This window comes from Enterobacter mori LMG 25706 (assembly GCF_000211415.1).
GTDB classification, from domain to species: domain Bacteria; phylum Pseudomonadota; class Gammaproteobacteria; order Enterobacterales; family Enterobacteriaceae; genus Enterobacter; species Enterobacter mori.
The window spans coordinates 748,606-804,995 of the sequence record NZ_GL890775.1; the positions used below are offsets into that span (position 1 = coordinate 748,606).

Genomic DNA, 56,390 nt, shown 5'->3' on the forward strand with positions numbered 1-56,390 from the left:
ATTAGCTTTAATCAATGCCCGTTCATTCACCCCGCGCTTCATTACCCGATCCAACACTTCCGCCTCCAGCTCCGCCAGTTTTGCCGAGCCCACGCGGCGAGGGCGCGGGATATCCACCGTCAAATCCAGACCAATCTTCCCGTCTTCTATCAGCAGCACCCGGTCCGCCATCGCGACAGCCTCGCTCACGTCATGCGTCACCAGCAGTACCGTAAAGCCATGCTCCTGCCACAGGGACTCAATCAAATCCTGCATTTCAATCCGCGTTAGCGCATCAAGCGCGCCGAGCGGTTCATCAAGCAACAGCAGGCCGGGACGGTGAATCAACGCGCGCGCCAGCGCCACGCGCTGTTTCTGTCCCCCTGACAGCGCAGCAGGCCACTCGCCTGCGCGGTTTTCCAGCCCGACGGCGGCCAGCGCCTGACGCGCGTTATCCCGCCAGTTGCCCTTCAGACCGAGACCGACATTGTCGATAACCGTTTTCCACGGCAGCAGGCGCGCGTCCTGAAACATCATGCGCGTATCGTCCTGAATATTGGCCAGCGGCGTTGCGCCTGCCAGGATTTCACCGCCGTTGGGGGCTTCCAGCCCGGCCAGAAGGCGCAGCAGCGTACTCTTGCCGCCGCCGCTGCGTCCGACAACGGCCACAAATTGTCCGGCGGGAATATGCAGATCCAGCCCGTTGAGAATAGTATTTTCGCCGTAGCGTTTGGTGACGCCGTTAAGCAGTAACGGCGTCCCCTGGTTCAGTCGTGCAGTATTCATGCTTTTGCCTCCTGAAGGGTATAGGCCGGGTTCCAGCGCAGCCAGCTGCGCTCCAGCCACTGGGCGCTGACGTCGGCGAGTTTGCCGAGCAGGGCGTAAAGGATGATGGCTACCACCACTACATCGGTTTGCAGGAATTCACGGGCGTTCATCGCCAGATAGCCAATGCCGGAGTTAGCCGAAATGGTTTCCGCCACAATCAGCGTCAGCCACATCAGGCCGAGCGCAAAACGCACCCCAACCATAATCGAGGGCAGGGCGCCCGGCAGGATCACGTGTATAAAGAGAGAAAACCCGGACAAGCCATAGCTCCGCGCCATTTCGACCAGACCGCGATCGATATTGCGAATGCCGTGCCAGGTGTTGATGTAAATCGGGAACAGCGTGCCCAGCGCCACGAGGAAGATCTTGGCGCTCTCATCAATGCCAAACCACAGGATAACCAGCGGGATCAGCGCCAGATGCGGCACGTTGCGCAGCATCTGTATAGACGTATCCAGCAGCCGCTCACCCCAGCGCGAAAGGCCGCTGATCAGACCCAGAATCAGACCGATACTGCCGCCAATGGAAAACCCAATCACGGCGCGCCATGAGCTGATCGCCAGATGCTGCCACAGCTCTCCGCTCACGCTCAGCGACCAGAACGCTTCAACAACGCCCTCCGGAGAGGGCAGAATGCGGCTCGACAGCCAGCCGGTGGACGACGCGAGCTGCCAGAGGGCCACAATGCCGACGGGTAAAAACCACGGCGCGGCGCGCAGCAGCCATTTTTGTGAGGTGGCAGACATGGTCACTCCTTAGCTCTGCGCGGCTTTTCGCGGAATAAATTCGTTCGCCACGGCTTCGCCCTGAAGCTGGAGTTGCTGCGGCTGCGGAATTTCCGGGATGGCGACATCCAGGTGCGGGAATAACAGTTCGCCTACCTTGTAGGCCTCTTCCAGATGCGGATAGCCGGAGAGGATAAAGCTGTCGATGCCCAGGTCTGCGTATTCATTAATCCGTGCGGCCACCGTTGGACCATCGCCGACCAGCGCCGTACCTGCGCCGCCGCGTACCAGACCGACACCCGCCCACAGGTTCGGGCTGATCTCCAGGTTCTCGCGCTTGCCGTTATGCAGGGACGCCATCCGGTGCTGCCCGACGGAGTCGGTTTTAGCAAACGCGGCCTGCGCCTTCGCGATGGTCTCATCGTCCAGATGCGAGATCAGCCGGTCGGCGGCCTGCCAGGCTTCTTCATTGGTTTCGCGCACAATCACATGAAGGCGAATACCGAAACGCACCTTGCGACCGTGGGCTGCTGCTTTGGCACGGACCTGGGCAATTTTCTCTTTCACCAGCTCAGGCGGTTCGCCCCAGGTCAGGTAGAGATCGACCTGCTCGGCGGCCAGATCCTGGGCCACATCCGACGATCCGCCAAAATAGAGGGGAGGGCGCGGCTGCTGCACCGGCGGGAAGTAGAGTTTCGCGTCGCGAACGTGAATATGTTTGCCTTCGAAGGTGACGGTTTCTCCTTCCAGCAGGCGTCGCCAGACGCGGGTGAATTCGGCGGAGGCCTCGTAGCGCTCCGTGTGATCGAGGAACACACCATCACCCGCCAGCTCCTGCGGATCGCTACCGGTGACAAGGTTAAACAGAGCGCGGCCGTTGGACAGTCTGTCCAGCGTTGCCGCCTGACGCGCCGCCACGGTGGGGGAAACCACGCTTGGACGTAACGCGACCAGGAACTTCAGACGCTGGGTGACCGGGATCATCGACGCGGCGACCAGCCAGGCATCCTCGCACGACCGTCCCGTCGGGATCAGCACGCCGGTGAAGCCGATTCGGTCCGCCGCCTGCGCAATCTGCTGCAGATAGCCATGGTCAACCGGGCGTGAACCCTCTTCTGTACCAAGATAGTGTCCATCACCGTGGGTGGGTAAAAACCAGAAAAGATTCAGACTCATGATTTAGCTCCTTCTTTGCCTGCGGGCTGCCAGATGCGTTCGCGAATATTGACCTGTTTTGGCACCAGGCGGTTTTGATAGAAGAGGTCGGCGGTTTGTTGCTGAAGGGCGGCGACCTGCGCATTAACAGGCGCAATGGTGGTCGGCGGACGGTGGCTGAGATAGCTCGCGATCACCGGTTCAGGTAAGCCCATGGTTTTTGCCAGCAGGGTAATGCTTTCCTGCCGCTGGCTCTGGGTCAGGGCATCGGCCTGTGTAAAGGTATCCAGTACGCCCTGAATGAATGCGCCGTTTTTCTCCGCGTAGGGACGTGCAGCGAGATAGAACGAACCGGTTTGTTTCAGCGTGGTGCCATCTTTCAGCACCCGCACGCCACCCTGCAGTAAGGCTGCAGAGTAGTACGGATCCCAGATGGCCCAGGCATCCACGTTCTTCTGCTGGAACGCGGCGCGCGCGTCGGCAGGCGTCAGGTAAACGGGCTGAATGTCGGTGAACTTAAGCCCGGCCTCTTGCAGGGCGCGCAGCAGCAGGTTGTGTGAGCTGGAACCTTTCTGGAAAGCCACTTTATGGCCTTTAAGATCGGCAACGCTTTTAATCTCGCTATGTTCAGGTACCAGAATCACCTCGGCTTTCGGTTTAGCGGGTTCAACCCCCACATAGACCAGATCGGCCCCGGCAGCCTGAGCAAAGATAGGCGGAATATCGCCCGTGCTGCCCAAATCGATACTGCCGACGTTCAACGCCTCCAGCATCTGTGGGCCTGCAGGGAACTCCACCCAGGAGAATTTGGTGTCCGGGAAGCGTTTTTCCAGAAGCTGGTGGCTTTTCGCCAGCACCATGCTGACGCTGCCTTTCTGATAGCCGATGCGCAGGCTTTCCGGCGCGGTTTCCGCCGCATGAGCCAGCGACGACAGAGCCATCAGCCCTGCCAGCCCGATACGTGTCAGTGTTTTAAACATGAGCGACTCCTTGCGACGGATTAAAAGCGGGAACCTGGATATCCCGGCGATGCAGCGCATGCCAGAACGTTTCCAGCGCGGCATCAAGGCGGGTTTGCAGATTTGGCGTAAAGTGGGGTTTGTGTTGATAGTCGATGACCTGTGAATCATCTGCGAAAACGCCATGCAGGATCTCCTGTGCTTTCAGGGCGTTCAGCACCGGTTTCAGGGCGTAATCCACCGCCAGTAAATGGGCAACCGTACCGCCCGTAGCCAGCGGTAGCACCACTTTGCCGTCCAGCGCGCGCTCCGGAAGCAGGTCAAGCAGGGTTTTCAGTGCGCCAGAAAAAGAGGCTTTATAAATGGGAGTCGCCACAATTAAGCCATCTGCCCCCTTGAGCTGCTCGATCAGGGTTTTCAGCGCGGGGCTGTCGAAACGGGCGTAGAGCAAATCTTCAGGTTCGAAGTTATGCAGATTCCAGTGGCACACTTCCACATCCAGAGCAGTGAGCTTTTCGCGGGCATATTCCAGCAGGGCGCTGGAACGCGAGGGGAACCGTGGACTACCGGCCAGGGTGATGACGCGCATGTTTGCTCCTTATAACTAATTGTTTGCTTTTATCTAACATTCATAACAATTTTAAGGAGTGTGACATCGCCGGGTTATTCCACTAAATGATTTATCTGCAATTTAAATGCGAAAAAGTGCATAAGAAACAGGCGCGCAGGTAAACGTTTGCGTTTTGCGCGATTTTTTTGCCGCAGGTCAATTCCCTTTCCGGGCGGGATCGCACATAATCCCCTCCCGGTTTGCACACCGGGAATCCAGGAGAGTTCATGTACTACCCCTTCGTTCGTAAAGCCCTTTTCCAGCTCGATCCTGAGCGCGCTCATGAATTTACATTCCAGCAATTACGTCGTATTACAGGCACGCCTCTGGCTGCGCTGGTGCGTCAAAATGTGCCGGAAAAACCTGTCCAATGCATGGGCCTGACCTTTAAGAATCCGCTGGGCCTGGCGGCCGGTCTGGATAAAAATGGCGAATGTATTGATGCCCTGGGCGCGATGGGGTTTGGCTCCATCGAAATCGGTACCGTTACGCCGCGTCCGCAGCCGGGTAACGACAAGCCGCGTCTGTTCCGCCTGGTCGAAGCTGAGGGGTTGATCAACCGCATGGGCTTCAACAACCTCGGTGTCGATCATCTGGTTGAGAACGTTAAAAAATCCCATTTTGATGGCGTATTAGGCATCAATATTGGTAAAAATAAAGACACGCCGGTGGAGCAGGGCAAAGATGACTATCTGATTTGTATGGAAAAAGTCTATGCCTATGCCGGTTATATTGCGGTGAATATTTCGTCACCCAATACCCCGGGCCTGCGCTCATTACAATATGGCGATGCGCTGGACGATCTTCTGAGTGCCATTAAAAATAAACAAAATGAGCTCCAGGCGATCCACCATAAATATGTTCCTGTCGCGGTTAAGATCGCGCCGGATCTTTCTATTGAAGAATTGATCCAGGTTGCCGACAGTTTAGTACGTCATAATATTGATGGTGTGATAGCAACCAATACAACGCTCGATCGTTCTCTCGTTCAGGGAATGAAAAACTGTGACGAAGCGGGTGGGTTAAGTGGCCGTCCGGTACAATTAAAAAGTACGGAAATTATTCGCGCACTCTCTGCTGAATTACAGGGACGTCTGCCCATTATTGGTGTGGGCGGTATCGACTCTGTTATTGCTGCCCGCGAGAAGATGGCTGCCGGGGCATCACTGGTGCAAATTTATTCCGGCTTTATTTTTAAAGGCCCGCCATTGATTAAAGAAATCGTTACTCATATCTAATCTTTTCTCCTAATCAGACAACCAGGGCTTTATTTCCGGCCCTGGTTGTTTTATATTCCGTCACTGTTGCTTATTTAGTCATTATAGTCTTTTATTAATGGTGTTATAAACGAGGCGGCAAACAGGACATTTTTAGTACAGGACGTTTGGGGACGGGAGAGACACATGCGAATTAAACCTGACGATAACTGGCGCTGGTATTTTTGCGACGAGCACGATCGAATGATGCTCGATTTAGCCAATGGCATGTTGTTTCGTTCACGTTTTCCGCGTCGAATGTTAACCCCGGACGCTTTCTCGCCGTCAGGCTTTTGTGTGGACGATGCTGCGCTTTATTTTTCCTTCGAAGAAAAATGCCGCGACCTGATGCTCTCCAAAGAACAGCGCGCTGAGCTGGTCCTGAATGCGCTGGTGGCTATCCGTTTCCTGAAACCGCAAATGCCAAAAAGCTGGCATTTTCTTGCTCATGGCATGAGCTGGACCCCGGCAACGGGCGATGCGGCAAGCGTCAATCTGAGCGATACCGCAGAAGAGGTGAATTTACTGGTCGTTGAACCCGGTGCAAACGCCGCGCTCTGTTTGTTAGCGCAGCCCGGCGTGACCATTGCCGGGCGAGTTATGCAGTTAGGTGATGCGATTAAAGTCATGAATGACAGGCTGAAGCCACAGCTGCGCGTTGATTCGTTCAGCCTTGAACAGGCCGTTTAAGCTTCCAGCTGGACGGACGTTTTCGGCACACAGCTGCAGCATAAAATCGTACCGTCATCACCTACCGCCGATTTCTTCAGCGCAGTGACTTCACCCTCGATCAGTTTGATTCGACAGCATCCGCAAATGCCTGCACGACAGGAGTAAGGCACGCGGATCCCTGCCTGTTCCAGTTGCTCAAGTAATACCTGCTGATTGTTGCCACGGATAACTTTACCCTGCCAGTGAATATCGCCCCCTGACGAGGGCGCGGACTCGATATCAACAAACTCCTCTTCCTGGCTGGAACCATAAATCCTGGCGGGACCACGGGTGAGGATTTCTACTTCGTCACCAACGCGGATCACGCCGCTGGCGCGCGGGATGAGGTTCTGACCGAAATCCACATCACCGTTGTCCTGGGCGGTACGGAATGACTGCAACGTTTTCAACGGCTCACCGGAAGGATGTTTTTGGCCTTTTTCCGGACTGACAGTGGTGAATATGCAGCGACTACAGGGCTTCACCACGTCGAAAATCACGCTGCCGATGCGGATCACCTTCCAGGTATCTTCGTCCCAGGCGTCGACACCTGTGACCACCAGGTTAGGGCGGAACTGTTCCATCTGAACGCTGGCTTTGCAGCGGCGCTGTAAATCACGCAGCGAGGCTTCGTTGGTCAGCAGGAACGGGAAGCCATCGGCGAAGGAGAGGGGAACGGCGTCATGGCGCTTCACGCGACGCGTCAGTTCAGGACCAACCCAGCGCAGCTGCACGTCGCGGGAGAAGAACCCGCTCAGCCAGCGGTTAATTTCATCCGGGGCGATGCGCGCGGTAAAATGATTGCCCCACACTTCCGTTGGCGCGTCGACAGGCGCAAAATCAGCAAAGCGAATCACTACGCTGGAACCGTCCGGCGCGGTCAGGTGCAAACCGTCATGAAGTGGAGAAGGGGTAAAGCGAACCATCTGCGGGAACTGGCGTGCGGTAATGAACGTACCGTCAGGCTCGGTGACCATAAAAATGCGATCAAAGGCGAATCCGCTCATGTCGGCCAGTGCGTGAGAGACGCCGATGCCGCGCATGGATTTCACCGGATGAATAAAAAGCCTGGATAACGTCGCCACTGCACACTCCCACAAATGAAAATAAGCCTTCAACTTTATGACATACACGCCATATTAGCTATAATGCGCGACAATTTTCTAAGAGTAAAAGTGACGATATGAATTCTCTGTTTGCCAGTACGGCCCGTGGGCTGGAAGAGCTGTTAAAAACTGAACTGGAAAGCCTGGGCGCGCAAGAGTGCCAGGTGGTTCAGGGTGGTGTCCATTTTGAGGGCGACACGCGGCTTATTTACCAGAGCCTGATGTGGAGCCGTCTGGCGTCGCGCATCATGCTGCCGATGAAAGAGTGCAAGGTCTATAGCGACCTGGACCTCTATACCGGTGTACAGATGATCGACTGGACAGAGATCTTCACGCCAAATGCCACCTTTGCGGTGCATTTCAACGGCGTGAACGACGAGATCCGAAACAGCCAGTACGGTGCCCTGCGTGTAAAAGACGCCATTGTGGACTGCTTCACGCGTAAAAATAAGGAACGTCCAAACGTCGATCGCGAAAATCCGGATCTGCGTATTAACGTCTGGCTGAACGGCGACACGGCGAGTATCTCTCTCGATCTGAGCGGTGCGGGTCTGCACCTGCGCGGCTACCGCGATCGCACCGGTATGGCGCCGATCAAAGAAACGCTGGCCGCCGCCATCGTAATGCGCTCCGGCTGGCAGCCGGGCACGCCGCTGCTCGACCCAATGTGTGGTTCTGGTACGTTGCTGATAGAAGCAGCCATGCTGGCAACTGACCGTGCGCCGGGGCTGCATCGCGGCCACTGGGGCTTTAAAGGCTGGGCACAGCACGATGAAGCACTCTGGAAAGAGGTTAAAGACGATGCGCAGACCCGCGCGCGTAAAGGCCTGGCGGAGTACACCTCCCACTTCTACGGTTCGGACAGCGACCCGCGCGTCATTGAGCGCGCACGCAGCAACGCCCGTCGCGCCGGTATCGGCGAGCTGGTCACCTTCGACGTGAAAGACGTGGCGAACCTGACCAACCCGCTGCCAAAAGGCCCGTACGGCACCGTAATCAGTAACCCGCCATACGGCGAGCGTCTGGACAGCGAGCCGGCGCTGATTGCTCTGCACAGCCTGCTGGGCCGCAATATGAAAGATTACTTCGGTGGCTGGAATCTCTCCCTGTTTAGCGCCTCACCGGAGTTGCTGAGCTGCCTGCAACTGCGTGCCGATCGCCAGTTTAAGGCGAAAAACGGCCCGCTGGACTGCGTGCAGAAAAACTACCATCTGGCAGAGAAAGCGGCGGACAGCAAGCCGTCCGGCGTGGCGGAAGATTACGCCAACCGCCTGCGCAAGAACCTGAAGAAATATGAGAAATGGGCAAAGCAGGAAGGGATTGAATGCTACCGCCTGTACGACGCTGACCTGCCGGAGTATAACGTGGCGGTTGACCGCTACGCGGACTGGGTGGTGATTCAGGAATATGCGCCACCGAAAACCATCGATGCGCAAAAAGCGCGTCAGCGCATGCTGGATGTGATTGCGGCCACCATCGCCGTGCTCGGCATTACGCCGAACAAACTGGTGCTGAAAACCCGTGAGCGCCAGAAGGGCAAAAACCAGTATCAGAAGATGGGCGAGAAGGGCGACTTTATCGAAGTGGGCGAGTACAACGCGCGCCTGTGGGTAAACCTGACCGACTATCTTGATACCGGCCTGTTCCTTGACCACCGTATCGCGCGCCGCATGCTGGGCCAGATGAGCAAGGGTAAAGACTTCCTCAACCTGTTCTCCTATACCGGCAGCGCGAGCGTGCATGCCGGTTTGGGCGGGGCGCGCAGTACCACCACGGTGGATATGTCTCGCACCTATCTGGAGTGGGCGGAGCGTAACCTGCGTCTGAACGGCCTGACCGGACGCCAGCATCGCCTGATGCAGGCCGACGTGCTGGGCTGGCTGCGTGATACCGACGAGCAGTTCGATCTGATCTTTATCGATCCGCCGACCTTCTCCAACTCCAAGCGTATGGAGGATAGCTTTGATGTTCAACGCGATCACCTGCGCCTGATGACCGACCTGAAACGCCTGCTGCGTAAAGGCGGCACCATTATGTTCTCGAACAACAAACGCGGCTTCCGCATGGATCATGAAGGCTTAGCCACGCTGGGACTGAAAGCGCAAGAAATCAGCCAGAAAACGCTGTCTCAGGACTTTGCCCGTAACCGTCAGATCCATAACTGCTGGTTAATCTCAGCGGTCTGAAAGGAAATATAAATGTCACTAATTAGCATGCACGGCGCCTGGCTGTCTTTCAGCGATGCGCCCCTTCTCGACGATACTGAACTGCACATTGAAGATAACGAACGTGTTTGTCTGGTAGGCCGTAACGGCGCGGGTAAATCCACGCTGATGAAGATCCTTAACCGTGAGCAGGGTCTGGATGACGGGCGTATCGTTTACGAACAAGATCTGATTGTTTCTCGACTGCAGCAGGATCCACCGCGTAACGTGGCGGGCACCGTCTACGACTTCGTTGCGGAGGGGATCTCTGAACAAGCCGAATACCTGAAGGGCTATCATGAAATTTCGCATCTGGTGATGACCGACCCGAGCGAAAAAAATCTTAATGAAATGGCGCGCCTGCAGGAACTGCTGGATCATCACGGCCTGTGGCAGCTTGAAAGCCGTATCACTGAAGTGCTGGACCAGTTAGGTCTGGATGCGGATATGGAGCTGGCATCACTTTCCGGCGGCTGGCTGCGTAAAGCGGCACTGGGACGCGCGCTGGTCAGCGGCCCGAAAGTGCTGCTGCTTGACGAACCGACCAACCACCTGGACATTGAAGCCATCGACTGGCTGGAAGGGTTCCTGAAGACCTTCAACGGCACCATCATCTTCATTTCGCACGACCGTTCGTTTATCCGCAACATGGCGACCCGCATTGTCGATCTCGATCGCGGCAAACTGGTGACCTATCCTGGCGATTACGACACCTATCTGCTGGAAAAAGAAGAAAACCTGCGCGTAGAAGAGCTGCAAAATGCTGAATTTGACCGCAAGCTGGCGCAAGAAGAGGTCTGGATCCGCCAGGGGATCAAAGCCCGCCGTACCCGTAACGAAGGCCGTGTGCGTGCGTTAAAAGCGATGCGTAACGAGCGTAGCGCCCGCCGTGAGGTGATGGGTAGCGCGAAGATGCAGGTGGAAGAGGCATCCCGCTCGGGCAAAATCGTCTTTGAGATGGAAAACGTGAATTACCAGGTTGACGGCAAAGTGCTGGTGAAAGACTTTTCCGCTCAGGTTCAGCGTGGCGACAAAATTGCCCTTATTGGCCCGAACGGCTGTGGTAAAACCACGCTGCTCAAGCTGATGTTAGGCCAGCTGCAGGCTGATAGCGGCCGCGTTCACTGTGGTACGAAGCTGGAAGTGGCCTACTTCGACCAGCACCGCGCTGAGCTTGACCCTGACAGAACGGTGATGGATAACCTCGCTGAAGGTAAGCAAGAAGTGATGGTTAACGGTAAGCCGCGCCACGTGCTGGGTTATTTGCAGGACTTCCTGTTCCATCCGAAACGCGCAATGACACCGGTACGCGCGCTGTCTGGCGGCGAGCGAAATCGTCTGCTGCTGGCACGTCTGTTCCTGAAGCCAAGTAACCTGTTGATTCTCGATGAACCAACCAACGATCTGGATGTCGAAACGCTGGAATTGCTGGAGGAGTTAATCGACGGTTATCAGGGAACCGTGATGCTGGTGAGCCACGATCGTCAGTTCGTTGATAACACCGTGACCGAGTGCTGGATTTTTGAAGGTGAAGGCCGGATTGGTCAATACGTGGGCGGTTATCATGACGCGCGTGGACAACAAACCCAGTCGCTGCTGCAAAAACAGGCAAAATCCAAAAGTGCACCGGAACCGCTTATAGCAAAAGCAGAAACTGTCAAAAAATCTCCTGCTAAAATGAGCTATAACCTGCAGCGCGAACTGGAAGGCTTACCTCAGCGTCTTGAAGAACTGGAAGCTGCTCTTGAAACGCTGCAAATTCAGGTTGCTGATGCGTCATTCTTTACGCAGCCGCACGACTATACTCAGAAAATATTGGCTGAACTGTCCGCGGCTGAAAAAGCCCTGGAAGAAGCATTTGAGCGCTGGGAGTACCTCGAGTCTCTGAAAAACGGCGCATAAACAGGGATTAACTATGTGTGACCAGCACCACGCCGACAGGCATATATTATGCTCGCAATGCGATATGCTCGTGGCGTTGCCAGAGCTTGGTCACGGACATAAAGCCCTGTGTCCACGTTGCGGCGCAACGTTGACGACGGAGTGGGACGCGCCAAGGCAGCGTCCCACTGCTTATGCCCTTGCTGCATTGTTCATGCTGCTGCTTTCAAACCTTTTCCCTTTCATTTATATGAAAGTGGGCGGCATGACCAGCGAGGTCGATCTGCTTGAAATTCCTGGCGTGATGTTCTCGGAAGATTACGCCAGCCTCGGCACCTTTTTCCTCCTCTTTGTCCAAATCGTCCCGGCGTTCTGTCTGGTGGTGATCCTGTTGCTGGTAAACCGCGTCAGGATGCCCACATCCCTTAAAATTAAACTCGCGCGTATCCTGTTCCAGCTGAAAAGTTGGGGGATGGCCGAGATCTTTCTGGCGGGGATTCTGGTCAGTTTCGTCAAGCTGATGGCCTATGGTGATGTGGGAATTGGCAGTAGCTTTATTCCCTGGTGCCTTTACTGTGTATTACAGCTGCGCGCTTTCCAGTGCGTAGACAGGCGATGGGCGTGGGATGACATCGCGCCAGCACCGACGCTTGCGCAGACGGTTAAGGTCGGTGTGCCGGGTATCCGTCAGGGGCTGCGCTCTTGCTCATGCTGTACCGCCGTTCTGCCCGCGGATCTCGATGTGTGTCCTCGCTGCGCCAAACGAAAGGCCATGTACGTCGTAAAAATAGCCTGCAGTGGACGATGGCGTTGCTGGTCACGTCAATCATGCTCTATCTGCCAGCCAATATTCTGCCCATTATGATCACCGATTTACTCGGCGACAAAATGCCCTCAACCATCCTTGCTGGGGTCGTTTTGCTGTGGGGCGAAGGATCGTATCCGGTGGCTGGCGTGATCTTCATCGCCAGTATTATGGTACCAACCTTAAAAATGATCGCCATTGCCTGGCTCTGCTGGGACGCGAAAGGTCACGGCAAACGCGACAGCGAACGCATGCACCTGATCTACGAAGTTGTTGAATTTGTTGGCCGCTGGTCAATGATTGATGTGTTTGTCATTGCCGTTCTCTCTGCGCTGGTGCGCATGGGAGGACTGATGAGTATTTATCCCGCAATGGGAGCGCTAATGTTTGCGTTGGTCGTCATTATGACCATGTTTGCGGCCATGACCTTCGACCCTCGTTTATCGTGGGATCGTGAGCCCGAGTCAAGCCATGAGGAAGAGTAAGAGCATGGAAAATAAGAGTGGAGAGGCGAAAGTGCAGAAGGTCAAGAACTGGTCTCCGGTGTGGATTTTCCCCATCGTAACCGCGCTGATCGGTGCATGGATCCTGTTTTATCATTACAGCCATCAGGGACCGGAAGTCACGCTTATCACCACCAATGCAGAAGGTATTGAGGGGGGCAAAACCACCATCAAAAGCCGCAGTGTGGATGTGGGCGTGGTTGAAAGTGCAACCCTGACGGATGATTTGACGCACGTTGAAATAAAGGCGCGTTTAAATTCCGGTATGGAAAAATTGCTGCATGGCGACTCGGTTTTCTGGGTGGTTAAACCGCAGGTAGGACGTGAGGGGATCAGCGGGTTGGGGACGCTGCTGTCCGGCGCCTATATTGAGCTGCAGCCAGGTAAGAAAGGGAGCCAGCCGGGACAATACGAGCTGCTGGACTCTCCGCCGCTTGCGCCACCGGATGCAAAAGGCATTCGCGTGATCCTGGACAGTAAAAAAGCGGGACAGCTCTCGCCTGGCGATCCCGTGCTGTTCCGCGGCTATCGCGTGGGTTCAGTTGAAACCAGTACGTTTGACGCGCAAAAACGCACCATTAGCTATCAGCTCTTCATCAATGCGCCAAACGATCGTCTGGTCACCAGCAACGTCCGCTTCTGGAAAGACAGTGGGATCGCGGTAGATCTGACCTCGGCGGGTATGCGTGTCGAAATGGGCTCCCTGACCACGCTGTTTGGCGGTGGCGTCAGTTTTGACGTGCCGGAAGGGCAGGATTTGGGCCAGCCGGTTGCAGAGAAAACGGCGTTCAGACTCTTTGACGATCAAAAAAGTATCCAGGATGCGCTCTATACCGATCACGTTGACTTCCTGATGTTCTTTAAGGACTCGGTCCGTGGCCTTCAGCCGGGTGCACCGGTCGAATTCCGCGGCATTCGACTCGGGACGGTTGGACAGGTTCCGTTCTTCGTGCCGGGTCTTCAGCAGATGCTGGATGACGATTACCGTATTCCGGTGCTGATCCGCATTGAGCCGGAGCGTCTGCTCAACCAGATTGGCGAAAATCAGGATATTGCCACCCATATCAGCCAGCTGATGGAGCGCGGTCTGCGAGGCTCGCTGAAAACCGGAAACCTGGTCACCGGTGCGCTGTATGTGGATATGGACTTCTATCCTAAAGCGCCAGCGATTACCGGTATTCGTGAATTCGGGGGCTATAAAATTATCCCAACGGTCAGCAGCGGTCTGGCGCAAATCCAGCAGCGTCTGATGGATACGCTCGATAAGATTAACAATCTGCCGCTTAATCCGATGCTGGAAGCCGCGACCGGTTCGTTACATCAAAGTCAGGCGACGATGCAACGTCTGCAAACGACGCTGGATAATATTAATAAGATCACGGCAAGCCAGTCCATGCAGCAGCTGCCGCAGGATATGCAGAAAACGTTGCGTGAACTCAACCGTAGCATGCAGGGCTTCCAGCCGGGTTCAGCGGCGTACAACAAGATGGTGGCCGATATGCAACGTCTTGATCAGGTCTTCCGTGAACCGCAGCCTGTGCTGAAAACGCTCAATGAGAAGAGCAACGCACTGGTGTTCGAAGCGAAAGATAAAAAGGATCCTGAGCCGAAGAGGGCTAAACAATGAAAAAATGGCTAGCGATTGCAGGAGCGATGGTATTAACGGCCTGTAGCTCGGGTAGCGATAACAAAAGCTACTATCAGTTACCGCTGACGACCCAGGCGGGCGCACAAAGCACCGCCTCGCAGGGTAACCGTCTGTTATGGGTGGAGCAGGTTGCGGTGCCGGATTATCTGGCTGGCAACGGCGTGGTGTATCAAACCAGCGATGTTCAGTACGTTATTGCCAACAATAACCTTTGGGCCAGCCCGTTGGACCAGCAGTTGCGCAATACGCTGGTGGCGAATCTCAGCAGCCAGCTTCCTGGCTGGGTTGTTGCGTCACAGCCGCTGGGAAGCGACCAGGACACGCTTAACGTCACCGTGACGGGCTTCCACGGCCGCTATGATGGCGTCGTTGTGGTGAGTGGAGAATGGCTGCTGAATCATCAGGGGCAGCTGATTAAGCGTCCTTTCCATCTGGAAATGAAGCAGCAAAAAGATGGATATGATGAGATGGTGAAAGTGCTGGCCCAGGGTTGGGCGCAGGAGTCTGCGAGTATCGCCAGAGAGATTTCCAGACTGCCATAAGTAAAATTCATCGACAAAAGCCGCTATCAGAATTTCGCTGATTGCGGCTTTTTTTTCGTTTTGGCTTCAGGTTGTTACTTGTGCTGCATCACATTTTTTGTACAAATGATCTTCTGCTTAGCTCACAAATATGACACCCGTATGAATTTTGAACGTTGACGCTGAGGCTAATTCGGGTTATTCGTTATCTGTGCTTGCACACTTTGCAATCACTGTTTTCTTTCCACCAGACAAAAGAATGAGGGAAACGAGGCATGAAGAGACAGAAACGAGATCGCCTGGAAAGGGCTCATCAACGTGGTTATCAGGCTGGCATCGCCGGACGTTCTAAAGAAATGTGTCCCTATCAGACTTTGAACCAAAGGTCTCAATGGTTAGGGGGCTGGCGAGAAGCCATCGGAGACAGGGCAGTACTTGCTTGATAGCGTCTCTTTAAAAAAGAAACCTCCGCAGAGCGGAGGTTTCGCCTTTCTGAAGCAGCTAAACGCCGGGCTTAGAAAGCAGAGGTATCCTGGAACAGACCCACTTTCAGATCGTTCGCGGTATAAATCAGACGACCATCTACCAGCACTTCACCATCCGCCAGGCCCATGATCAGACGACGGTTAACGATGCGCTTGAAGTGGATACGGTAGGTGACTTTCTTCGCGGTAGGCAGTACCTGACCGGTGAATTTCACTTCACCCACGCCCAGCGCGCGGCCTTTGCCTTCGCCACCGAGCCAGCCCAGATAGAAGCCAACCAGCTGCCACATCGCATCGAGGCCCAGGCAGCCAGGCATTACCGGATCGCCAATAAAGTGGCAACCGAAGAACCACAGGTCCGGGTTGATATCGAGTTCTGCTTCTACGTAACCCTTATCGAAGTTACCGCCGGTTTCGGTCATTTTCACGACACGGTCCATCATCAGCATGCTTGGGGCCGGTAACTGTGGGCCTTTAGCGCCAAACAGTTCACCACGACCAGAGGCAAGAAGGTCTTCTTTTGTATAGGATTCGCGTTTATCTACCATGTTCTCAGTAAGCCTTATTTTAGTGAAGGACGCAGGATAGCTAACACGTGTACGCTGAACAAGTCCGATCAGTTTGAACTAAACCAACTTAACCAACGTAACGGCCAGGGATAACGATGACGAGCATCCGGCTGTGTTGCCTGAGCAATGCGCTCCTGAATGGTCTGCATCAGCGTGGTTTGACCCTCGCCATCCCATACCAGGTTTGTCAGTAAGGGTAGTGCATCCTCAATGCCTTCGATGGCCCACAGGGTGAATTGTTCCTGTTCCACCGCATCAAGCAGTTCCTGGCTCAGGCTCAAATGGCGCGCGTTTGGCGCAGGGATAATAACGCCCTGTTTGCCGTTTAACCCACGCTGCTGACAAATGGAGAAGAAGCCTTCGATTTTCTCGTTCAGACCACCGACCGGCTGGGCGCGGCCAAACTGATCCACGGAACCCGTAATGGCGATGTTCTGATTAATCGGGACTTCTGCCAGGGCGCTGATCAAGGCACACAGCTCGGCCATTGAGGCGCTATCGCCATCGACTTCACTGTAGGACTGCTCAAACGTCAGGGACGCAGAGAAGGGGATCTGCTGCTCAAGCTGCAGCTCGGACATCAGGAAAGCCTGCATGATCATCATGCCTTTAGCATGAATGTTTCCACCCAGCTCCGCTTTTCGCTCAATATCCGTAAATTCACCGTCGCCAATGTGAACGACACAGCTGATACGGGAAGGCTCGCCGAACGCACGAGGGTGGCCGGGGAACTCAATTACGGACAAAGCGTTAATCTGACCGATTCGTTCGCCTTCGGTCTCGACCAGAATCTGTTCCAGCAGGATTTCATCCTGCATGCGGTCCGCAAGATAGCCTTCGCGCCACTCACGCTGGGCAAGCATCTGGGTCAATTGTTCGCCTGTGAAAGCACCTTCGCCGCTGATCACACCCACTTCACGCAGCTGTTTACCGATCCAGAGTGGGCAAAGCGGCAGGGTTTCCTGGTCGCCGGTGTAGCGTACCGCTTCGCGGATTAAGCCCGGCCATGCGTCAGCCGCAGGGGTTGGCAGCGCAAAACGTTCAGCAACGGCCATCACCCACTGGCACCACTGCGCCATATCATCCGCATCGGCAATTTGAATGTTGTCTTCGTATTCGCTGTAAACCGCCTGATCCGCCAGCTCTGGCTCCATTTCCTGGAAGTCGGCCAGAGACTCACGATCCCCCGTCAGCACGACGGTTAGAGAGAGCGGCATTGACGGGATGGATACAGGCAGAGGGCGAGACTCGTCATAGCCTACCCAGTCGAAGCGCTGCTGGCTCACAATCGTTTTCAGACGCATCCACAGCAGCGGTTGCGACATCAGGGTGCGCAGGGAAATAATAAGTACGCCGCCGTTTGCGCGATGCACCAGCCCTGGCTGCAGGGAGAGCTCACCGTTAAACTGACGAAGACAACCAAAGAGTTGTTCTGCTTCGACCCAGTTAGCGGTAACGACTTCGCCCTGCGCTGCAAAACGGTCATCAGCCTGCGTAGCGGGGGCGAAAGTGACATTATGCCCTGTGATACGATACTCGCCGCCGAAAACAGCATTCGCTTCCGGTTTCAACTCGCGCATGGCATCACCCAGAAGCGTCAAATACTCGGCTTCTTCCGGGGCTTTGAGCAGCATGAAGGGAGATGTTGCCCATGGGCTTAACACCTGCTCCAGCGCGTAATGCAAACGCGGTTGGGTATCGCTAAGTATGAATTCGTGTTCTTGTGCGAGGTCTGGCTGTGCAAACAGTTCCTGATAGCTCTCGGTATCCGGAACCAGGTCACGCCATGCTAGTTTCGTAATGGTCAAAGTTGATGTTTTTTAGTCAGATGTAAAACCGTGGAGTATACCGTAAGCGGGGGGCTCTTCCCAAGCAGGATTGGGGATTTCAATGAGTGAATCTCAAGCGATGTTTCACAGGATATGATTTCTTTTCAGCAGATTGCCAAAAAACTGATATTCTGAACAGAGTTACGTGGTAACACTGAGATCGCAATGAAATATCAACAACTGGAAAATCTCGAAAGCGGCTGGAAATGGAAGTACCTGGTCAAAAAGCACCGTGAAGGGGAGCTGATCACCTGCTACATCGAAGCCAGCGCTGCGCAAGAGGCCGTGGATATTTTGCTGACCCTCGAAAATGAACCGGTACAGGTGAATAGCTGGATTGAGAAGCATATTAATCCCGCCCTGTTAAACCGGATGAAGCAAACTATCCGTGCGCGGCGAAAACGGCATTTTAATGCCGAGCATCAGCACACCCGTAAAAAATCAATCGACCTGGAGTTTATGGTCTGGCAGCGTCTGGCGGGGCTAGCGCAACGTCGAGGAAAAACGCTGTCAGAGACCGTAGTACAACTGATTGAAGATGCCGAGCACAAAGAGAAGTATGCCAGCCAGATGTCGACGCTGAAGAACGATCTTCAGGCTCTGCTGGGTAAAAAGTAGTTTCTTACTTTTCTTCAGACAATAAAAAACCCCGCATGGCGGGGTTTTTTTATAAGACGATAACTTATGCCGCAGGCTGAGTTACAACGTCTTTGATACCTTTAACTTCGATCTCAACGCGACGATCTGGTGCCAGGCAGTCGATCAGTGCAGCGCGAGCTTTCACGTTGTCACAGGTAGAACCGGTCACTGGGTTAGATTCGCCCATACCACGTGGGGAGATCTTGTTAGCTGGGATACCTTTAGATACCAGGTAATCAACTACAGACTGAGCACGTTTCTCAGACAGTTTCTGGTTGTAAGCATCAGAACCGATACGGTCGGTGAAGCCCAGAACCACTACAGAACCATCTTTAGGATCCAGGTTGCTCAGCTGGGTGTACAGCTGATCCAGTGCCTGCTGACCTTCTGGTTTCAGGGTAGCTTTGTTGAAGTTGAACAGAACGTCAGACTTCAGAGTGAAGTGCTTGGTCTGTACTTCTGGAGCTGGAGCCGGAGCTGGAGCTACGATTGGTGCAGCATCTTCCTGCTGACCGAAACGGTAAGAAACCCCAACGCTCAGCATGCCGTTGTCTGGACGAACGCCAACGGTAGCACCGTCACCAATGTTGTTAACCCACTGGTATTCCAGACGGGTAGCGATGTCACGGGTCATAGCCCACTCAACGCCACCAGCGAATACTGGGGAAACACCGGTGTCATGGTCGTCGCCAGCGATGCTGTTGCTGGAGTCTGCACGCCATACCATGCCGCCCAGACGGGTGTACACGTCCAGATCGTCAGTTACTGGGTAACCCAGTTTAGCGGTCAGCTGAACGCCTTGAGCTTTGAAAGCGCCATTGACGTTGTCGCCTTTGTATGGCATACGACCTAACCAGTCGTAACCCATTTCAAAACCAACATACGGGTTAACCTGATAGCCACCGAACGCGCCTGCACCCAGCTGGCTCTCGTGAGTCGGGCCATCGTTGTTCAGGCTGCTGTTGTACCAGCCGGTGTCATGGAACTGAGACCAGCCCAGTTTACCACCTGCATACCAGGTATTATCTTTCGGAGCGGCCTGCGCTACGGTAGCGAAGCCAGCCAGTGCCACTGCAATCGCGATAGCTGTCTTTTTCATTTTTTGCGCCTCGTTATCATCCAAAATTTGCCATGAAGATCTCTGCAGAGAAATCACGGTTAAATCCTTCACCGGGGGGCGTGGTCAAATATAAATCTACCGATATCTTCGGCTTAGGCCGAGCACCCCTGGCGATGTAAAGTCTACAACGTAGATGAAAACTTACAAGTGTGAAGTCTGTCAGGCATATGAAAAAAAAAGTTCCGTATACCTAATATTTAACATTTCTTGAACGAAAATTGTGCAGCAAAATTAACGAGAACCGCTCCAGACAAGCCTTGCCGAAGATTTGACGCGTTGAACTATTTCTGCATCTTATGGTCGAAAAAAATTCCAGGAAAACTCCTAATTTCACTCAATGATACAAATTTGAGTGAATTTTTAGTCCGGAATGTTGTCCTCTGCGATAAGAATCTGCACGAACTGGTCGCATAATAAACCCCATCGCGTGACCTTCTTCCGCTGCTTCCGTCAGTCTCAGGTGTTCCTGTTCCGACAGTTCATCAGGCAGCCATCCGATCACCACACTGTAATTCCCTGTGCGTAAGGCCCGAATCATTGAATCTACCGTATCGCAGGGTGAGAGCTGGTTAATCTGCATCACTTTCGCCAGCGGCAGGCCCGCAGACAGAACCCACTCGCGGCTCAATTTTTGTTGTGGCGTTAGCCAAAGCTGCCAGCGTGATTGCTGACCAAGCTGTTGCAACAGCGGCAGTAATAAGAGTTGTGTTAACAGAGGCTGGTCTTCACGGTAAACCACTTCACTGATAAGCCCTGTAGAATCACGCCCGACGGATTTCTGCGCGACATTGCCAGCGGTAGAAGAGAGAGATGTTGAGCGATTTGCATAGCCTGAAGTGTACATATTCATTCCAGCCCTGTAGTTACTGTATGGATATACAGTAACCCCTGTATGCATAAAGATCAACCTCATTTTCGGAAAGAGACTCGCAAATTTCACCCTTTCTTGGTGCGCCATAAAAAATCATCTTGCCCTCCAGCAATAAGTTGCCTATTTTCCTGCTAACGGATCCGTTAGTGAGAAATATCGTTGTTAATAATTGATTTTAAATGGAATTATCATGAAAAAGATATCTTATGAGCGGATTTATAAATCGCAGGAATACCTCTCACCGTTAGGCGAAATTCATCATCGGGCGCTATTCGGTGGGTACACCCTGGCGGTGGATAACGCGGTGTTCGCGATGGTGTCGGAGGGGGAACTCTACCTCCGGGCCTGTGAAGAAAGTGCCAGGTATTGTGTACAAAACGCCTCTTCGTTTCTGACGCTGATGAAACGGGGCCGTCCCGTCCTGCTTAATTACTATCGGGTGGACGACGGGCTGTGGCAGGACAGGGACAAATTGCTCCAGCTTTCCTCCTTTGCTCTCGACGCGGCAAGAAAGGAGCGCTGCCAGCGCCATCAGCGCAACCGGCTAAAAGATCTTCCAAACCTGACCTTTCAACTTGAGGTACTGCTTTTAGAAGCAGGCATCACTAATGAGGAAACTTTACGGGAACTGGGCGCCAGGAAATGCTGGTTAAAGATGAGGTCCAAAAACAAGGCCTTAAGTATTAAGGTGCTGTTCGCGCTGGAAGGTGCCATTGAAGGGCTACATGAAGCGGCGCTCCCGGCCGACATTCGCCGGGAGCTGACAGAGTGGTTTAATGCGCTGCCCGAGAGTCAGGAGCATCATTCCTCAAGGTAGCGATCTGCTGCTGCAGCCGGCAGATTTCCGGCAGCAGGGCAATCAGCAGGCCGATTTGCTGCAGGACCAGCGGTGCTTTGTTGTCGGCGCCCGGGTCAAGGTGGGCAATACGTTGGGCCAGTTCATCGAGCGATTGTTGAACGCGCGGCTCATCGGCTGGCCGATGATGAAGTGCATCATCGACGTAGCAGACAGCATCATCCAGTAAGGCGAGAATGCCCGGGTTGGTCAGTTTCTCACGGTGTGCGCCCAACGTAGAAATATAGCTAGTGAACGTATGATTCAGACACAGCAGACGAAAAGCAGTTTCCCGAATTTCCGCTGTGGCGCGCGGTTCCGTGGACATGTTCGAGACCACCGAAGCCAGTTCGGCATCGCTGTTATGCGCATCGCGTCGGGCAATGCGATAAGCAAGGCGGTTATCGCGCCCCTGGTGGTATTGCTCAAGGATCGCATCAAGGTACCGGCAGTTTGCATTCATCGCCCTGTCTAACACACGCGGCAAATTACGAAAACGCCAGTCGGGCCAGATGAAACTCACCGCCGCCCAGGCGATAGCGCAGCCAATGAGCGTGTCGATCACGCGGGGCAGGGCAACTTCAAACCCTTCTCCCAGCAGGTTAAAGCACAGTAAAACCAGCAGCGTGATGAACATCGTCGCGTGGGCGTATTGCACATTACGGAAGGCGAAGAACAGTACGCCAGTGATGACGATCAGCACCAGTTGGCCTTCGATGGACGGCACGAAATAGAGCACCGGCAGGCCAATGGCGACGCCTACCAGCGTTCCAATAATACGTAACGCCAGGCGGTGGCGGGTGGCGTTATAGTTGGGCTGGCAGACAAACAGGCTGGTGAGCAGGATCCAGTAGCCGTGGTGTAAACCGGTTATTTGAATAAACGCGTAACCCACGCACAGCACCAGTGACATTCTCACCGCGTGACGAAATAGGGCAGATTCCGGCGTAAAATTGCGGCTCAGCCGCAGCCACATGTCGCTAACGCTATGCACGCTGTCATCAGCAAGCTGATTATCGGCATCATTGCCCGGCATGGCCATCGCCTGCTCGGATTCAATCGTCGCGAGCTGAGCATCGATTGCCCGCAGGTTATTAAGCAAAAACCCCAGCGCTTTTATATGTTCCGGTGCGGTTCCACTGGCCTGCACGCGGTCGATTGCCGCATCAAGATGGCTAAACGCGCGCTCAAACCGCGGGTCATGCTGATAGGGCGTTCGCAGTAAAATTGAACGCGCTAGCTGCTGGCACGCCTGAGACTGCATGGAAAGTAACCGCTGGAAGCGGAACATCACGTCGCTGTAGCGGAACGTTTCACGCAGGGCTGCATACTGAACGTGCGAAGAGCTGGCGCGCTCATGGATGTCCTGAGCGGCAAAGTAGTAGTGAAGTGTTCTTCGCGTTCCGCGTTGGCCGCGGTCTCCGCGCAGTCGGGTCAGCAGGGAGGCTTTGGTCTGGTTCAGCGTAGCGACCAACTGGCCGTTTGCCAGCGCCAGATCGTAAAGAGGGGCCTGACTTTCCTCTTCGATATCCGGGTCAAACAGCCGGGATTTCAGCTCCAGATAAATGAGCCAGCTGCTCATAGCTGCGAGCAAGATTATCCTGCAGAGGGCGCACCGGGAAGATGAGGTGCCCTGTTAACGTCAGGAGGTTATACCAGATGGCCCCCAGCAATAGCAGCACGGGTTGCTGGTACCACTGATCGTACAGCGACACGCCCAGCATGGTGTAAATAGCAATCAGCAGCGCGCCAAATGCGATGGTGGCATAACGCTGTCCAAGCCCGCCAAGCAGAATAAAGCCGCTGGTGGAGAGCGTAAGGCCTAAGGCAAATAGCCAGGGCCACGGGAAGAGCAGCTCGACAGACGCGGACGCAATAAAGAAACAGACAAGAGTGATAACCAGGTTGCGCAGACGCCCTGCCAGACGGTCATCGAGGTCCGCAAGCGCCCCCGCAACCACCCCTAACGTGAGCGGAATCGTGAGCTTAACGTCATTCAGCCACCACGGCAGGGCAACGGTGCCACAAAGCGCGATAAAAATTCTGACGTTATAAAGCCAGATGCTGTTCCAGGTATAACGGCGAAGCAGTGGGCTTAGCATGAGCGCGGCCAGTCCTTATTACTGAAAACGACGGCGAGCATTGGCCTCACGCGCGGCTTGCGCCACCTCAACCGGGACGACCCTACGTCCAACCGGCCACAGGGCAATGACGGCAATTTTAAAGTTCGCGATCCCAACAGGAATGCCAATAATCGTCACGCACTGGGCGATACCGGCAAAAATGTGCATCAGGCACAGCCACCAGCCAAAGAAAATCAGCCACAGAATATTCAGTACGGTGCCGCCGGTATTCATCAGCGCGTTTTTACCTTCCGGGTCCAGCTCATCAACGTGGACAGCCTCATTACCGTAGGGAATAAAGGAGAGTTTGGTGATTTCCCAGCAGGAGCGCGTCAGCGGCAGGGTAAAGATAAGCACGATGCTGACCAGAGTGGCAAAAAGCCAGGAAAGGGTGGTGGCAAAACCGCCCAGCACAAAATTCAACACATTCAGAACGGTACGCATAAACCCTCACTTCCTTTCGATAAAATTAACGCCCACTGATTGTAACGTTTTTTTAGGCTGGAGCACCTTAAAACTGGCAGTTAAACTATCAGGCAAATTATCTCTTCGTGGATCCGGCTGGATATGGAACTGAAAGCAACGTCAATGGGCAAACGCCTGGCTCAACACCCTTACGACAAGGTTGTGCTCCTTAACGCGGGAGTGAAAGTCTCCGGGGAACGCCACGAATATCTCATTCCCTTCAATCAAATGTTGGCGATCCACTGTAAACGTGGGCTGGTGTGGGGCGAGCTGGAGTTCGTTTTGCCTGCCGATAAAGTGGTGCGCCTTCACGGCACCGAGTGGGGGGAAACCCAGCGTTTTCATTACCATCTGAACACGCTCTGGCAGCAGTGGAGCCAGGATATGAGCGTGATTGCCGCCCAGGTTTTGCAACAGGTACTGGATGAAATCGCGCAGAGCGATGCCCAACACAAATGGCTCACGCGCCAGCAAACTGCGGGACTGCAGCAAAAAATAAAACAGGCGCTGACTGCGTTGCCGTTCCCCGTAGCGCGTCTCAATGAGTTTGAAAATTGCCGCGATGCATGGCGGAAGTGCCAGGCATGGCTGAGCGATTTTGATAAAAGTCGCCTGGCGCATAACCAGACCTGGACCGATGCCATGCTCACCCAATATGCTGATTTCTTCAGCACGGTCGAGTCATCGCCGCTTAACCCTGCGCAGTCGCGTGCGGTGGTCAACGGTGAACAGTCGCTGCTGGTACTTGCGGGAGCCGGGAGCGGTAAAACCTCGGTGCTGGTGGCTCGCGCAGGCTGGCTTCTGACCACTGGCGAGGCCGTTGCAGACCAGATTCTGCTGCTGGCATTTGGTCGCAAAGCCGCACAGGAGATGGACGAACGTATCCAGGCGAGACTGCATACCAAGGATATCTCGGCCAGAACGTTTCATGCGCTTGCGCTGCATATCATTCAGCAGGGCAGCAAGAAAGTCCCGTCCATCAGTAAGCTGGAAAACGACACGCAGGCGCGCCAGGCGCTGTTCATTAAAACGTGGCGGCAACAGTGCAGTGAGAAAAAAGCACAGGCAAAAGGCTGGCGTCAGTGGCTGGAGGAAGAGCTGAACTGGGCGGTGCCGGAAGGCAGTTTCTGGCAGGATGACAAGCTGGCACGTCGGCTCGGCTCGCGTCTCGATCGTTGGGTCAGCCTGATGCGCATGCACGGCGGTTCGCAGGCCGAGATGATTGAAAGTGCCCCGGAGGCGATCCGCGCGGTGTTTTCAAAGCGCGTGAAGCTGATGGTTCCGATGCTAAAAGCCTGGAAAACGGCACTGAAAGAGGAGAACGCCGTCGATTTCTCCGGGCTTATCCATCAGGCCATTATCATTTTAGAGAAGGGGCGTTTCGTCAGCCCGTGGAAGCACATACTGGTTGATGAGTTTCAGGATATCTCTCCGCAGCGTGCCGCTCTGCTCTCGGCGCTGCGGGCGCAGAACAAACATACGTCGCTGTTTGCGGTGGGGGATGACTGGCAGGCCATCTATCGCTTTAGCGGGGCGCAGCTTTCACTGACGACAGCGTTTCACCACTATTTTGGCGAAGGCGATCGCAGCGATCTGGACACCACCTACCGCTTCAATGCGTGCATAGGCGAAATAGCCAACCGCTTTATTCAGCAGAACCCGCACCAGCTGACCAAACCGCTCAACAGCCTGACGCCGGGGGATAAAAAAGCGGTCACCCTGTTAGCAGAAGATCAGCTTGAGCCGCTACTGGATAAACTGAGCGGCTACGCGAAACCCGACGAACGCATTCTGGTGCTGGCTCGCTATCATCACCTCAAACCGGCCGCGCTGGAAAAGGCCGCTACACGCTGGCCGAAACTGCAGCTTGAATTTATGACAATTCACGCCAGCAAAGGGCAGCAGGCTGATTATGTGATTGTGGTGGGGCTTAAAGAGGGCAGCGACGGTTTCCCGGCCCCGGCCCGCGAGTCGGTGATGGAAGAGGCCCTGCTGCCGGTGCCTGAAGATTTCCCGGATGCGGAAGAGCGACGTCTGCTGTATGTGGCGATAACCCGCGCGCGTCATCGCGTATGGCTGTTGTTCAATAAAGAGGAGCCATCCGTGTTTGTTGATATTCTGAAGAGTATTGATGTGCCGGTGGCGCGTAAACCATAGCGATGCCAGGCAAGATTTTGTAGGCCGGGTAAGGCGCAGCCGCCACCCGGCAAAAAAGCTACTTCAGTCTCTCGGAAAGATAGCGCTGATAGTCCGGAATAAGAATATCAACCGGCGAGTTAAACTGCGGCGATTCAATGATGAAATCCGCCGTCGACAGGTTCGTTGCCACCGGAATATTCCACACCGTCGCCAGGCGCAGCAGCGCTTTAACATCCGGATCGTGCGGAACCGCATTCAGCGGATCCCAGAAGAAAATCAGCACATCAATTTTCCCTTCCGAAATCTGTGCGCCTACCTGCTGATCGCCGCCCATCGGGCCGCTCAGCATGGCGTTCACTTCGAGACCCGTTTCGCGCTGGATCAGATTGCCGGTTGTACCGGTCGCTGAGAGGGCGTGCTTTTCCAGCAATGACTGATGGCGGCGAACCCAGTTAAGCAGCATTTGTTTACAGTGATCGTGCGCAACCAGAGCAATGTGTTTGCGTTCCGGGAGCGTGCGTGTTGTCAGTTCCATAATCATATCCATCAGGTTAACTGACTACACGATGACGGGAACCGCCTGATGCTGCAAGAGAAAGGCGTAAAAAATGTGGCTTACGACGAAGGTTGTTGTTTTGCCCACTGCAAAAAGCGGGCGCGCGTATCGGGATCGGCCTGCTGGAACCAGAATTTCAGGCGTTGTTCCGTCAGCGTCTGGGACTGAGGCGGTATAACATCCAGCTCTGAAACACCGGATAACAGCGTACTGTCGTCGGCCATCATGGTGGCAAACTGCGGAAGAGAGGCGCGTTTACCCGCTTTGTTATAAGACTCGGTTGCGGCCTCGTAGTCCGTGCCTTTTGGCGAGGTGGTTAGCGCCAGAATATCAAGCTTCACCGGGATCGGCATCGAATCCCCATCCAGCAGCTCAACGCGCGGCGCGGTGTCGAAAGCGACAGACTCTTTTTCGCTCTCAAGCCGCGGCAGGGTAATGTTTACCTGACTGACCCGCTGGGTATTAAAGCTGACAATCAGTGGGGGAGAGATGTACATCCGTTGTTCATGATTCGCAAGACCGATCGTTTTTTCTACCCGAAACACCAGCTGATGCGGCCCGTTATCCAGTTCGATGCTCTCTGCGCCGCGCAATAATGAACTGGAGACTTTTTTTCCGTCCAGCACCAGCAGGTCAATATCAGTCGAGAGCCGAAGCGTGGTTGCAAAAACGCAAACCGGCATCACTAACGCAATCACAGCAGAGACAATGCCGGTTTTCATAGGTGACTCCAGATGAAAATATACCCGCAAGAATGTATCAAAATTTTTCGATAATCACGTTTACTAACATATAGACATAAATCACCGTTTTGCCCTCATACATCTGTATGGGATGGATGGTTGAGATGTGCGCTTTGGCGTACACTTTGAAAAAAGCCAGGAGAAAAAGCATGAGAGAGAATGATATTGCCGAGATTTTGACATCCACGCGCACTATTGCGCTGGTGGGTGCCAGCGATAAACCGGATCGTCCAAGTTATCGCGTGATGAAATACCTTCTCGATCAGGGCTATCACGTGATCCCCGTTTCGCCGAAAGTGGCGGGAAAGACGTTATTAGGCCAGCAGGGCTATGCCACGCTTAACGATGTACCGGAAAAAGTGGACATGGTAGATGTGTTCCGTAATTCCGAGGCGGCATGGGGTGTCGCGCAGGAAGCGATTGCCATTGGTGCGAAAACGCTGTGGATGCAGTTGGGCGTCATCAACGAGCAGGCTGCCGTACTGGCGCGCGAGGCGGGTTTACAGGTGGTTATGGACAGATGCCCTGCGATTGAAATTCCCCGGCTGGGGCTGGCTAAGTAAAAAAAAGGCCCGATTATCGGGCTTTTTTTACACGCTCAGTTGCGCAGGCGCGGCGCCTGCAACTGCTTGCGGATAGTCTGCGCTAATTCATCCATCGTGGGTTGCTCCGGATGTTCATCCTGCAGCTCACTGCTTAACTGCGCCTCAGCGAGGTAGGTGTGAACGGGTTGCCCGTCGTCACCTTCCATCACCACGTGGTACCAGGGCGCGGCACGAAGCTCTGCATCAACCGCCAGCTCGTCGGCTGACGGTTCGTCAAGGGAATACTCCGGGTCGATATCCACGACCACACCCAAATACCCAAGCAAGGTGTGGCGGACCTGCTGGCCGATACCGAATTTGCTGGCAATCATAGTCACCTCCCGGGAAACATTACTTACACAGGATGTGAGGGCAATATTTCTCTTTTCAAGTTACATGACGCGACAGGCAAACCCTTTCAGATACAGCCCTTCCGGGTAGGTAGCGATCACCGGATGATCGGCCGCCTGACGGAACTGCTCTATAAATTGTACATCACGACCAGCATCTATTGCGGCATCGGCGATGATTTTCTGAAATAAATCTGTGGTCATCAGGCCGGAGCAGGAGAAAGTGAGCAGAACCCCGCCCGGGTTCAGCAGCTGGATAGCCAGCATGTTGATATCTTTATACCCGCGGCATGCACCCATCAGCTGGCTTTTGTTTTCCACAAACTTAGGCGGATCCATGACGATAACATCGAACTTCTCGCCCTGGTCGCGATATTTACGCAGCAGCTTGAAGACGTCATCACGTACAAACTCCGCTTTGCTCAGGTCCAGTTTGTTTAGCTCAACGTTCTGTTTCGCCACGTCCAGCGCTTCCTGTGACGTATCCACGCTAACGACCTGGGCACAGCCGCCCATTAGCGCAGACACCGCAAAACCGCCCGTGTAGGAGAAGCAGTTCAGCACGCGCTTGTTCGCCACGTACTGACGGGTTGCCAGACGGCTGTCGCGCTGGTCGAGGTAGTAACCTGTTTTGTGGCCGCCCTGAATATCCACCAGCAGCTTCATGCCGTGTTCTTCGATAGGCAGCAGGGCAGGCGGTAATTCACCGGTAACAGGCCCTTGCGTCAGCTCCATGCCCTCTTTTTTACGCACCGCCACATCGCTGCGGTCATAAATGGCGCATTCAGGGAACAGAGACTGAAGGGCGCTGATCAGGGCAGCACGCTGATATTCCGCACCTGCGCTTAACAGCTGCAGCACCATAAAGTTGCCGAAGCGATCGATGGTCACGCCCGGCAGACCGTCGGACTCACCGGCGATCAGTCGATAGCTGTCCAGCCCGTCACGTTTTGCCAGCCACTCACGCCACTGCTGAGCTTGCTGCAGGCGGCGGACGAAGAAATCGATATCGATGGTTTCATCTTTATCGAACGTCCAGACGCGAGCGCGGATCTGCGATGCTGGCGAGTATGCGCCGCGCGCTAACCATTTCCCCTGATGGTCAACGATATCGATGGTTTCACCGAGGTTGGCTTTACCTTCCATACGCGCAACCGCACCGGAAAAGACCCAGGGATGGCGGCGCAGCAATGACTTCTCGCGCCCTTTGGCTAACACTAAACGTACACTCATAATTTCTATTCTGTCGATTGCATGGAAATGGCGCGTAGAGTAGCACAGAAGGCCAGTGGCAATCATCTGCGGACACTCTTAGCGCCCTTAACTAAAAATCTTCCGGGAAATAGGCAAAGTAGTCAAAATCGGCCGGGATATGTTCGCCCGTGAAATCCTGACAGCACATCCCGACAAAGGCACCGGTGAAGCGCTCTATGCCACGTTCCTTAAAATATTCATCGGACAGTTTGCTGTATTCAACATAACCCCCAATTGGGATCCATTTTTTTTCATCGAGTGAATAGTAAAAAAGAGCGCCATCATCTTTGACGCAGACTCTGAGGTAAACCAGACCTTCTGCCGCAATTTTTACCCCTTCTCCTGTCGGTAAGGAGAATCGGTTCAGGTCATTAACCATCAAATTGACCGTCCGTTCTCCCGCGTCGTTACAGGATATGTTCAGATAAACGTAGTTGGTGGTGTCGTAAAAGCAGACCAGCCCGGCCATCTGCTGGAAGGAGCGAGGCTTAAAATCTACGCATGTCTGAGCGGTAAACGTAAAATCGGTTTGTCGTCTTGCCAGCAGGCTTTGATAGTGCTGTGAACTCAGGGATTCACAACCCCGTAACCGTAGCCATCCGCGTCTTTCCGTAAGGGTGCACATTTCCTCGCTTAAGGGGATGCGTAGCGACTGGTAGTGAAGGGGTAGCTCCGGCGTATTGAACTCATCCCGGGCTGGCGGCGTTGGCCACGGACGTTCTTTCAGGCGCGTCTGCACCGTTAATTCTGGCGTAATGCTGTTATTTGTTAAGCGCAGCCAGCCATCCTCCGCCCAGTAAACCTGCTGAATAGCGGTTTCTCGCCCCATCGGGCTGCGTCCTTTTGAGGGCAACGGTCGCCCGCATAAATGCACAATAACCCATTCGCCCAGACCGTTATCAAAAAGATCCGCATGGCCGACGCGCTGTAAAGGTAAACGACAATCAAAGCGGGATGTCATCATTTGCCCGATCGGATCGGTTTCGTAGGGGCCAAACAGATGTCGGGAGCGCGCCAGCGTGACGCCATGATTATAAAATGTTCCGCCTTCGGCCACTAACAAATAGAACCAGCCATTCAACTCATAAATATGTGGCCCTTCGGTGATGCCCAAATCGGTACCGGCGAAAATTTTACGGCACTCGCCGGTTAAACGATTATTCTGCTCATCGTATTGCTGGATGATTATGCCATTCCATTTCGGGAATCCTGCCTCCCCGCCGTCCCTGTAGCTCATCTCCATGCTCACAAGCCATTTCGTACCGTCACTGTGGTGGAACAGCGAGGGATCAATCCCTCTGCTATTGAGATACGTTGGCTCAGACCATTCACCTTCGATATCGTCCGTGGTCACGATAAAGTTATTCGGGTCCCAGAAACGTCCGGTCACGTTTTTGACATCGGTATAAATGAGATAAAATTTTCCGGCATCGTAGCTGAGGCATGGCGCATAGATTCCGCCGGAATTCGGATTCCCGCGCATGTTCAACTGACTTTTTCGCTTCAGGGGATGAGAAATCAGCTGCCAGTTTTTGAGATCGTATGATTTATACAAACAAATACCTGGAAACCATTCAAATGTCGATGTTGCTAAGTAATACGCCTCACCCACACTTATAATAGAGGGGTCCGGATTAAAGCCTGGGATAATGGGGTTGGTTATTATGGTCATCTTTGATTCCTGTTATGAAAATAGCGTTGGTAACGTCAGGCTTGTAAATCATTGTGGGCCCGGTATTGCCTCATGATGAGATACATCATGAAGACAAAAGCAGCGGGAATAAGCGTAAAGATAAGCCGCACAATCAGAATGGCGAGGTCGGTTTGGATCGCAGCACTGCCCACATAGCCACCAACGGTGAGCAGCCAGCCAATGATGGCACCGCCAACCGCAATGCCAATTTTTATAGCGAAAAGGTTGGTTGAGAAAACTAAGCCACTCAGCGAAATGTTTGACCGTTTTTCAACGTTATCAATGATGTCGCTGAGCAGGCTCCATTGCAGGGGGGCAGAACTGGCGTCGATGAAATGAATCAGACAGATCACCAGGCAAACCGGCAGGACGTATTCTGCAGGAATGGCGAAAAGAATAATTAAGATAATGGCTTGTATAATTAACGAAACTTTATATGACAATACCCGGTCATGATTTTTATATAATAGCGTTGTCGACAATGCGCCCACAAATCGGGTGCAGAGAATAATAATAAGCACAAGCCCCACTAAATCGGGTCTTTTCAGATAGTAGCTAACGAAGTAAATGGCTCCACCCGTTTTCAGGATGCCAGCGATAAGGCTTGCAATATTGAGGCTGAAAATACAGCGCCAGTTATGATCTTTCACCACGACAGTCAGATCATCATAGATACCACGAAAGTTACGTTTTTTATCCACCGCTTTCGTGTAATGTTCCCTGGTCATGGCAAAGCAACAGTAAAACATTATAGTGCTGATCGCCCCCATAATCACCATCGCCAGAAAATAGCCTTTCTGTAGATCGCCTTCACCCAAAATTTTGGTTAATGGTAGCGCCACGACGGAAACAATAATCCCTCCTAAAGCAGCGAAGGCAAAACGATAAGACTGCATTGAAACCCGTTCTTTTGCATCCCTGGAAATGTTATTAATCAGCGCGCAGTAGGGAACGTTAACGAGGGAATAAAAAAGCGAGAGGGCAGTATAAGACACATACGCATAGACAATTTTGGCCGTCTCGCCAAAATCGGGTGTATAAAACGTCAGGGCACCAAAAATACCGAAGGGCAGCGAGAACCAGAGGAGATAAGGTCTGAACTGACCGTACCGGGTCTGAGTATGGTCGGCCAGATAGCCAATGTACACGTCGGCAATGGCATCAAACGCTCTGACGACCAGGAACATGGTCCCCATATGAAAAGCGCTTAGTCCGTAGATATCTGTATAAAAGTAGGCCATGAAAAGCATTATCGTTTGCCAGATAATATTTGACGCACCATCACCTAACCCATAACCAATCTTTTCTTTGAATCCTATTTTTCTCATAATAAATACCTTTTAATCAGGATGAGTACGAATCCGAAATGAGTGGCCAGTCTCAGGTTAAAAGATAAATATTAAGAGCATAAAAAAATGTATGAGAAAGGTGCTTTTATATAATTTTTTTGCGCAGGTAGATTTGTGCCGATCACAGTTTTATCAACGACGCGGTTTTACGCTTAAAGCTGCACGTTATGACCGGTTTTTAACTGTTCTGATGTCAGATTGCTGTTCCTGAATTTTTTAGGTGTAACGCCAATAACCCTTCTGAACTGGAAGCAATAGTACGCAGCATCTGTAAACTCACATTTGTAAGCAATGTCGGTGATGCTAAGTTCTGTATTACGCAACAGCTGTATTGACAGGGCGATTTTCTTTCGCAGAAGATATTCCTTAAAACTCACCTGCATAATTTTTTTAAACGTTCTGGAAAAATGACTAGGTGAGAGTCCGACCGATTCAGCGGCTTCGTTCAAACTCATCGTAAATGAGGTTTGCGTTTCCAGGTTGATCACAAAAGAGATAATAACCGCAAAGATGGATTGATGATCCGTCTCTGTGGCGATTTTGGTTGCGTTTTCGGCATGCTGCAGAACGGTGCTGAGTAACAAAATCATTAACGGCTTAATTTCTTTTTCAGAATAGGCCGTCTCATTGACTTCTGAGAACCATTTGAAAATAAATTGTAATCTTTCTGCATCTTTTTTCTCCAGGCAGGAAACGACACCCGTATGTGATTCCAGGGCGGGTACTGGATATTTCAGATTGCTGAGCGCAGTATGATCATATTGTAAGATAAAACGTTCATGGTCTGCCGTAAAATCCAGTTCCATATCATGCAGCGTGAGGGGGCTAACATAGACAAGCGTATTATTCTGGAGGGCGAATTTTTCACGGCCAATACTATAGCTGCCTCTGGCTTTGTAAAACCACATTATTTCATGTTCGAGATGCATATGTGGCTTGATGTACATTCCACCTTCAGGCACTTTTTCCTGTGCGCGTAATATGTAATTTAACCCGGCTTTCGTTTCCAGTTTTTCGAAGAAATAATCTGATGGTGGCATAGGTTTTTCCTAAAATTCATCTGTTTATCCTGTTGGTTTGATACCATATTCTGAGACGATTTAAAAACCTGCATAATTTGCTATTCTTTGAATTCGAGTAGAAAGAGGGGCGGGCAGCGCTCCGGACGGATAAGGAGAATAGCGATGTCAAACGTGTGCACCATCGCCTGGGTTCACGGCGTCGTTCAGGGGGTCGGCTTCCGCTACAGTACCCAGCGCGAAGCCGTACAGCTAGGGTTAACGGGATATGCACGTAACATGGACGACGGCAGCGTAGAGGTACTGGCCTGTGGTGAAGAAGAACAGGTTGAGAAGCTGGTGGCGTGGCTGAAAGCGGGCGGGCCGCGAAGTGCGCGGGTTGATAAGGTCTTAACGGAACCGCATCAACCCGGTCGGGAGTACGTTAACTTCGGTATTCGCTATTAAATGCACTTCACCGGCTTAGGCAGGCCAGCAATCTTTGTAGCCTGTTTTGCCGGGCCTTTTGGAAACAGGCGATACAGATAACGGCTGTTACCTTTCTCTTCGCCGAATTTATTGGCCATGGCTTTGACCAGCATACGAATAGCCGGAGAGGTGTTGAATTCGAGATAGAACTCGCGCACGAAACGCACCACTTCCCAGTGTTCGGGGGAAAGGACGATACCCTCTTTCTCCGCAATCACCGCTGCCAGCGCTTCGCTCCACTGGCCACTCTCTTTGAGATAACCGTCGTTATCGGTCTCGATCTCTTTGCCTTCAAAACTCAACATAATCATTCACGCATCAGTCAAAAACCGCAGCAGTGTATCAAAAAACAAAGCCCCGCATAAGCGGGGCCAGGTTTACATAGCTCTGTGGCTTTAATCGCGGCTGGCGAAGCCCAGGATGCTCCACAGACTGACGAAGATATTGTACAGCGACACATACAGGCTCACGGTAGCGCGGATATAGTTCGTCTCACCGCCGCGAATGATGTTGCTGGTTTCAAACAGGATGGCACCTGAAGAAATCAGAATAAACACGGCGCTAATTGCCAGGTGCAGAGCTGGCAGCTGCAGGAAGATGTTTGCCACCATCCCCCCCAGCACGACCACGACGCCCGCCATCAGCATACCGCCGAGGAAGGACATGTCCTTACGGGTGGTCAGCACGTAGGCCGAACAGCAGAAGAACACCAACGCGGTACCGCCCAGCGCCATACCGATAAGATCGCCCATTCCGGCAGACAGATACGCGTTCAGCATAGGTCCCAGGATATAGCCCAGGAAGCCAGTGAAGGCAAACGCAGACAGAATACCCACCGGTTTGTCAGCAGTTTTGTAGGTCAGGAACATCAGACCATACATCCCCACCAGCGTCAGGATCAGCCCCGGAGACGGCAGCATCAGCACGGTGCTGGCAGTGGCAGTGATCGCCGAAAATGCCAGCGTCAGGCTAAGCATGAAATAGGTATTGCGCAGCACCTTGTGGGTACTGAGTAGCGATGTGCGGTCGCGTGAAGATGTAATTATACGATCCATGAGTCACTCTCTTATGACAGATGTAATTAACGGCAAGAATAGGAAACGGCGCGCCAGTCTCAAAGTGGTTTTACCCATCTTTACTCAGCACGTTAGCGATGATGCTGGTTATTTCTTCTGCGAAAATCATTTCCCACAGGATGAACAGCGGATTACGAATTTTATTCAGATCAACCTCTTATAGGTTACTGAAAAATATTGCCTTATTTCAATGCGGGCGCTAAGAGTTATTCCCGGATCGTCATAAAACAGACAATAAGGCGAAGGATATGAAACCACAAACACGCACTAACTTTACACTCTCTTTGTTAACCGCGGCCATACTGTGCACCAGCACGGCAAGCTGGGCGGCTAACGTGCCGGCAGGAACGCAACTGGCAGAGAAGCAGGAACTGGTCAGGAACAACGGCAGTGAACCCTCATCGCTTGACCCCCATAAAGTCGAAAGCGATGTCGAATTCAATATTATCAGCGATTTATTCGAAGGGCTGGTCAGCGTTTCTCCGAACGGTGATATCCAGCCGCGGCTGGCGGAGAAATGGGAGAACAAAGACAACACCGTCTGGACGTTCCATCTGCGTCCTGGCATCACCTGGAGCGACGGCACCCCCATTACTGCAGAAGATGTGGTCTGGAGCTGGCAGCGTCTGGTCGACCCTAAAACCGCTTCGCCGTACGCCAGCTATCCGGGCAACATGCACATCATCAACGCCGCAGAGATTGCGCAGGGTAAACAAGCGCCCGATAAACTGGGCGTGAAAGCCATCAACGACACTACGCTTGAAGTCACGCTCACCCAGCCAAATGCCGCTTTCCTGGCGATGCTGGCGCACCCTTCGCTGGTGCCGGTGGATAAAGTGCTGATTGGGCGTTTCGGTGATAAATGGACCAAACCCGAGCATTTCGTCAGCAGCGGTGCTTATAAACTGTCGCAGTGGGTGGTCAACGAGCGCATTGTGGCCGAACGCAACCCGCGCTACTGGGATAACCCGCATACCGTTATCAATAAGGTGACGTACCTGCCCATCACCTCTGAAGCCTCGGATGTGAACCGCTATAAGGCCGGTGAAATCGACATCGTTTATACGGTGCCGATCAATCAGTTTGCGCAGCTCAAGAAAACGCTGGGCAGCGAACTGGATGTTTCTCCACAGCTTGCCACGTACTGGTATGAGTTCAATACCACCCGTCCGCCGTTTAATGATGCCCGCGTGCGTAGGGCGCTGAACATGGCGCTGGATAAAGACATCATCGCGGAGAAAGTGTTAGGGCAGGGGCAGCGCCCGGCGTGGCTCGTCAGCCAGCCGGATATCGGCGGTATCACGCTAAAAAACCCGGATTACGCCAGCTGGCCGATGGAAAAACGCATTGCCGAAGCCAAAAAACTGCTGGACGAAGCCGGTTTTAACGCCAGCCACCCGCTGCGCTTTAGTCTGCTCTACAACACGTCTGAATCGCACCAGCGCATTGCCATCGCGGCCAGTTCAATGTGGAAGAAAAATCTCGGCGTGGAGGCGAAGCTGCAAAATCAGGAGTGGAAAACCATGCTGGATACCATGCACACCCACAACTTTGACGTGGTGCGCTACGCCTGGATTGCGGATTACGATGATGCGGCGACGTTCCTCAACAACTACCGTACCGGAGACAGTGAAAACACCAGCCAGTACAGCAACCCGGAGTATGACCAGGCGTTAGTCAACGCGGCGAAAGCGAAAACGCCGGAAGAGCGCGGCAAATTCTACCAGCAGGCAGAGGATCTTTTAGGGCGCGACGTGCCTGCGATCCCGGTCTATCACTACGTGCGTACACACCTGGTGAAACCGTGGGTGGGCGGATTCACGCCGGATAAGCTGGGGTACTACTACACCAAAGATATGTACATCAAGAAGCACTAAGCCTGAACGCTGCATGTTGTGCTGAGAAAATGGCCAATACGTTGTCAATTCAACCGATTAAACGCGTATTGGCTATTTTTAAAGCGAACGAATGCCGTGGCTCTTTACAGCATGCAGAGAGGTGTTTATAGTTCGCCTCACTTAGGAAGCGTGGCCGAGCGGTTGAAGGCACCGGTCTTGAAAACCGGCGACCCGAAAGGGTTCTAGAGTTCGAATCTCTACGCTTCCGCCAAATATAAACCCCAGGTTGCTCGTCAACCTGGGGTTTTTTCTTTTGGATTGGCCGATCCGGCTCACATTTTTAAAAAACCGCTATTCCCCTATATAAAACAGGCGTTATCATTCACACCGTAAATATCTTTTCATCTCTCACCGAGGCTTTGATGCTGGAGAATGTTTTCATCAGATAATCAGTTTCCCGCTCTTTTCAGGACGGACTGGTTATCGCTGCGCTTAAACCTTACGCACGCACCTGCGGGTGTGGGCTCGTTTTTACGCATGATGATTACACAGGTTTTCCAGTATGAATTTATCCCGTCAGGAACAACGAACCTTACACGTTCTCGCCAAAGGTGGACGTATTGTGCACGTCCGCGACAGTTCTGGCCCCGTCACGTCCGTTGAGTGCTACACCCGTGAAGGGCTGGTGCTGAGCGACTGTACGCTTAACGTCTTTAAAAAACTCCGCACTAAAAAACTGATCCGATCCGTGAACGGGCAGCCTTATCGCATCAATACCACCGGGCTGAACAACGTTCGCGCTGAGCTGGATAATCGCTAAGGAGCAGTGATGAATACACCTTACACAGATAGCTATGACCGCGCTTTTTTGCTCGACACCATGATGGGCCCAAACGCCATGCGGCTTACCGAGGAGCTGGTGGCTCAGCTGCAGATTGATCCCGGGATGCGCATTCTCGATCTTGGCTGCGGGAAAGGGATCTCTTCTATCCTGCTCGCCGAAAAATATGACGCCACGGTGTTTGCCGCCGATCTGTGGATTACGCCGGGTGAAAATGCTGCGCGCTTCAGCGAACGGGGTCTGGACGGGAAAATTTTTCCGCTTCTGGTTGATGCCACAAAAGCGATCCCGTTTGCACATGACTACTTTGACCTGATCGTCAGCGTGGATGCTTATCAATACTTTGGCAACAATGACGCCATGCTGGGCACGCTGCTACCTTTCCTGAAGCCCGGAGGACATATTGCGGTTGCCGTTCCCGGGTTTATCGGAGAGTACAGCGAAACGCATCTCCCGGAGGTGGTTAAACCTTTCTGGACCCCAGAGTGGTATTTCTATCCGCTCAGCTGGTGGAAAGCGCTGTGGGAAAAAGAGCCCGGTGCGACTCTGACCACCGTGCGGGAAATGGACACCTGCCAGCAGTCGTGGGATGAGTTTATGCAATGCGAGATAGCCCAGGAGATGATGGTGCCCATTATGGACGCGGGTGCCGGGGCCTATTTCAACATGATCCAACTGGTTGCGCAGAAGCGCTAAGAGGTAATAAAACAACGCCACCCCAGGGTGGCGTTGAACGCGACGTCTAAGAACGGATAAAGGCCAGAATGTCCGCGTTGATAGTATCCGCATGGGTGGTATGCATCCCGTGTGGGAAGCCCGGATAAACTTTCAGTACGCTGTTCGCCAGCAGCTTGTCCTGCAGTAGAGAGGCATTTTTATACGGCACGACCTGATCGTCGTCGCCCTGCAGCACCAGTACGGGAACCGTGATGGCTTTTAAATCCTCCGTCTGGTCGGTCTCTGAAAACGCCTTAATTCCCTCATAGTGAGCCTTGGCACTTCCGATCATTCCCTGGCGCCACCAGTTCTGAATGGTGCCCTGCGAAACGTCGGCCCCGTCCCGATTAAAGCCGTAGAAAGGACCGCTGGCGACGTCGAGGTAAAACTGGGCGCGGTTAGCCGCCAGCGCTTTGCGGAAGCCGTCGAAAACCTCGATGGGCGTCCCACCGGGGTTAGCGTCCGTTTTTACCATCAGAGGCGGGACGGCGCTGACGAGCACCGCTTTGGCGACGCGCCCCTGCGGTTGTCCGTACTGTGCAACATAGCGAGCGACCTGGCCGCCGCCGGTGGAGTGGCCGACGTGCACGGCGTTGCGCAGGTCCAGGCTTTCAACCACGGCCGACGCATCGGAGGCATAATGATCCATATCGTGACCTTCACTCACCTGATCCGAACGCCCATGGCCACGACGGTCGATAGCGATAACGCGATAGCCTTCCGCAAGAAAGAAGAGCATCTGGTTATCCCAGTCATCGGCACTCAAAGGCCAGCCGTGGTGGAAAACAATGGGTTGCGCCTCTTTTGACCCCCAGTCTTTGTAGAAAATGTTGACGCCATCTTTCGTTGTTACGAATGCCATACCGCAAACTCCTCAGTTAAAGGCAACATGATCGCAGGCTGAAAGGCTCACACCCTCATCGCCCTAATCGATCCGGCTTTTCACGTTCACCGTACCGGTAGAACCTTTAAAGTGTAGGAGAAATACTGGAAGTAGAAGGTTTCATTACCGTTAAAGGCAGCCATACACCCGCTGGCTGCGGGGGAACAGGCCTTACGTTTTACACCTCGGCTGAATGAGTTTTGCGCAGGCATAGAGAAATAGAAAAATTCCTGCTTTACAAGGCGCTAATAGGTGTTTATAGTGCGCCTCACTTTGGAAGCGTGGCCGAGCGGTTGAAGGCACCGGTCTTGAAAACCGGCGACCCGAAAGGGTTCTAGAGTTCGAATCTCTACGCTTCCGCCAAATTCGAAAACCCTGCGATAGCAATATCGCAGGGTTTTTTCGTTTTACAGCGCAATCACCAGTTCCCCGGAATGGCTCCGCGAACAGCACAGCGCCACCTGCTGGTCCGGCGCGCCTTTTTCCGCCTCCGACTGCACGCTATCCCGGTGATCCACCACGCCGTCAATCACCGGCGTCAGGCACGCGCCGCAAATCCCCATTTCGCACGACAGCGGCCCGTCCCCGCCGTTTTCCTGCAATACCTGGGCGATGGTTTTATCCGCAGGCACCGGCCAGCGCTCGCCGGTGGAGGCCAGTTTAACCGTAAAGATCTCGCCCCCGCCGTCGCTTGTGGCAGGGGGCGCGGGCTGAAACGCCTCGCTGTGAAGATGGGCGTTATCCCATCCCTTCGCTGTGGCCACCTCACGCACTTTTTCCATAAACCCTGCTGGACCGCAGATCCAGGCGTGAAGCCCCACATCAGCCGCCGGGAGATGCTCTGCCAGCGCTGTGCGCGGGCTGGCAGTATGAATGATGCACTCACCGCACTGCGAGAGCTCGCGTGCAAACGCCGCGCTTTCGCGGTTTCTGACGTAATAATGCAGGGTAAACGGCGTTCCGGCTGACTTCAGCTGCAACGTCATCGCATACAGCGGCGTAATGCCAATGCCCGCCGCCAGCAGCAAAACTCGCTCTGCCTGACCAAGCGGAAACAGATTGCGCGGGGCGGAAATCATCAGCTTCTGCCCGGGACGCAGCGTCTCGTGAACGTAGCGCGACCCGCCGCGCGAGGCGGTTTCCCGGCCCACGCAGATAAGATAGCTCTCTTCCTCACAGGCCCCGGTCAGGGAATACTGGCGCACCACGCCGCAGGGCAGGTGCACATCAATGTGCGCGCCGGGCTGCCACGTCGGCAGTGCTTTACCGTCTTCAGACACCAGCCTGACGGCGAGGCTTCTGTCGCCCTCGCGCCACAGCCCGTCAACAATCACGCTCAGCATATCGGCCTCCGTCATACCAGGAAAAACTCGCCAAAGCCCATTTTTTTCAGTCCCCGACGGTAGGCTATTGAGCTTTTGTCAGCGGGAATATGGGCTTCCAGCGTCAGGTCCAGCGGCAGGCTTTCTGGACGCTGGGTTTCCACCATCAGGCGATCCTCTTCGAAGATGCGCAGGTTAAAGGCATGCACGTCTTCCACGGGAATATGCAGGTCAAGGTTGCGCGCAATAGGGGCGAACATGCGGGTCACGCGCGATGACACGGGCGACGCGGCGTTCATGATCACCAGTCTCGACTCTCCCGGAAAATGAATCGTCAGAGTGGCGGTAAACGGCAGATGCATTTCAAAATGGCCCAGCCACTGGAACCCTTCTGGCACCTGCACGGGTGAACCGGCGGGATAGTTGCTCACGGAGCTCCAGTAATCCGCCACGAAGCCGAACGGCGTCTCCTGTGGCTGATAGGCGGGCACAAGCTGATTATTGGGATCGGCAAAGGTATCAGTGTGGATCCACGCAAAGTGCGCCACGTCCAGAAACCCCTCCACCTGTCGCCCGGCGAAGCCATTCACCTCAAACGCCGGGCAGTTGATCTGCTGAAAGCCTGCGTCATCCCAGTGCGGCATGCTGGGTAGCGGCGCAGGATTGTCCGGGTCAAAGGCCAGGCAGGTCCAGATCAGGCCGAAGCGCTCCTCCACGGCGTAGTTGATCAGGTTCAGCTTCGCCGGAACGGGTTGGTCGGGGCTGGACGGAATACGGTTGCAGCGCCCGTCCTCCCCGAAGCGTAAGCCGTGATAGGGGCAGATAACCCCGTGTTCGTCGTGAAAACCGAGCGTCAGCGGCACGCCGCGGTGCGGGCAGACGTCCCGGGCGACCACGACCTGGTCGTGGATCCGGTAAATTACCAGCTGTTCATCCAGCAGGGTCGCCTTGACCGGCGCCGGGCCGACGTCGCAGGCGCGCGCGACCGGATGCCAGCATTTCGCCAGGCGCAGCCAGTCTTCTGGCTCAAACGTGCAGTGGGCGGGTGGAGTCGGTTCTCTTTTCATCGTTATCCCTCTTACGTTCAGCCTAACGGGCCGCCCTGAATGGTCTCGCACAGACCGTTAATGATGCGCTCGCCGGTCTCCTCTTTGAGCTCCTGATACCAGGCCTGCGTCAACGCCATGTCTTTCCCGTGGGTGACGTCGCAGCGTTTACGCGCCTTCAGCACCAGGTCGCGCACCCGGTCGCAGCGCAGCGCTTCGTACTGCCGCAGCGCCAGCGTAATGCTGTGGTTTTCACGCAGGCATTCCCCCAGTACCACGGCATCTTCCATCGCCGCACAGCCGCCCTGGCCGATATCCGGCGTGGTGCTGTGCGCGGCATCGCCGAGCAGCGCGACGTTGCCGCGCACCAGGCTGTCGAACGGCTCAATGTCGTGGATTTCAATGCGGTTGGTGGTCTCGGGATCCAGCGCCGCGATAAGCGTCTGCACCGGCGGTGCCCAGCCGCGGAAGTAGCCCGTGAGATCGGCGCGCAGGGTGGTGCGATCCTCTGCCAGGCCTGCGGGCAGCGGCACGTCAAAAAAGAAGTAGAAACGACCGCCGGAGACGGGCATCAGCGACACGCGTTTGCCTTCGCCAACGAAGGTGGTCCACTGGTGCGCCGGGGCAATCTCTTCATCAATCTTCACCAGCCCGTTCCAGTTCACGTACCCGGCGTAGCGGCGCTCCGGGGTGTATCCCAGCACGTACGGACGAACCGCCGAGTGGCTGCCGTCGGCGGCAATCAGAAAATCGCCTGTTGCCGTGGTGCCATCGGTAAAGGTCACGCTCACGCCCGCGTCGTCTTCATGAACGTGTTCCACACGCTTGCCGAACTGCACCCTGTCGCGACCCCAGAAGTCCAGCATTTCGCGCTGGAGTTCAGCGCGCGAGACGGGGCAGGGACGCCCTCCGGTACGCTCAACCAGCGGGGCAAGGCTAAAGCGGGTCAGGGTCTCGCCGCGCCGGTAATCTTTGTAGGCCATAAAACGCATCGGACCGCCGTAAGTCTCGATGATGTCGCCCATGCCGAGGTGCTGCATGCATTTCACGCCGTTAGGCCAGATGGAGATGGCCGCCCCGACGGGCCTGATCTCTCTTACGGCTTCAAACACGGTACAGTCGATGCCCGCTTTCTTCAGCGCGACGGCGGCGCTCAGGCCGCCAATTCCCGCACCAATAACGATTGCTTTCATGCTTCTCTCCTTTTGCAGGGTGTAAAAACATTCAGCAATTTGCGTACCAGGCTGCAGAGTGGCGAAAACGGCGTTGTGAGCGGTGAGTTTGCACTGCTAAGGTGCGCAAACGCGGTGAAGGTGCCTTTTTATGAATCAATAATTTCCTGTTGAGCTATACGGAATCGACTGTTTCACACCTGCGCTCAGAATGGCGTGGTTTGTGCAAGAGCCCGGAGGATGACAATAAAGGAGACGCTATGATCGCACTGCACGAGTTCAATCATCTTCCCCACGAAAAGGCGTTAGCGCTGATTCACCCTTGCGTGGCGCTCCCCGGCTGGGCCGACGCGCTGGCTCTGGGGCGGCCCTACGCCAACCGGGACGAATTGTTCAGTACGGCGAAAGCGCTGACGCAAGTCTGGGACGACGCGGCGCTAACGCAGGCCCTGAGCGCCCATCCACGCATCGGGGAAAAGCCGGCGGGCTTACAGGCGGAGGCGGCGCTGTCGCGCCAGGAGCAGGGCGCAGTGAATGAAGGCGATGCTGACCTTGCTCAGGCGCTGCGCGAGGGGAATGCTCGCTACGAAGCTCGCTTCGGGCGCGTCTTTCTCATCCGCGCGAAGGGCCGCAGCGGCGAAGACATTTTACAGGCGCTGCACGCGCGGCTTGAAAACAGCGATGCGCAGGAAGTTCGGGCAGCACTTGAACAGCTGCGGGAAATTACGTTACTACGTCTGGAAGGAGTCATTAGCGAATGAGCACACTCAGCACCCATATTCTGGATATCTCGACGGGCCAACCCGCAGAGGGCGTGACGGTTCATCTCGAACGGGAGGGTGAAATCATTGCGACGGGCGTGACCAACGTAAAGGGTCGCATCACCGAATTTGTCCCTTTCCTGCCAAAAGGCCGCTATCGGCTGGTGGCGGAGATCGGCGCGTGGTTTCGCGAAACCGGTCGCGACACGCTCTACCCCTGCGCGCAAGTTGATTTTGTGACGGGAGAAACGGCAGGCGAGCACTTCCACCTGCCGTTTGTGATTGCGCCCGGCGGGTGGTCAACCTACCGGGGCAGTTGACCATACCCGCTCGCCGTTAACCCAGGTCTCGCTGATGTTGCGCTCGTCGCCCAGGGTCATCAGCACGAAAAGCTGCTCGTAGATATCCTGACAGCGGCGATTACGCAGGCGCTGCAGCGGCGTCACGTCAGGATCGATAACCACGAAATCCGCCTCTTTGCCGGGTGCGAAGTTGCCAATCTTATCGTCGAGCCTGAGGGCGTGCGCGCCGCCCAGCGTGGCGTGGTAAAACGCCTCGCTGGCGCGCAGGCGGTAGCTCTGAAGCTGGCCGACCTTGTAGGCTTCCCCCAGGGTGCGCAGCATGCTGAAGGTGGTGCCCGCGCCGACGTCGGTGCCGATGCCCATCCGCACCTTGTGCTGCCAGCAGGAGGGCAGGCGAAACAGCCCGCTGCCGAGAAACAGGTTCGAGGTGGGGCAAAACGCCACCGCCGAACCGGTGTCGTGCAGGCACTGCCACTCGCTGTGGTGAAGATGGATCGCGTGGGCAAACACGCTGCGCTCGCCGGTCAGGCCGTAGTGGTGATACACGTCCAGATAGCGCTCATGTTCCGGCCAGAGGTCGCTTACCCAGGCTACTTCGTTGGGGTTTTCGCTCAGGTGGGTCTGCAGCCAGGTATCCGGGAACTCCTCTCTGAGCAGGCTGACCGCGGCAAGCAGCTCGGGTGATGAGGTCGGGGCAAAGCGCGGGGTAATGGCATAGCCCAGCCGCCCCCGGTGGTGCCAGCGCTGAATCAGCTCCCGCGTCTGCCGGTAGCTCTGCTTCGCGTCTTCGCTCAGGTAGTCCGGCGTGTGCCTGTCCATCATCACCTTTCCGGCGATTAGGCGCATGTTCAGGCGCAGGGCTTCGGTAAACAGCGCCTCGACCGATTCCGGATGCAGCGTGCAAAACACCAGCGCGGTGGTGGTGCCGTTGCTCACCAGTTGCTGAATAAAAAATTCGGCGATCTCTTTCGCGTAGGCTTCATCGGCAAACTGGCTCTCCACCGGGAAAGTGTAGGTGGTCAGCCACTCCAGCAGCTGTTCGCCAAAGGCGCCGATCATCTCCGTTTGCGGGTAATGGACGTGGGTGTCGACAAAACCGGGCAGCAGCAGCCTGCCGCGCAGGTCGGTGTAGCTCTTGTGGGGGTCAAGATACTGCTCGCCCTCCTGCCACGGCATCTGCGCCAGGATTTTCCCGCTCTGTATAAACAGCAGCCCGTCATCAAGGTAGCGCGCGTGTTGGGCAATCGCGTCTGCGCTGTCGCAGACCTGGGCAATATCAAAAAATGCGCCGCGGATCGCTGTCTGGTAATCCATCATGGTTCCTGCCTTCGTGTTTGCGTAGCGGGGTGATAAGGCGCAGCAAGAACGGTGCCAGAATGAACGGGCCGCAGATAAGCTGCGGCCAGAGGGAGGGGTTACTCTTTTTGCGTCGCCACGCGGGAGCTGAACGACGTCGCGCCTGCCGTCTCGCGATCTTCCCGCGCCAGCCAGCGATAGGTCACGCCGCCGAGGAAGACGCCGATGAACCAGCTAAAGTTCGCCACCTCATGCAGGGCCGGAATAAAGCTAATCACCAGTCCCACGGCAACGGATGGGATCAGCGCGCCAATGGCTTTCGGATTAAAGCCGTTGCGGTACCAGTATTTGCCCTTTGGCGTGTCGTCGAACAGATCGTCGACCGACACCTTGCCGCGTTTAATCAGGTAGAAGTCGGCAATCAGAATGCCGAACAGCGGGCCGATGAACGCCCCGAGCACATCCAGGGTGTAGTGGATAAGCTCCGGCGAGTTGAACAGGTTCCATGGGGTGAGCAGGATCGAGCCGACGGCGGCAATCATCCCCCCGGTGCGGAAGCTGATTTTTTGCGGCGAACAGTTAGAGAAATCAAATGCCGGGGAGACGAAGTTCGCGACGATGTTGATCCCGATGGTGGCGGTGATCATCGTCAGCAGACCAATCGCCACGGCCAGATCGTTGCCCACGCGGCTGACGGTCTCGATCGGGTCGGTGATCATGCGGCCAAACAGCGACTGTGTGCCGGAGACAATGACCACGGTGACGATGGAGAACAGCAGGAAGTTAAACGGCAGGCCCCAGCGGTTGCCGCGGCGGATCTCGCCCATGCTTTTGCCGTCGCGGGCGAAGTCGCCAAAGTTGAGCAGCGGGCCGGAGAAGTAAGAAACCACCAGCGCGGTCGCGGTGATCATCTGCCAGGTCTGCTCGCCCGCGGTCAGGGATTTGCTGGCGAGGGTGAAGGAAATGCCGTCAAAGCCGGTCTTGTATACAATCCAGCCTGCAAGGGCCAGCATTACCACGTAGACCGCCGGACCGGCGATATCAATAAAGCGCTTGATGGCGCTCATGCCGTGCCAGAAGACCATCGCCTGCAGTACCCACATGATGGCAAAGCAGATCCAGCCCAGATGCGACAGGCCCAGGAACGCGCCGGTGGCAAGCGAAGAGAGCGATGGCCAGAACTTCAGCGCCACCAGCATCAGGGCATTGGCGGCCAGATAGGTCTGAATGCCATACCACGCGAAGGCAATCAGCCCGCGGATCACCGCCGGAATATTGGCCCCGAAGACGCCAAACGCCTGACGGCTTATCACCGCATAAGGCACGCCCGCCATCTGGCTCGGTTTGGCCACCAGGTTGGCGCACAGCTGCACGATGCAAATCCCCACCAGCAGGCAAAGCAGCACCTGCCAGCTTGCCAGCCCGAGCGTAAAGAAGCTCGCGGCGACAACATAACCCCCCATGCTGTGGACGTCCGACATCCAGAACGAAAAAATGTTGTACCAGCTCCAGTTCTGGTCACGCGTCGGTGCCAGATCCTCATTGCAAAGACGTGGGCTGTAAACCGCACCGGAATCAGCGGCCGTACCCTGCTGCGCGTTTTGACTGTTTGGCATGAAACCTGCTCCTGTGAATGAAAACCCGTTGAGTGGGAGTGCAGACGGTATTGCAGGATCCAGGCCAAAATAATAAATCTTGTATGCAATATTTTATTTTTATGTATACGATTCGATAACGAAGAGTAAAAGACGGAGTGGTGAATGAACAACATAAACGCCCTGCAGACCGCGCCAGACCTGCATGACAAAGATGAATCGATCTTTCAGGCTCTGATGACCGCGATTGTCGAACATCAGCTGCTGCCGGGGAGCAAACTGCCGGAAGAGGCGCTGGCCGAGGTGTTTGGCGTAAGTCGCACGGGCATCCGAAAGGTGCTGCAGCGACTCGCGGCTGTGCAAATGGTCACTTTAACGCCCAAACGTGGTGCACACGTTGCCAGCCCGACGGTGGAAGAGGCGCAGCATATCTTCCGCACCCGCGCCCTGCTGGAGGTGGCCAACCTGCCGGACGTGCTGGCCCGCTGTCAGCCGCCGCACCTTGCCGCGCTGGAGGCCATTATTCGTCAGGAGCAGCAGGCGCACGAGGCGTACGACGGCCCGGCGGCGATCCGCCACTCTGCCAATTTCCACATTCAGCTGCAGGCGATCTCCGGCAACCAGGTGCTGACGGAGATGGTGACCGGCCTGAGCCAGCGCTCCTCGCTGGTGATTGCCACCTGGGGCGCGCCGTGGCGGCAGGGCTGTCGCTGCAACGATCACGAACAGCTTGTGGATCTGCTGCGCCAGAAGGCGCTCCAGCCGCTCAGCGATGCCTTAATGCACCATTTTGAACATATCGTCGCCAGCCTCTGCTTCGAGCGGGCGGGCGAGTGCCTGCCTGATTTTGCCCGGCTGTTTGCCGGCCACAAGGAGTCGTAATGTCCTCTGTCTGTATACAAGTAATCAACCCCAACACCAGCCTCGCGATGACGGAAACCATCGGCGCGGCGGCCCGCGCGGTGGCGGCACCGGGGACGGAGATCCTCGCGGTCTGCCCGAGCGCGGGCGTGCCGTCTATAGAAGGCCACTTTGATGAAGCCATCGCCGCCGTGGGCGTTCTCGAACAGGTCAAGCTCGGCAGAGAGCAGGGCGTGGATGGTCACGTCATCGCCTGCTTTGGCGATCCGGGCCTGCTGGCGGCGCGCGAGCTGGCGCAGGGGCCGGTGGTAGGGATTGCGGAAGCCGCCATGCATATGGCGACGCTGGTGGCGACGCGCTTTTCGGTGGTTACCACGCTGCCGCGCACGCTGATTATTGCCCGTCATCTGCTGCACCAGTATGGCTTTCAGGATCGCTGCGCGGCGCTGCGCGCTATCGATCTCCCGGTGCTGGCGCTGGAAGACGGCAGCGGTCTGGCGCAGGAGAAAGTGCGCGCGCGCTGTATACAGGCGCTGAAAGAGGATGGCTGTGGCGCCATCGTGCTGGGCTGTGGCGGCATGGCGACGCTGGCGCAGGAGCTGACCCGAGAGCTGCGCGTGCCGGTTATCGACGGCGTCAGCGCGGCGGTGAAGATGGTGGAATCGCTGGTGGCGCTGGGGCTGTCGACCAGCAAGCACGGGGACCTGGCCTTCCCGGAGAAAAAAGCGTTAAGCGGACAGTTTCAGGCATTGAATCCATTTTGAAGGTGAGGGGAGACGTAATGGCGCTTTTTGAACAGAATTACCCGCGGGATCTGCGCGGTTACGCAGGCAACCCGCCGCACGCGCGGTGGCCGAATCAGGCGCGCATCGCCGTGCAGTTTGTGCTCAATTATGAGGAAGGGGCGGAAAACCACGTTCTGCACGGCGATGCCGGTTCCGAGCAATTCCTGTCGGACATCATCGGCGCGGCCAGCTACCCGGATAAACACATGTCGATGGACTCCCTCTACGAATACGGCAGCCGCGCCGGATTCTGGCGGATCCACAATGAATTTCAAAAGCGCGGCCTGCCGCTGACGGTCTTTGGCGTGGCGATGGCGCTGGCGCGTCACCCGGAGATCGTCGAGGCAATCAAGGGTGCGGATTACGACGTGGTGAGCCACGGCTGGCGCTGGATACACTATCAGCACATGGATATCCAACAGGAGCGCGAACACCTGCACAAAGCGGTGCAGGTGTTGACCGACCTCTTCGGCAAGCCGCCAACCGGCTGGTACACCGGGCGCGACAGCCCCAACACGCGTCAGCTGGTGGTGGAGCATGGCGGCTTCGACTACGACAGCGACTACTACGGCGACGACTTACCCTTCTGGACGGAAGTGGCCTGTAGCGACGGCACCCGCAAACCGCACCTGATTGTGCCCTACACGCTGGATGCAAACGACATGCGCTTCGCCACCGCTCAGGGGTTTAATACCGCCGAGCAGTTTTATACGTATCTGAAGGACAGTTTTGACGTGCTGTACGAAGAGGGCGAAAGCGCGCCGAAGATGATGTCCATCGGCATGCACTGCCGCCTGCTCGGGCGTCCGGGGCGTTTTCGCGCGCTGCAGCGGTTTCTTGATTACGTGCAGCAGCACGAGCGGGTGTGGGTCTGTACCCGCCAGCAGATTGCCGACCACTGGCGGGAAGTGCATCCGTTTCAGAAATAATTGTGCCGTGTTTTGCCGGGTGGCGGCTGCGCCTTACCCGGCCTACAGGACGTCGCATGCCCGTTGGCGTTACACCATCAAACTCACATGCGCTGCCACGGGGCATTAGATTTTCTTTATCTGAGCGATTGATTTTTTCATCATTTTAGCCGGAAAATCCCTGCACTTTTAAAGGGAAAGGCAGACACCGGATGTTCACACTCTACATGCAATGGGAAGCCAAGCGGAAACTGGCTCCGGCTGATATTCAGTTCATCCTCACGCCACGTGAATCACTTGAGATGGCGAGCATATTTTACGAACTGGATTACCAGGAATACGACCAGCGTTACCCTTTTCACCGTCATAGTGTTCCGAGAAGGCGGGAAGGGGGTCATCACCGTCATGCAGCTCAGCCCTACAGACGCAAGCACAGACCGGAGTACGACGGACTCTATGATGAAGTGGAATGGAATCTTGAGCACGGCTGGATGGTTGGCGTGGACACGTGGGAAAAGTGGGATAAGTTCCGCAATCCGTTCTCCTTTGATGGCGAAGGTAATCTGGTTTATGACTGCTTCATGGATACCTACGGCGAGAGCTTCCCGCAGGTTGTGCGCCAAATCTACGAGTATACCCTCAACGAACACCAGGGCAGGAAGCCGCCTCCAACCGTTAAGGAGCACTATTCCGATGCCCCGATAAAACACGCTCAGGCCACAAAAACCATCAACAACAAAGCAGCGGGAAGGCTTCTTGCCGCGGGCGGCATCTACAACGGCAACATAGAGGGGTTTCATAAGACCGCACAGCAGCTAGGCGGCGATGCTCCAGCTGGTTACGATCAGGTTATGGACAACAAAGGGCTAATCATTGCTGGCGCTTCTGTTGCTGCCGGACTAAGAATGGGAAAAATTAATATCACCGGAGAACTGGAAAAGTTATCGTCATTAAGCAAAATCCCAGAGTTTGAATCACCAGCTTTAAAGGGGTTTACCTCCGAGTCAGGTACATTGCTTAATGCCGAACACGCCGTTGTAGATTACAGAAAACTATCAACTTACTCTTTAGATGTTAACCACCCAGTCGGCGGGCATAAGGCTAGAGTATTCCAATCGGCACTAGGTTTTAACCCGACAAATTCTGACGTGTTAGCAGGTCGAGTCCGAGAGGGCATACTAACCGGCCCAGCTAAAATTTTGAACGCGGACCAGTACGGGCAGCGAATGGCTGTAGAGATGCCGATATTAGGCATAAACGGTGAGACAGTGATAGTGCGCAGCGGTTGGATATATGAAACTGATGCTGTTGTTCCACGCATGACGACGATTTTGGTTAAGTGAGATCAGACCATGAGAAGAGAAGAGTTTGAAGTGGTTGTGTTAGCCGAAGATTTGCCGGATGAAGGGTTAACTAAAGGCATGATAGGTGCCATCGTATTCATACATGAAAAACCACATCTGGCTTACATGGTTGAATTTGTTGATGATGAAGGCCGCACTGTTGCAATGCCTTCTCTTTTACCTGAGCAAATAACGGATTATATCCCGCCAGAATGATCCGGTTTATCATACGCTCGTTACTTACACTGCTAAAAAACACTCAGGGCGATTTCCCGCCCTGAACTGCAAAAGCATATGCATTCCTCCGTAAATACCCCGACGAGTCTGGTAAATTTATGAGGTCATGAATGACTATTCACCCTGATAAATGACTACCGTTTGTAAAATGACTACGATGATTTTTACATAACAAGCAGAGGGACTTATGCAACCTTATAAACAACCATGAGTGGATACCTCAGCGGTGGCTTATGGATGCAACCCTACGCATCTTTTTATTACACCACCCAAACTCACCTGCGCCGCCACGATGCGCCACCCGTAGGCAAACCGCACCCACGTCTGCTGCTGACGGCCAATGCGTTCCGTGCCCTCGCGGGTAAACTCGGTGCTGCACACGGCATAATCCTCGCCGAAGGTGGTGATGACGGTGTGGCGCAACGTTCGCTGCAGCCCGGCGGACGGGCGCGCCGCGCGAAAGGCGCGGATTTCATCAATCCCGTACAGGTTTTCACCCGCCCCCAGACGCACCGTGTTTTTGTCGTGCCAGAACAGCTCGTCCAGCACCGCAACGTTGTTGCTGACCAGCGCGTCTTCATAGCGGTAAAACGCGGCGGTCACCTCGGCAACCACCCACGGCAGGTTAATATCATCGTGATTCATCATGCGGCCACCTCCGCCGGGCGGGCATCGGCGATCCCACTCTCTTCCAGCACGCGCGCGACGCGCAGGCACGCCTGCTCGTTAAACGGCGCGGCAATCAGCTGCAGGCCAATCGGCGCACCCCGGGCGGTGCGCAGCGGAACGGTGGTCACGGGCAGGCCCAAAAAGGATATCGGCTGGGTCAGCATCCCCATGCTGGCGCGAATGGGGAGCGGCTGGCCGTTAATCTCCATGGTCTGCTCACCCGCGAGCGTCGCACTGCGCGGCGTTGCCGGGGCGATCAGCACGTCGGCCTGCGCGAAGAGGGTTTTAAACGCCTGCCGGGCGTGTGCGCGAAACCGCTGGGCCTGTATATACCAGGCGGAGGGGATCATCGCCCCGGCCAGCAGCCGTTCGCGGGAATGCGGCTCAAAACGCTCGGGCTCGCGGCGAAGCGCAGGCAGGTACTGGTTTCCCCCTTCGGAGGCGCTGATGATAAACGCTGCGGAGCGCGCCAGCTCGGCGTCTGGAAACTGCAGCTCATCCTGCACGTCGAGCGCCTTCGCCACCCGCGCCACGGCGTCTCGGGCATCCGCGTCGCACCAGGTGGTGAAGTAGCCGCCGAGCACCGCGCAGAGCAGGCCGTCAAGCCCGCGCTCAAGCAGGGGGCGCGTCTGCTCGCGCGAGCTCTCTGCCTGAAAACCGTCGCTGCTGTCCCGCCCCTGCAGCGCGTCATACACGGACGCCAGGTCGCACACACGGCGGGCAAAGGGACCGATATGATCCAGGCTCGCGACAAACGGATGGCTGCCGGATCGCGACAGGCGGCCAAAGGTGGGCTTCAGGCCATAGATGCCGCACAGGGAGGCCGGAACGCGAATCGAGCCGTTGGTGTCGGTGCCGAGCGAAAAGTGCACCAGCCCGGCGGCCACGGCGGCGGCTGAACCACCGGACGACCCGCCCGCAATGCGCGCCAGATCGTGCGGGTTACGCGTCGTGCCGTAGTGGCTGTTTTCGGTCGTGAAGCCGTAGGCGTAGGCGTCCATATTCACCATCCCGGTCAGCAGCCCGCCCGCGCTGCGCAGCTGGCGCACTGCGAAGCTGTCAGCGGCCGCGGCGGGGCGCTGGCTGAACAGCTCTGCCCCGGCGAGGGTGGTGTGACCGGCAACATCGAACAGATTTTTTACCGCGTAGGGCACGCCCGCCAGCGGTGGCAGGGGGCGCTTCTCGCGGCGCAGGGTGTCGATGCTCTCGGCTTCGGCGAGCATGCGTTCTTCCGTCACGGCGGTCCAGGCGTTGATCTGCGGGTTAACGCGCGCAATTGCTTCCAGCGTCTGGTGAGCAATCTCGCGAGCGCTCAGCTCGCCTGCGCTCAGCGCATGCTGGATCGCGCTGATACTCATCTCGTGTAGCCTCATGCTTTGTATACTCCTGCGATCTCCAGACGGTCATCGAGCGGCAGCGCCATCAGCGGGGCGGCCAGGGCGGCAATGCGATTGAACTGCAACTGCAGCTCGGCGCGGCGGGCATCGTCCAGCGTCACGCCGAGCACGGACTCCATTTGCGCAAGATACGCATGCCAGTCGGGCTGTTGTGTGGTCATTTTTTTCTCCTCAGAATCCGGCGGCCGCGCCGTTGCTGCGCGGGTCAAATGCCCCTTCGAACAGCCCGTTGGGGTGGCGGACAATCGCGCCCGCGTGGCCCATCGCTTCACTGAAGTCCGGGAACATTTCTACCTCATGTCCCCGCGCGCGGAGTTGTGAGACCGTTTCAGCGCTAAAGCGCCCTTCAAGTTTTAATGTGTCCGAGGTTTGTCCCCAGGTGCGACCCAGCAGCCAGCGCGGGCGGGAAATGCTTTCCTGTAAAGGCACGCCCTGAATCGCGTAGCGGGTAAAGAGCGCAGCCTGGGTTTGTGGCTGTCCGTCACCGCCCATCGATCCGTAGACCATCACGCGCCCGTCCTTAAGACGCGCCGCCGCCGGGTTCAGGGTATGGAAGGGCTGTTTGCCCGGCGCGAGGGCCAGAAGATGATGGGGATCGAGACTGAACGATGCGCCCCGGTTCTGCCAGACGATGCCGGTGTCGGGCAGAACCACGCCGCTGCCGAACTCGTGATAGATACTCTGGATAAACGATACGGCGAGCCCGCTGTTATCCATCACCCCCATCCACACCGTATCGCCGGGGCCTTTACCGGTGCCCCACGGCGCGGCGCGGCTATCGTCAACCCTGTCGACAAGCGCCTGCAGAGCGGCGGGATCCAGCAGTTTCTGAACATCGGTTTTCAGCTCGCGCGGGTCGGTGATGTGGGCATCGCGCAGGCCAAAGGCCAGCTTGGTGGCTTCAACGATGCGGTGAATGGTGTCGGCATCGTCGGCCTCCGCCATGTTCAGACAATCGGTGATGCCGAGTATCGCCAGCGAGACCAGTCCCTGCGTCGGCGGGGCGTGGTTAAAGATCTCCCCCTGCTGATGCTGCAGCTTCAGCGGCGCGGTGCGCCGGGCAGCGTGCGCGTGTAAATCGGCCAGCGTCACGGGCAGGCCCAGCGTCTCCATGCCGTGCGCCAGCACGTTCGCCAGCGGGCCGCGATAAAAGCTGTCCAGACCCTCTTCCACCAAACGCGTCAACGTCGTGGCCATGGCGGGCTGGTAAAACCGGCTCCCGACCTGCGGCGGCTTACCGTCCACCAGCCAGGTTTCCGCGAAGCCGGGGATGGCCTTCAGTTCGTCGAATTTACTGGCCGTGGCATGGGCCTGAGAGGCCGTGACCGGGGTGCCGTTCTGCGCATAGTCAATGGCGTCGGCCAGCAGGCGAGCCAGCGGCAGCGCCTTGCCGGTCATCTCGCGCGAAACCATCAGCGCCTCGTCCCAGCCGCTCACCGTACCGGCGACGGTCAGCGCCGCACGGGGCCCGCGATGAGGGATATGCGCCAGCCCGTCGTAGGCGGCGAGCGTTGCCAGCGATCCCGCCGCGCCGCTGGCATCAATGGCGACAGGTTCGCCTTCCGGCGGCACGATGAGCCAGAAGCCATCGCCGCCCAGCCCGTTCATGTGCGGATAAACCACGGCAATGGTGGCCGCCGCGGCGACCATTGCCTCTATCGCGCTGCCGCCTTCGCGCAGCACCGCCAGCGCGCTCTGGCTGGCGAGATGGTGGGGCGCAACGGCCATGCCGTGCGTGGAGACATTACTTTGCATGAAGCGTCCTCGTAACCCTGAAAGTCACAAGGTGCTGCAAAAGCTGTTCCAGTTCTGAAAGAAAAGTTTCAGTAAACTGGCACGTATAATGAATACGCAGAATAAAAGGTACAATGTAATGAAACAAAAGTTACAGAGGCGCTATGGAACAGTTAGATGAACGTCTGAAAGCACAGTACCCGTCGCTGTCGCCGCAGGAGCAGCGGGTGGCGGATTTTATTTTCGACCATTTTGACGATCTCATTAGCTACAACAGCGCCGAGCTGGCGCAGCTGAGCGGAGTGTCGAAAGCCACGGTCAGCCGTCTGTTTAAGCGTCTGGGTTATGAGAAATATAAAGACATGCGCGACGAGTTGCGCACCCTGCGCCAGAGCGGGATGCCGCTCACCGATAACCGCGACGCGGTGCAGGGCAATACGCTGCTGGCGCGCCACTATAAGCAAGAGATGGCGAACCTGACCCAGTGGGTCAATGCCCTCGACGCGCAGCAGTTTGCCGATGCCATGGCCTGCATGGTGAAGGCGCGGCGCATCGTCATTATCGGCATGCGTAACGCCTATCCGGCGGCGCTGCACCTGCGCCAGCAGCTGCTGCAGGCGCGCGGTCAGGTGCTGGTCCTGCCGCAGCCGGGGCAGAGCCTGAGCGAGGAGCTGGTGGATTTAACGCCGGAGGATCTGGTGGTCATGATGGCCTTTCGCCGCCGCCCGCGCATCATCCGCCCGCTGATGCAGCAGCTTCAGAGCAGCGGTATTCCGGTGCTGCTGATGTGCGAGCCGCAGGCGCACAGCCTGTTCCCGCTGGCGAGCTGGCAGCTCTGCGCTCCTCTGGACAGCGTCTCGGCCTATGACAGCTACTCCTCGGTCAACAGTCTGATCAATCTGCTGGCGAATGCTTTCCTGCATGAAATTCTTGATAAAGGCCGTCCGCGCATTCACGACATTGCTTCCCTCTACCAGCAGCTGGACGAACTCGAACAGCGATAATGGGGCATCAGACTGGTGCTTTGCATTAAAATGGTGCAGATGTCGGGTCGGGAAAACGCACGTTTTTTCGACCCGTCCGCGTTTTATCAGGCTTTACAAGAATATTCCCCGCTTCGCCTTATCTGGCACATTAGTTGCAAAATCACATTCAAAGAATCTTTTGTTTCATGTTAACGTTACGGGGAAGCACCATGAAAAAATTGTTGATTGCACTGGCCGGGGCCGCATGCCTCTTCACACAGCTGCCGGCAAAGGCTGACCAGCTTCAGGATATTGAGAAGCGCGGCACTATCCGCATTGCCGTTCCGCAGGACTTCCCGCCGTTTGGCTCGGTGGGGACCGATCTGCAGCCGCAGGGCTATGACATCGACATGGCGCGCTATCTGGCCAAACAGATGAAGCTCAAGCTGCAGCTGGTGCCGGTGACCAGCGCCAACCGCGTGCCGTACCTGCAAACCGATAAGGTGGATCTGGTCATTTCAAGCCTCGGTAAAAACCCGGAGCGCGAGAAGGTGATCGATTTCAGCCGCGCCTACGCGCCGTTCTTCCTCGGCGTGTTTGGCCCGAAAGGTGCCGAGCTGAAAGACGCCGCCGCGCTGAGCGGAAAAACCATCGGCGTGA

At 55.4% G+C, this 56,390-nt stretch carries 53 protein-coding genes, 2 tRNA genes and 3 pseudogenes (1 of these 58 running past the window's edge); 27 read left to right on the forward strand and 31 right to left on the reverse strand.

What is annotated here, in order from left to right; all coding sequences use genetic code 11:
- The 5 genes from ssuB to ssuE all read right to left on the reverse strand — a co-directional run.
- Positions 1–765 (reverse strand): aliphatic sulfonates ABC transporter ATP-binding protein (gene ssuB / locus ENTMO_RS0108550; RefSeq protein ID WP_010429316.1); only part of this gene is annotated, 765 nt, incomplete at its 3' end.
- Complete coding sequence (gene ssuC / locus ENTMO_RS0108555) at positions 762–1,553, reverse strand: aliphatic sulfonate ABC transporter permease SsuC (RefSeq protein WP_010429318.1); 792 nt, start codon at positions 1,551–1,553, stop codon at positions 762–764. The genes ssuC and ssuB, both read right to left, overlap by 4 nt.
- 9 nt (positions 1,554–1,562) lie before the next feature.
- Positions 1,563–2,708 (reverse strand): FMNH2-dependent alkanesulfonate monooxygenase, encoded by a 1,146-nt coding sequence (gene ssuD / locus ENTMO_RS0108560; RefSeq protein WP_010429320.1) that lies wholly within the window; start codon positions 2,706–2,708, stop codon positions 1,563–1,565.
- Positions 2,705–3,667, reverse strand: coding sequence for a sulfonate ABC transporter substrate-binding protein (locus ENTMO_RS0108565; RefSeq protein WP_010429321.1), 963 nt, complete (start codon positions 3,665–3,667; stop codon positions 2,705–2,707). Before ENTMO_RS0108565 ends, ssuD begins: the two co-directional genes overlap by 4 nt.
- On the reverse strand, positions 3,660–4,235 hold the full coding sequence (ssuE, locus tag ENTMO_RS0108570; protein WP_010429323.1) for an NADPH-dependent FMN reductase: 576 nt from the start codon (positions 4,233–4,235) through the stop codon (positions 3,660–3,662). The genes ENTMO_RS0108565 and ssuE overlap by 8 nt, the downstream gene beginning before the upstream one ends.
- Positions 4,236–4,483: 248 nt before the next feature.
- On the opposite strand from ssuE, the gene pyrD reads away from it, so the two are divergent.
- A complete protein-coding gene (gene pyrD, locus ENTMO_RS0108575) occupies positions 4,484–5,494 on the forward strand; it encodes a quinone-dependent dihydroorotate dehydrogenase (RefSeq protein ID WP_010429325.1) in 1,011 nt (336 codons plus the stop codon).
- Positions 5,495–5,659: 165 nt separating this feature from the next.
- The gene (gene zapC / locus ENTMO_RS0108580; RefSeq protein ID WP_010429326.1) at positions 5,660–6,202 is read left to right on the forward strand and encodes a cell division protein ZapC; all 543 of its coding nucleotides are present in this window, start codon (positions 5,660–5,662) and stop codon (positions 6,200–6,202) included.
- On the opposite strand, the gene ENTMO_RS0108585 is transcribed toward zapC, so the two are convergent.
- A complete protein-coding gene (locus ENTMO_RS0108585; protein ID WP_010429327.1) occupies positions 6,199–7,308 on the reverse strand; it encodes a YcbX family protein in 1,110 nt (369 codons plus the stop codon). The genes zapC and ENTMO_RS0108585 overlap by 4 nt on opposite strands.
- Before the next feature lie 98 nt (positions 7,309–7,406).
- Between ENTMO_RS0108585 and rlmKL the strand changes: the two genes are divergently transcribed.
- From rlmKL to rmf, 6 genes and pseudogenes are all read left to right on the forward strand, one after another.
- Complete coding sequence (rlmKL, locus tag ENTMO_RS0108590; protein ID WP_010429329.1) at positions 7,407–9,515, forward strand: bifunctional 23S rRNA (guanine(2069)-N(7))-methyltransferase RlmK/23S rRNA (guanine(2445)-N(2))-methyltransferase RlmL; 2,109 nt, start codon at positions 7,407–7,409, stop codon at positions 9,513–9,515.
- Between the two features lie 12 nt (positions 9,516–9,527).
- Positions 9,528–11,435, forward strand: coding sequence for an ABC transporter ATP-binding protein (locus tag ENTMO_RS0108595; protein WP_010429331.1), 1,908 nt, complete (start codon positions 9,528–9,530; stop codon positions 11,433–11,435).
- A 13-nt stretch (positions 11,436–11,448) separates the two neighbouring features.
- Positions 11,449–12,704, forward strand: a pseudogene (gene pqiA / locus ENTMO_RS23970) (membrane integrity-associated transporter subunit PqiA).
- A 4-nt stretch (positions 12,705–12,708) separates the two neighbouring features.
- Positions 12,709–14,349 carry an intermembrane transport protein PqiB gene (gene pqiB / locus ENTMO_RS0108605; protein ID WP_010429334.1) on the forward strand — a complete coding sequence of 547 codons (1,641 nt, stop codon included), beginning with the start codon at positions 12,709–12,711 and terminating at the stop codon, positions 14,347–14,349.
- Positions 14,346–14,912, forward strand: coding sequence for a membrane integrity-associated transporter subunit PqiC (pqiC, locus tag ENTMO_RS0108610; RefSeq protein WP_010429335.1), 567 nt, complete (start codon positions 14,346–14,348; stop codon positions 14,910–14,912). Before pqiB ends, pqiC begins: the two co-directional genes overlap by 4 nt.
- A 254-nt stretch (positions 14,913–15,166) precedes the next feature.
- Entirely contained in the window at positions 15,167–15,334 is a 168-nt protein-coding gene (gene rmf, locus ENTMO_RS24590; protein WP_010429337.1) for a ribosome modulation factor, read from the forward strand.
- 71 nt (positions 15,335–15,405) lie between these two features.
- On the opposite strand, the gene fabA is transcribed toward rmf, so the two are convergent.
- Positions 15,406–15,924 carry a bifunctional 3-hydroxydecanoyl-ACP dehydratase/trans-2-decenoyl-ACP isomerase gene (gene fabA / locus ENTMO_RS0108615; RefSeq protein WP_010429339.1) on the reverse strand — a complete coding sequence of 173 codons (519 nt, stop codon included), beginning with the start codon at positions 15,922–15,924 and terminating at the stop codon, positions 15,406–15,408.
- A 68-nt stretch (positions 15,925–15,992) separates the two neighbouring features.
- Complete coding sequence (locus ENTMO_RS0108620; protein ID WP_010429343.1) at positions 15,993–17,753, reverse strand: AAA family ATPase; 1,761 nt, start codon at positions 17,751–17,753, stop codon at positions 15,993–15,995.
- A gap of 186 nt (positions 17,754–17,939) precedes the next feature.
- On the opposite strand from ENTMO_RS0108620, the gene matP reads away from it, so the two are divergent.
- Positions 17,940–18,392: a macrodomain Ter protein MatP gene (matP, locus tag ENTMO_RS0108625; RefSeq protein ID WP_010429344.1), complete on the forward strand. Its 453-nt coding sequence runs from the start codon at positions 17,940–17,942 to the stop codon at positions 18,390–18,392.
- A 64-nt stretch (positions 18,393–18,456) separates the two neighbouring features.
- On the opposite strand, the gene ompA is transcribed toward matP, so the two are convergent.
- Both ompA and sulA read right to left on the reverse strand, forming a co-directional pair.
- A complete protein-coding gene (ompA, locus tag ENTMO_RS0108630; RefSeq protein ID WP_010429345.1) occupies positions 18,457–19,512 on the reverse strand; it encodes a porin OmpA in 1,056 nt (351 codons plus the stop codon).
- Positions 19,513–19,867: 355 nt separating this feature from the next.
- Positions 19,868–20,377 carry an SOS-induced cell division inhibitor SulA gene (gene sulA, locus ENTMO_RS0108635; RefSeq protein ID WP_029485024.1) on the reverse strand — a complete coding sequence of 170 codons (510 nt, stop codon included), beginning with the start codon at positions 20,375–20,377 and terminating at the stop codon, positions 19,868–19,870.
- A gap of 217 nt (positions 20,378–20,594) precedes the next feature.
- On the opposite strand from sulA, the gene ENTMO_RS0108640 reads away from it, so the two are divergent.
- Positions 20,595–21,221, forward strand: a complete 627-nt coding sequence (locus ENTMO_RS0108640; RefSeq protein WP_010429347.1) for a TfoX/Sxy family DNA transformation protein — start codon at positions 20,595–20,597, stop codon at positions 21,219–21,221.
- Here ENTMO_RS0108640 and yccS read toward each other — a convergent pair.
- Positions 21,178–23,341 (reverse strand): annotated as a pseudogene (gene yccS, locus ENTMO_RS23975) (YccS family putative transporter). The gene ENTMO_RS0108640 and the pseudogene yccS overlap by 44 nt on opposite strands.
- An 18-nt stretch (positions 23,342–23,359) precedes the next feature.
- Positions 23,360–23,806 carry a YccF domain-containing protein gene (locus ENTMO_RS0108650; protein ID WP_010429348.1) on the reverse strand — a complete coding sequence of 149 codons (447 nt, stop codon included), beginning with the start codon at positions 23,804–23,806 and terminating at the stop codon, positions 23,360–23,362.
- Positions 23,807–23,929: 123 nt separating this feature from the next.
- On the opposite strand from ENTMO_RS0108650, the gene helD reads away from it, so the two are divergent.
- The gene (gene helD / locus ENTMO_RS0108655) at positions 23,930–25,984 is read left to right on the forward strand and encodes a DNA helicase IV (RefSeq protein ID WP_010429349.1); all 2,055 of its coding nucleotides are present in this window, start codon (positions 23,930–23,932) and stop codon (positions 25,982–25,984) included.
- A 58-nt stretch (positions 25,985–26,042) separates the two neighbouring features.
- Here helD and mgsA read toward each other — a convergent pair whose 3' ends face one another.
- Together mgsA and csgI are read right to left on the reverse strand one after the other, a co-directional pair.
- Positions 26,043–26,501: a methylglyoxal synthase gene (gene mgsA / locus ENTMO_RS0108660; RefSeq protein WP_008499922.1), complete on the reverse strand. Its 459-nt coding sequence runs from the start codon at positions 26,499–26,501 to the stop codon at positions 26,043–26,045.
- An 80-nt stretch (positions 26,502–26,581) separates the two neighbouring features.
- A complete protein-coding gene (gene csgI / locus ENTMO_RS0108665; RefSeq protein WP_010429353.1) occupies positions 26,582–27,244 on the reverse strand; it encodes a curli synthesis inhibitor in 663 nt (220 codons plus the stop codon).
- A gap of 170 nt (positions 27,245–27,414) precedes the next feature.
- Here csgI and ENTMO_RS0108675 point away from each other — a divergent pair, with 170 nt between their 5' ends.
- Complete coding sequence (locus ENTMO_RS0108675) at positions 27,415–27,828, forward strand: CoA-binding protein (RefSeq protein WP_010429357.1); 414 nt, start codon at positions 27,415–27,417, stop codon at positions 27,826–27,828.
- A 35-nt stretch (positions 27,829–27,863) separates the two neighbouring features.
- On the opposite strand, the gene hspQ is transcribed toward ENTMO_RS0108675, so the two are convergent.
- The 5 genes from hspQ to ENTMO_RS0108700 form a co-directional block, all read right to left on the reverse strand.
- Positions 27,864–28,181, reverse strand: a complete 318-nt coding sequence (gene hspQ, locus ENTMO_RS0108680) for a heat shock protein HspQ (protein WP_010429359.1) — start codon at positions 28,179–28,181, stop codon at positions 27,864–27,866.
- A gap of 60 nt (positions 28,182–28,241) precedes the next feature.
- On the reverse strand, positions 28,242–29,432 hold the full coding sequence (gene rlmI, locus ENTMO_RS0108685; RefSeq protein ID WP_010429362.1) for a 23S rRNA (cytosine(1962)-C(5))-methyltransferase RlmI: 1,191 nt from the start codon (positions 29,430–29,432) through the stop codon (positions 28,242–28,244).
- Positions 29,433–29,523: 91 nt separating this feature from the next.
- The gene (locus ENTMO_RS0108690; protein WP_029485026.1) at positions 29,524–31,125 is read right to left on the reverse strand and encodes a glycoside hydrolase family 43 protein; all 1,602 of its coding nucleotides are present in this window, start codon (positions 31,123–31,125) and stop codon (positions 29,524–29,526) included.
- 35 nt (positions 31,126–31,160) lie between these two features.
- Complete coding sequence (locus tag ENTMO_RS0108695; protein WP_010429369.1) at positions 31,161–32,474, reverse strand: glycoside-pentoside-hexuronide (GPH):cation symporter; 1,314 nt, start codon at positions 32,472–32,474, stop codon at positions 31,161–31,163.
- A gap of 173 nt (positions 32,475–32,647) precedes the next feature.
- Positions 32,648–33,535 (reverse strand): helix-turn-helix domain-containing protein, encoded by an 888-nt coding sequence (locus ENTMO_RS0108700; protein ID WP_010429372.1) that lies wholly within the window; start codon positions 33,533–33,535, stop codon positions 32,648–32,650.
- A 144-nt stretch (positions 33,536–33,679) separates the two neighbouring features.
- Here ENTMO_RS0108700 and yccX point away from each other — a divergent pair, with 144 nt between their 5' ends.
- Positions 33,680–33,961 (forward strand): acylphosphatase, encoded by a 282-nt coding sequence (gene yccX, locus ENTMO_RS0108705; RefSeq protein ID WP_010429375.1) that lies wholly within the window; start codon positions 33,680–33,682, stop codon positions 33,959–33,961.
- On the opposite strand, the gene tusE is transcribed toward yccX, so the two are convergent.
- A complete protein-coding gene (tusE, locus tag ENTMO_RS0108710; protein ID WP_010429378.1) occupies positions 33,958–34,287 on the reverse strand; it encodes a sulfurtransferase TusE in 330 nt (109 codons plus the stop codon). The genes yccX and tusE overlap by 4 nt on opposite strands.
- 90 nt (positions 34,288–34,377) lie before the next feature.
- Positions 34,378–35,037 (reverse strand): FtsH protease modulator YccA, encoded by a 660-nt coding sequence (gene yccA / locus ENTMO_RS0108715; protein WP_010429382.1) that lies wholly within the window; start codon positions 35,035–35,037, stop codon positions 34,378–34,380.
- Positions 35,038–35,306: 269 nt separating this feature from the next.
- On the opposite strand from yccA, the gene ENTMO_RS0108725 reads away from it, so the two are divergent.
- The 4 genes from ENTMO_RS0108725 to ENTMO_RS0108740 all read left to right on the forward strand — a co-directional run bounded on the left by ENTMO_RS0108725 (position 35,307) and on the right by ENTMO_RS0108740 (position 38,433).
- Positions 35,307–36,935: an ABC transporter substrate-binding protein gene (locus ENTMO_RS0108725; RefSeq protein WP_010429388.1), complete on the forward strand. Its 1,629-nt coding sequence runs from the start codon at positions 35,307–35,309 to the stop codon at positions 36,933–36,935.
- Positions 36,936–37,079: 144 nt separating this feature from the next.
- Positions 37,080–37,167 (forward strand) — tRNA-Ser (locus tag ENTMO_RS0108730).
- A gap of 291 nt (positions 37,168–37,458) precedes the next feature.
- Entirely contained in the window at positions 37,459–37,716 is a 258-nt protein-coding gene (locus ENTMO_RS0108735) for a YjhX family toxin (RefSeq protein ID WP_010429391.1), read from the forward strand.
- Positions 37,717–37,725: 9 nt separating this feature from the next.
- Positions 37,726–38,433: an SAM-dependent methyltransferase gene (locus ENTMO_RS0108740; protein WP_010429394.1), complete on the forward strand. Its 708-nt coding sequence runs from the start codon at positions 37,726–37,728 to the stop codon at positions 38,431–38,433.
- 46 nt (positions 38,434–38,479) lie between these two features.
- On the opposite strand, the gene ENTMO_RS0108745 is transcribed toward ENTMO_RS0108740, so the two are convergent.
- Positions 38,480–39,316 (reverse strand): alpha/beta fold hydrolase, encoded by an 837-nt coding sequence (locus tag ENTMO_RS0108745; RefSeq protein ID WP_010429396.1) that lies wholly within the window; start codon positions 39,314–39,316, stop codon positions 38,480–38,482.
- Positions 39,317–39,612: 296 nt separating this feature from the next.
- Between ENTMO_RS0108745 and ENTMO_RS0108750 the strand changes: the two genes are divergently transcribed.
- Positions 39,613–39,700: transfer RNA gene (locus tag ENTMO_RS0108750), tRNA-Ser, on the forward strand.
- Positions 39,701–39,744: 44 nt separating this feature from the next.
- On the opposite strand, the gene ENTMO_RS0108755 is transcribed toward ENTMO_RS0108750, so the two are convergent.
- From ENTMO_RS0108755 to hpxO, 3 genes are read right to left on the reverse strand one after another with little or no spacing between them, the layout of a single operon-like run.
- Positions 39,745–40,680: a PDR/VanB family oxidoreductase gene (locus tag ENTMO_RS0108755; RefSeq protein ID WP_010429399.1), complete on the reverse strand. Its 936-nt coding sequence runs from the start codon at positions 40,678–40,680 to the stop codon at positions 39,745–39,747.
- An 11-nt stretch (positions 40,681–40,691) separates the two neighbouring features.
- The gene (gene hpxD, locus ENTMO_RS0108760; protein WP_010429400.1) at positions 40,692–41,726 is read right to left on the reverse strand and encodes a molybdenum cofactor-independent xanthine hydroxylase subunit HpxD; all 1,035 of its coding nucleotides are present in this window, start codon (positions 41,724–41,726) and stop codon (positions 40,692–40,694) included.
- 17 nt (positions 41,727–41,743) lie between these two features.
- Positions 41,744–42,898: an FAD-dependent urate hydroxylase HpxO gene (hpxO, locus tag ENTMO_RS0108765; protein ID WP_010429402.1), complete on the reverse strand. Its 1,155-nt coding sequence runs from the start codon at positions 42,896–42,898 to the stop codon at positions 41,744–41,746.
- 239 nt (positions 42,899–43,137) lie between these two features.
- Between hpxO and uraD the strand changes: the two genes are divergently transcribed.
- Together uraD and uraH are read left to right on the forward strand one after the other, a co-directional pair.
- Positions 43,138–43,638 (forward strand): 2-oxo-4-hydroxy-4-carboxy-5-ureidoimidazoline decarboxylase, encoded by a 501-nt coding sequence (gene uraD, locus ENTMO_RS0108770; RefSeq protein ID WP_010429403.1) that lies wholly within the window; start codon positions 43,138–43,140, stop codon positions 43,636–43,638.
- A complete protein-coding gene (gene uraH / locus ENTMO_RS0108775; protein WP_010429405.1) occupies positions 43,635–43,958 on the forward strand; it encodes a hydroxyisourate hydrolase in 324 nt (107 codons plus the stop codon). The genes uraD and uraH overlap by 4 nt, the downstream gene beginning before the upstream one ends.
- Here uraH and guaD read toward each other — a convergent pair.
- Complete coding sequence (gene guaD / locus ENTMO_RS0108780; protein WP_010429407.1) at positions 43,938–45,254, reverse strand: guanine deaminase; 1,317 nt, start codon at positions 45,252–45,254, stop codon at positions 43,938–43,940. The genes uraH and guaD overlap by 21 nt on opposite strands.
- Positions 45,255–45,355: 101 nt before the next feature.
- On the reverse strand, positions 45,356–46,852 hold the full coding sequence (locus tag ENTMO_RS0108785) for an NCS1 family nucleobase:cation symporter-1 (protein WP_010429410.1): 1,497 nt from the start codon (positions 46,850–46,852) through the stop codon (positions 45,356–45,358).
- Between the two features lie 144 nt (positions 46,853–46,996).
- Here ENTMO_RS0108785 and ENTMO_RS0108790 point away from each other — a divergent pair, with 144 nt between their 5' ends.
- The 5 genes and pseudogenes from ENTMO_RS0108790 (at position 46,997) to ENTMO_RS0108810 (ending at position 50,944) form a co-directional block, all read left to right on the forward strand.
- Entirely contained in the window at positions 46,997–47,713 is a 717-nt protein-coding gene (locus tag ENTMO_RS0108790; protein WP_010429412.1) for a GntR family transcriptional regulator, read from the forward strand.
- Positions 47,713–48,589: pseudogene (gene hpxA / locus ENTMO_RS0108795) on the forward strand (allantoin racemase). The gene ENTMO_RS0108790 and the pseudogene hpxA overlap by 1 nt, the downstream one beginning before the upstream one ends.
- Positions 48,507–49,406, forward strand: a complete 900-nt coding sequence (gene puuE, locus ENTMO_RS0108800) for an allantoinase PuuE (protein WP_237702324.1) — start codon at positions 48,507–48,509, stop codon at positions 49,404–49,406. The pseudogene hpxA and the gene puuE overlap by 83 nt, the downstream one beginning before the upstream one ends.
- A gap of 191 nt (positions 49,407–49,597) precedes the next feature.
- Complete coding sequence (locus ENTMO_RS0108805) at positions 49,598–50,728, forward strand: DUF6883 domain-containing protein (protein ID WP_010429418.1); 1,131 nt, start codon at positions 49,598–49,600, stop codon at positions 50,726–50,728.
- A 9-nt stretch (positions 50,729–50,737) separates the two neighbouring features.
- Positions 50,738–50,944, forward strand: coding sequence for a DUF4926 domain-containing protein (locus ENTMO_RS0108810; protein WP_010429419.1), 207 nt, complete (start codon positions 50,738–50,740; stop codon positions 50,942–50,944).
- 252 nt (positions 50,945–51,196) lie between these two features.
- On the opposite strand, the gene hpxZ is transcribed toward ENTMO_RS0108810, so the two are convergent.
- From hpxZ to hpxW, 4 genes are read right to left on the reverse strand one after another with little or no spacing between them, the layout of a single operon-like run.
- Complete coding sequence (gene hpxZ, locus ENTMO_RS0108815) at positions 51,197–51,613, reverse strand: oxalurate catabolism protein HpxZ (RefSeq protein ID WP_010429420.1); 417 nt, start codon at positions 51,611–51,613, stop codon at positions 51,197–51,199.
- On the reverse strand, positions 51,610–53,007 hold the full coding sequence (locus tag ENTMO_RS0108820) for an AtzE family amidohydrolase (RefSeq protein WP_010429421.1): 1,398 nt from the start codon (positions 53,005–53,007) through the stop codon (positions 51,610–51,612). Before ENTMO_RS0108820 ends, hpxZ begins: the two co-directional genes overlap by 4 nt.
- A complete protein-coding gene (hpxX, locus tag ENTMO_RS0108825; protein WP_010429424.1) occupies positions 53,004–53,192 on the reverse strand; it encodes an oxalurate catabolism protein HpxX in 189 nt (62 codons plus the stop codon). Before hpxX ends, ENTMO_RS0108820 begins: the two co-directional genes overlap by 4 nt.
- A 10-nt stretch (positions 53,193–53,202) precedes the next feature.
- A complete protein-coding gene (gene hpxW, locus ENTMO_RS0108830; RefSeq protein ID WP_010429426.1) occupies positions 53,203–54,786 on the reverse strand; it encodes an oxamate amidohydrolase in 1,584 nt (527 codons plus the stop codon).
- Positions 54,787–54,929: 143 nt separating this feature from the next.
- Here hpxW and hpxU point away from each other — a divergent pair, with 143 nt between their 5' ends.
- Together hpxU and ENTMO_RS0108840 are read left to right on the forward strand one after the other, a co-directional pair.
- On the forward strand, positions 54,930–55,769 hold the full coding sequence (hpxU, locus tag ENTMO_RS0108835) for a MurR/RpiR family transcriptional regulator HpxU (RefSeq protein WP_010429427.1): 840 nt from the start codon (positions 54,930–54,932) through the stop codon (positions 55,767–55,769).
- Between the two features lie 191 nt (positions 55,770–55,960).
- Positions 55,961–56,390 carry the 5' portion of a transporter substrate-binding domain-containing protein gene (locus ENTMO_RS0108840; protein ID WP_010429429.1) on the forward strand. It continues 353 nt past the right edge of the window, so 430 of the gene's 783 nt are visible here — the first part of the coding sequence; it begins with the start codon at positions 55,961–55,963; the stop codon falls past the right edge of the window.

Coding starts and splice junctions, on each gene's coding strand:
- ENTMO_RS0108820 (WP_010429421.1), bottom strand. CDS start 53,007: ATGAGGCTACACGAGATGAGTATCAGCGCGATCCAGCATGCGCTGAGC.
- hpxD (WP_010429400.1), bottom strand. CDS start 41,726: ATGAAAAGAGAACCGACTCCACCCGCCCACTGCACGTTTGAGCCAGAA.
- ssuC (WP_010429318.1), bottom strand. CDS start 1,553: ATGTCTGCCACCTCACAAAAATGGCTGCTGCGCGCCGCGCCGTGGTTT.
- csgI (WP_010429353.1), bottom strand. CDS start 27,244: ATGAAAACCGGCATTGTCTCTGCTGTGATTGCGTTAGTGATGCCGGTT.
- fabA (WP_010429339.1), bottom strand. CDS start 15,924: ATGGTAGATAAACGCGAATCCTATACAAAAGAAGACCTTCTTGCCTCT.
- ENTMO_RS0108740 (WP_010429394.1), top strand. CDS start 37,726: ATGAATACACCTTACACAGATAGCTATGACCGCGCTTTTTTGCTCGAC.
- ENTMO_RS0108785 (WP_010429410.1), bottom strand. CDS start 46,852: ATGCCAAACAGTCAAAACGCGCAGCAGGGTACGGCCGCTGATTCCGGT.
- ENTMO_RS0108745 (WP_010429396.1), bottom strand. CDS start 39,316: ATGGCATTCGTAACAACGAAAGATGGCGTCAACATTTTCTACAAAGAC.
- rmf (WP_010429337.1), top strand. CDS start 15,167: ATGAAGAGACAGAAACGAGATCGCCTGGAAAGGGCTCATCAACGTGGT.
- ENTMO_RS0108675 (WP_010429357.1), top strand. CDS start 27,415: ATGAGAGAGAATGATATTGCCGAGATTTTGACATCCACGCGCACTATT.
- ssuD (WP_010429320.1), bottom strand. CDS start 2,708: ATGAGTCTGAATCTTTTCTGGTTTTTACCCACCCACGGTGATGGACAC.
- tusE (WP_010429378.1), bottom strand. CDS start 34,287: ATGTTGAGTTTTGAAGGCAAAGAGATCGAGACCGATAACGACGGTTAT.
- ENTMO_RS0108695 (WP_010429369.1), bottom strand. CDS start 32,474: ATGAGAAAAATAGGATTCAAAGAAAAGATTGGTTATGGGTTAGGTGAT.
- ENTMO_RS0108650 (WP_010429348.1), bottom strand. CDS start 23,806: ATGCGTACCGTTCTGAATGTGTTGAATTTTGTGCTGGGCGGTTTTGCC.
- ENTMO_RS0108640 (WP_010429347.1), top strand. CDS start 20,595: ATGAAAAAGATATCTTATGAGCGGATTTATAAATCGCAGGAATACCTC.
- ENTMO_RS0108810 (WP_010429419.1), top strand. CDS start 50,738: ATGAGAAGAGAAGAGTTTGAAGTGGTTGTGTTAGCCGAAGATTTGCCG.
- ENTMO_RS0108755 (WP_010429399.1), bottom strand. CDS start 40,680: ATGCTGAGCGTGATTGTTGACGGGCTGTGGCGCGAGGGCGACAGAAGC.
- ENTMO_RS0108690 (WP_029485026.1), bottom strand. CDS start 31,125: ATGACCATAATAACCAACCCCATTATCCCAGGCTTTAATCCGGACCCC.
- hpxU (WP_010429427.1), top strand. CDS start 54,930: ATGGAACAGTTAGATGAACGTCTGAAAGCACAGTACCCGTCGCTGTCG.
- ENTMO_RS0108790 (WP_010429412.1), top strand. CDS start 46,997: ATGAACAACATAAACGCCCTGCAGACCGCGCCAGACCTGCATGACAAA.
- ENTMO_RS0108595 (WP_010429331.1), top strand. CDS start 9,528: ATGTCACTAATTAGCATGCACGGCGCCTGGCTGTCTTTCAGCGATGCG.
- rlmI (WP_010429362.1), bottom strand. CDS start 29,432: ATGAGTGTACGTTTAGTGTTAGCCAAAGGGCGCGAGAAGTCATTGCTG.
- hpxO (WP_010429402.1), bottom strand. CDS start 42,898: ATGAAAGCAATCGTTATTGGTGCGGGAATTGGCGGCCTGAGCGCCGCC.
- hpxW (WP_010429426.1), bottom strand. CDS start 54,786: ATGCAAAGTAATGTCTCCACGCACGGCATGGCCGTTGCGCCCCACCAT.
- matP (WP_010429344.1), top strand. CDS start 17,940: ATGAAATATCAACAACTGGAAAATCTCGAAAGCGGCTGGAAATGGAAG.
- helD (WP_010429349.1), top strand. CDS start 23,930: ATGGAACTGAAAGCAACGTCAATGGGCAAACGCCTGGCTCAACACCCT.
- ENTMO_RS0108735 (WP_010429391.1), top strand. CDS start 37,459: ATGAATTTATCCCGTCAGGAACAACGAACCTTACACGTTCTCGCCAAA.
- rlmKL (WP_010429329.1), top strand. CDS start 7,407: ATGAATTCTCTGTTTGCCAGTACGGCCCGTGGGCTGGAAGAGCTGTTA.
- ENTMO_RS0108805 (WP_010429418.1), top strand. CDS start 49,598: ATGTTCACACTCTACATGCAATGGGAAGCCAAGCGGAAACTGGCTCCG.
- mgsA (WP_008499922.1), bottom strand. CDS start 26,501: ATGGAACTGACAACACGCACGCTCCCGGAACGCAAACACATTGCTCTG.
- uraD (WP_010429403.1), top strand. CDS start 43,138: ATGATCGCACTGCACGAGTTCAATCATCTTCCCCACGAAAAGGCGTTA.
- pqiB (WP_010429334.1), top strand. CDS start 12,709: ATGGAAAATAAGAGTGGAGAGGCGAAAGTGCAGAAGGTCAAGAACTGG.
- pqiC (WP_010429335.1), top strand. CDS start 14,346: ATGAAAAAATGGCTAGCGATTGCAGGAGCGATGGTATTAACGGCCTGT.
- uraH (WP_010429405.1), top strand. CDS start 43,635: ATGAGCACACTCAGCACCCATATTCTGGATATCTCGACGGGCCAACCC.
- hpxX (WP_010429424.1), bottom strand. CDS start 53,192: ATGACCACACAACAGCCCGACTGGCATGCGTATCTTGCGCAAATGGAG.
- zapC (WP_010429326.1), top strand. CDS start 5,660: ATGCGAATTAAACCTGACGATAACTGGCGCTGGTATTTTTGCGACGAG.
- hpxZ (WP_010429420.1), bottom strand. CDS start 51,613: ATGATGAATCACGATGATATTAACCTGCCGTGGGTGGTTGCCGAGGTG.
- ssuE (WP_010429323.1), bottom strand. CDS start 4,235: ATGCGCGTCATCACCCTGGCCGGTAGTCCACGGTTCCCCTCGCGTTCC.
- yccA (WP_010429382.1), bottom strand. CDS start 35,037: ATGGATCGTATAATTACATCTTCACGCGACCGCACATCGCTACTCAGT.
- ompA (WP_010429345.1), bottom strand. CDS start 19,512: ATGAAAAAGACAGCTATCGCGATTGCAGTGGCACTGGCTGGCTTCGCT.
- ENTMO_RS0108700 (WP_010429372.1), bottom strand. CDS start 33,535: ATGCCACCATCAGATTATTTCTTCGAAAAACTGGAAACGAAAGCCGGG.
- ENTMO_RS0108565 (WP_010429321.1), bottom strand. CDS start 3,667: ATGTTTAAAACACTGACACGTATCGGGCTGGCAGGGCTGATGGCTCTG.
- yccX (WP_010429375.1), top strand. CDS start 33,680: ATGTCAAACGTGTGCACCATCGCCTGGGTTCACGGCGTCGTTCAGGGG.
- ENTMO_RS0108725 (WP_010429388.1), top strand. CDS start 35,307: ATGAAACCACAAACACGCACTAACTTTACACTCTCTTTGTTAACCGCG.
- hspQ (WP_010429359.1), bottom strand. CDS start 28,181: ATGATTGCCAGCAAATTCGGTATCGGCCAGCAGGTCCGCCACACCTTG.
- sulA (WP_029485024.1), bottom strand. CDS start 20,377: ATGTACACTTCAGGCTATGCAAATCGCTCAACATCTCTCTCTTCTACC.
- guaD (WP_010429407.1), bottom strand. CDS start 45,254: ATGGATTACCAGACAGCGATCCGCGGCGCATTTTTTGATATTGCCCAG.
- pyrD (WP_010429325.1), top strand. CDS start 4,484: ATGTACTACCCCTTCGTTCGTAAAGCCCTTTTCCAGCTCGATCCTGAG.